The organism is Verrucomicrobiota bacterium (assembly GCA_038744685.1).
Taxonomy (GTDB): Bacteria; Verrucomicrobiota; Verrucomicrobiia; order Opitutales; family Puniceicoccaceae; genus Puniceicoccus.
In genome coordinates this window covers 1-57,671 of the sequence record JBCDMB010000013.1, presented here as the reverse complement: position 1 = coordinate 57,671, position 57,671 = coordinate 1, and the positions used below count along the sequence as shown (strand labels likewise).

33 protein-coding genes and 1 pseudogene (1 of these 34 running past the window's edge) are annotated in these 57,671 nt (G+C 52.1%); 10 read left to right on the top strand and 24 right to left on the bottom strand.

Annotation, left to right across the window (positions count from 1 at the left end; translation table 11 throughout):
* A protein-coding gene (locus AAGJ81_09275) for a hypothetical protein (GenBank protein MEM0966323.1) crosses the window boundary here: on the top strand, positions 1-647 show its end. It extends 1,504 nt beyond the left edge of the window; 647 of the gene's 2,151 nt are visible here — the last part of the coding sequence; its start codon lies off the left edge, out of view; it ends in the stop codon at positions 645-647.
* 377 nt (positions 648-1,024) lie between these two features.
* Here AAGJ81_09275 and AAGJ81_09270 read toward each other — a convergent pair whose 3' ends face one another.
* From AAGJ81_09270 to AAGJ81_09260, 3 genes are read right to left on the bottom strand one after another with little or no spacing between them, the layout of a single operon-like run.
* On the bottom strand, positions 1,025-3,379 hold the full coding sequence (locus tag AAGJ81_09270) for a hypothetical protein (GenBank protein MEM0966322.1): 2,355 nt from the start codon (positions 3,377-3,379) through the stop codon (positions 1,025-1,027).
* Positions 3,380-3,435: 56 nt separating this feature from the next.
* A complete protein-coding gene (locus AAGJ81_09265) occupies positions 3,436-5,832 on the bottom strand; it encodes a hypothetical protein (protein ID MEM0966321.1) in 2,397 nt (798 codons plus the stop codon).
* Positions 5,833-5,841: 9 nt separating this feature from the next.
* On the bottom strand, positions 5,842-6,885 hold the full coding sequence (locus tag AAGJ81_09260; protein ID MEM0966320.1) for a Gfo/Idh/MocA family oxidoreductase: 1,044 nt from the start codon (positions 6,883-6,885) through the stop codon (positions 5,842-5,844).
* A gap of 450 nt (positions 6,886-7,335) precedes the next feature.
* Between AAGJ81_09260 and AAGJ81_09255 the strand changes: the two genes are divergently transcribed.
* The 4 genes from AAGJ81_09255 to AAGJ81_09240 all read left to right on the top strand — a co-directional run bounded on the left by AAGJ81_09255 (position 7,336) and on the right by AAGJ81_09240 (position 14,996).
* A complete protein-coding gene (locus AAGJ81_09255) occupies positions 7,336-8,139 on the top strand; it encodes a PEP-CTERM sorting domain-containing protein (GenBank protein MEM0966319.1) in 804 nt (267 codons plus the stop codon).
* Positions 8,140-8,500: 361 nt separating this feature from the next.
* Positions 8,501-9,331: a hypothetical protein gene (locus AAGJ81_09250; protein MEM0966318.1), complete on the top strand. Its 831-nt coding sequence runs from the start codon at positions 8,501-8,503 to the stop codon at positions 9,329-9,331.
* Positions 9,328-10,197, top strand: a complete 870-nt coding sequence (locus AAGJ81_09245; GenBank protein MEM0966317.1) for a hypothetical protein — start codon at positions 9,328-9,330, stop codon at positions 10,195-10,197. Before AAGJ81_09250 ends, AAGJ81_09245 begins: the two co-directional genes overlap by 4 nt.
* Before the next feature lie 242 nt (positions 10,198-10,439).
* Entirely contained in the window at positions 10,440-14,996 is a 4,557-nt protein-coding gene (locus AAGJ81_09240; protein MEM0966316.1) for a LamG-like jellyroll fold domain-containing protein, read from the top strand.
* A gap of 860 nt (positions 14,997-15,856) precedes the next feature.
* Here AAGJ81_09240 and AAGJ81_09235 read toward each other — a convergent pair.
* Positions 15,857-18,289 carry a hypothetical protein gene (locus AAGJ81_09235; GenBank protein MEM0966315.1) on the bottom strand — a complete coding sequence of 811 codons (2,433 nt, stop codon included), beginning with the start codon at positions 18,287-18,289 and terminating at the stop codon, positions 15,857-15,859.
* Positions 18,290-18,412: 123 nt separating this feature from the next.
* On the opposite strand from AAGJ81_09235, the gene AAGJ81_09230 reads away from it, so the two are divergent.
* Together AAGJ81_09230 and AAGJ81_09225 are read left to right on the top strand one after the other, a co-directional pair.
* On the top strand, positions 18,413-20,281 hold the full coding sequence (locus tag AAGJ81_09230) for a right-handed parallel beta-helix repeat-containing protein (GenBank protein ID MEM0966314.1): 1,869 nt from the start codon (positions 18,413-18,415) through the stop codon (positions 20,279-20,281).
* A 216-nt stretch (positions 20,282-20,497) separates the two neighbouring features.
* Positions 20,498-23,161, top strand: a complete 2,664-nt coding sequence (locus AAGJ81_09225; protein MEM0966313.1) for a hypothetical protein — start codon at positions 20,498-20,500, stop codon at positions 23,159-23,161.
* Positions 23,162-23,417: 256 nt separating this feature from the next.
* Here the strand turns inward: AAGJ81_09225 and AAGJ81_09220 are convergent, their stop codons facing one another.
* The 13 genes from AAGJ81_09220 to AAGJ81_09160 form a co-directional block, all read right to left on the bottom strand.
* Positions 23,418-24,920, bottom strand: a complete 1,503-nt coding sequence (locus AAGJ81_09220; GenBank protein ID MEM0966312.1) for an alpha-L-fucosidase — start codon at positions 24,918-24,920, stop codon at positions 23,418-23,420.
* Positions 24,917-26,755: a glycoside hydrolase family 2 TIM barrel-domain containing protein gene (locus AAGJ81_09215; GenBank protein ID MEM0966311.1), complete on the bottom strand. Its 1,839-nt coding sequence runs from the start codon at positions 26,753-26,755 to the stop codon at positions 24,917-24,919. Before AAGJ81_09215 ends, AAGJ81_09220 begins: the two co-directional genes overlap by 4 nt.
* A gap of 73 nt (positions 26,756-26,828) precedes the next feature.
* The gene (locus AAGJ81_09210; GenBank protein ID MEM0966310.1) at positions 26,829-29,003 is read right to left on the bottom strand and encodes a glycoside hydrolase family 95-like protein; all 2,175 of its coding nucleotides are present in this window, start codon (positions 29,001-29,003) and stop codon (positions 26,829-26,831) included.
* Positions 29,004-29,338: 335 nt separating this feature from the next.
* The gene (locus tag AAGJ81_09205) at positions 29,339-29,926 is read right to left on the bottom strand and encodes a transposase (GenBank protein ID MEM0966309.1); all 588 of its coding nucleotides are present in this window, start codon (positions 29,924-29,926) and stop codon (positions 29,339-29,341) included.
* 265 nt (positions 29,927-30,191) lie between these two features.
* Positions 30,192-30,944 carry an SDR family oxidoreductase gene (locus AAGJ81_09200; protein MEM0966308.1) on the bottom strand — a complete coding sequence of 251 codons (753 nt, stop codon included), beginning with the start codon at positions 30,942-30,944 and terminating at the stop codon, positions 30,192-30,194.
* 133 nt (positions 30,945-31,077) lie between these two features.
* Positions 31,078-32,295, bottom strand: coding sequence for a UxaA family hydrolase (locus tag AAGJ81_09195; GenBank protein ID MEM0966307.1), 1,218 nt, complete (start codon positions 32,293-32,295; stop codon positions 31,078-31,080).
* Positions 32,288-32,638: a UxaA family hydrolase gene (locus tag AAGJ81_09190; GenBank protein MEM0966306.1), complete on the bottom strand. Its 351-nt coding sequence runs from the start codon at positions 32,636-32,638 to the stop codon at positions 32,288-32,290. The genes AAGJ81_09195 and AAGJ81_09190 overlap by 8 nt, the downstream gene beginning before the upstream one ends.
* Before the next feature lie 33 nt (positions 32,639-32,671).
* Complete coding sequence (locus tag AAGJ81_09185) at positions 32,672-33,340, bottom strand: RraA family protein (GenBank protein ID MEM0966305.1); 669 nt, start codon at positions 33,338-33,340, stop codon at positions 32,672-32,674.
* A gap of 246 nt (positions 33,341-33,586) precedes the next feature.
* On the bottom strand, positions 33,587-35,056 hold the full coding sequence (locus AAGJ81_09180) for a sulfatase (GenBank protein ID MEM0966304.1): 1,470 nt from the start codon (positions 35,054-35,056) through the stop codon (positions 33,587-33,589).
* Positions 35,053-37,128, bottom strand: coding sequence for an alpha-L-fucosidase (locus AAGJ81_09175; GenBank protein MEM0966303.1), 2,076 nt, complete (start codon positions 37,126-37,128; stop codon positions 35,053-35,055). Before AAGJ81_09175 ends, AAGJ81_09180 begins: the two co-directional genes overlap by 4 nt.
* Before the next feature lie 21 nt (positions 37,129-37,149).
* Positions 37,150-39,573: a hypothetical protein gene (locus AAGJ81_09170; protein ID MEM0966302.1), complete on the bottom strand. Its 2,424-nt coding sequence runs from the start codon at positions 39,571-39,573 to the stop codon at positions 37,150-37,152.
* 35 nt (positions 39,574-39,608) lie between these two features.
* Positions 39,609-40,901, bottom strand: coding sequence for an alpha-L-fucosidase (locus AAGJ81_09165; protein MEM0966301.1), 1,293 nt, complete (start codon positions 40,899-40,901; stop codon positions 39,609-39,611).
* A 35-nt stretch (positions 40,902-40,936) separates the two neighbouring features.
* Positions 40,937-43,225 carry a sodium/solute symporter gene (locus AAGJ81_09160; protein MEM0966300.1) on the bottom strand — a complete coding sequence of 763 codons (2,289 nt, stop codon included), beginning with the start codon at positions 43,223-43,225 and terminating at the stop codon, positions 40,937-40,939.
* 164 nt (positions 43,226-43,389) lie between these two features.
* On the opposite strand from AAGJ81_09160, the gene AAGJ81_09155 reads away from it, so the two are divergent.
* A complete protein-coding gene (locus tag AAGJ81_09155) occupies positions 43,390-44,589 on the top strand; it encodes a helix-turn-helix domain-containing protein (protein MEM0966299.1) in 1,200 nt (399 codons plus the stop codon).
* On the opposite strand, the gene AAGJ81_09150 is transcribed toward AAGJ81_09155, so the two are convergent.
* The 5 genes and pseudogenes from AAGJ81_09150 to AAGJ81_09130 all read right to left on the bottom strand — a co-directional run bounded on the left by AAGJ81_09150 (position 44,547) and on the right by AAGJ81_09130 (position 50,758).
* Entirely contained in the window at positions 44,547-45,284 is a 738-nt protein-coding gene (locus AAGJ81_09150) for a DUF1961 family protein (protein ID MEM0966298.1), read from the bottom strand. The genes AAGJ81_09155 and AAGJ81_09150 overlap by 43 nt on opposite strands.
* Positions 45,285-45,381: 97 nt before the next feature.
* Positions 45,382-46,821, bottom strand: coding sequence for an SGNH/GDSL hydrolase family protein (locus AAGJ81_09145; GenBank protein ID MEM0966297.1), 1,440 nt, complete (start codon positions 46,819-46,821; stop codon positions 45,382-45,384).
* 25 nt (positions 46,822-46,846) lie between these two features.
* Positions 46,847-49,345, bottom strand: a complete 2,499-nt coding sequence (locus tag AAGJ81_09140; GenBank protein ID MEM0966296.1) for a hypothetical protein — start codon at positions 49,343-49,345, stop codon at positions 46,847-46,849.
* A gap of 228 nt (positions 49,346-49,573) precedes the next feature.
* Positions 49,574-49,669 (bottom strand): annotated as a pseudogene (locus AAGJ81_09135) (DUF5703 domain-containing protein).
* Between the two features lie 333 nt (positions 49,670-50,002).
* Positions 50,003-50,758 carry a hypothetical protein gene (locus tag AAGJ81_09130; GenBank protein ID MEM0966295.1) on the bottom strand — a complete coding sequence of 252 codons (756 nt, stop codon included), beginning with the start codon at positions 50,756-50,758 and terminating at the stop codon, positions 50,003-50,005.
* A gap of 384 nt (positions 50,759-51,142) precedes the next feature.
* On the opposite strand from AAGJ81_09130, the gene AAGJ81_09125 reads away from it, so the two are divergent.
* Both AAGJ81_09125 and AAGJ81_09120 read left to right on the top strand, forming a co-directional pair.
* Complete coding sequence (locus AAGJ81_09125) at positions 51,143-53,983, top strand: hypothetical protein (protein ID MEM0966294.1); 2,841 nt, start codon at positions 51,143-51,145, stop codon at positions 53,981-53,983.
* Between the two features lie 309 nt (positions 53,984-54,292).
* Positions 54,293-55,447 carry a substrate-binding domain-containing protein gene (locus tag AAGJ81_09120; GenBank protein MEM0966293.1) on the top strand — a complete coding sequence of 385 codons (1,155 nt, stop codon included), beginning with the start codon at positions 54,293-54,295 and terminating at the stop codon, positions 55,445-55,447.
* 46 nt (positions 55,448-55,493) lie between these two features.
* Here AAGJ81_09120 and AAGJ81_09115 read toward each other — a convergent pair whose 3' ends face one another.
* Positions 55,494-56,282 carry a 3-ketoacyl-ACP reductase gene (locus AAGJ81_09115; GenBank protein ID MEM0966292.1) on the bottom strand — a complete coding sequence of 263 codons (789 nt, stop codon included), beginning with the start codon at positions 56,280-56,282 and terminating at the stop codon, positions 55,494-55,496.
* Positions 56,283-56,378: 96 nt separating this feature from the next.
* Positions 56,379-57,530: a Gfo/Idh/MocA family oxidoreductase gene (locus AAGJ81_09110; GenBank protein MEM0966291.1), complete on the bottom strand. Its 1,152-nt coding sequence runs from the start codon at positions 57,528-57,530 to the stop codon at positions 56,379-56,381.
* Between the last annotated feature and the right edge of the window lie 141 nt (positions 57,531-57,671).

The window sequence follows — 57,671 nt, the reverse complement described above, 5'->3', positions numbered from 1 at the left end:
GCTATCTTTCCTGGGAAAAGGAGATGGCTGGACCTGCCGATCTCGGTTGGCCAGTCGACTACCTTCCTGCTTGGGCACCCGATCATCTTTACGGCAGTGAAACAGGCTACTCCCACACGAACGGTTTGCGCAAACGTCCCTACAATGAGGTGGAAAAAGCGATTCGCGGGACCGTAGCCGCCCGAGGAGAAAACCCTTTTGTGGTGGTGTTTGATGATATCCAGAAAGACCGAAAAGAACGAACTTATGAATGGTATCTGCAACTGCCGACCGATCTGGAGATCAAGAAACAGGTCGGTCGGGATTTGATTCTGGGAGAGATCGGCGTCGAACCGGCCCCGGGTGAGCCTTGTTTACTCGTGCGGGTCTTACGGGCGGATGACACGTCCGGTGAGACTCCCGAGGTCATCGATTTCCGAATCGAAGATTATACCGCTCATCGTGACGCGACGGGCAAAAGACTGATCATTCCTGTGGAATCAACGGCTCCTCATTTTCGAATACTGCTGTTCCCTTTTCGGGTAGGAGATTTGGTGCCACGGACCACCGTGTCAGAGGAAGAAATCCTAGCTGTTTGGCCGGATCAGGAATCCCTCATCCGTTTCCGCGAGGATGATGAGAAAGGGTTGTTGGTCAGGATCGATTAATTCTGTCATCCAGGTCGGGCGTTGATCTGATCCACTGCAGACGGCGCTTTGCAAGCAAAGGCCCTACAGGAGAAAGGCACTACGGCGTTTTCTGTGAATTGTAGGGCTCGCGCTTGCGCGATGCCGCGTGGGATTCTGATCGAATTTCTCTTGATCGCCTACCGCATCAACTCGTCAAAATTGTACTGACCCGGCACCAGATCATCAGGATCGGGGTTTTGGATCAGGACCTGGTGGCCGGCTGCAACCAAGCGGGATAGACTTCGACGGTAAAAATGTATGGGTTTTCCTGGCTGTAGGTGTGTAGGTTTTTTTCGTCTTTGGGTAGATTTTGTGGATGTTCAACATCTGTAAGTCCCTCGGCATCCAGTACTGAGTCAACTAGGATCCTCAACCAAATCAGCTCCGACCATGATCCTGTAGGGTTCTGCCTCTCCTAGATCGGGGCCGTCGACCATAACAATATGGGAGAATGGCTCTACACTGACTTCGTCGACACTGCGGTCGATCTCCTCGCGGCTGGATTCGAGTCCGGTGCCCCGGTAAAGATGGCGGGTTTGGCCTCTCTTTATTTCAAAGACCGGGACCGAAACAGTAGAATCACTGGTGTTCTGAAGGACCATGTATTGAGTCTCGCCTGCTTTGACGGCTAGCATGCGCAGAGGCCCGTCCTCTTTCACGGCGATTTCGGAAGGCTCAGAACTGGTGTGATCAAAGCCCTCGAAAACGAAGTAGAATTGCTCCTGCCCATCGCCTGAATGTTCCAGGAAGACGGATTCGGCTGCGTCATCCGCCCCGTACTGGGTGAGAAAGGTGGGCTCAACAACAACTTCTTCGAAATTATGCTCGACGAGCTGGATTTGCATCCTGCCAAAAATGAAACTGTCTTCACCGTTCTTCTCGAGGTCGTGTCTTTTACCGACCTCTGTCCTGTGCCTGTTGCGGCCATCGTAGAGGCGGATCTCGCCGGAGACTTCTCCACTCGGTTCTTCTTCACTGGCGTCGAGGCTGACAAAGCCGACGAGGCGGTCGGGCAACATTAGGAAGAGTTGGTTGGTCCGGTATTCTGACAAGGTATGTCTCCAGTTGGACTTGGATCCCTTGGGAATGAAATGGCTCGAGAAACTGGCAAAATTAGGACCGACAATATCCGTATTCTGCTCGCGGGTGCTGAGCATGTAATAGTTGAACTCCCGCAGCTTGCCCACCCGGTCTTCCTCCGGCTTCAGAACGCCGATATTCACAGCGGCAATCGCCGCGTTAAGCGGTCGTCCCCTTCGTTCGGAGGGGTCGTCGCTGATCATGGCTCCAACCAGGGTGTCCTTACCGCGACGCAGTTTCCTATCGGGGTCATAGATCCGGCCAGTGCCCGCGAAGGACCAGTCACCGAAACGGCCGCGTGGGCCCTGTATATTGCGGTCATAGAAGACGAACTGATCTTGCCCAGCCGCAGCCTCTACACCGGGACGGTAAATCTCGGCAAACATTGGAGTGTTGACAGAATCGGCCCCTCCGCTGACCTCGGCGATTCGCTGATTCTGCGGGCAGGAGAAGAGCTGCGCAAGAATAGTGGAGCCGGTTTTGGCGACTCCCGGTCCTGAAAAGTAATGCTTGGCGAAAGTATCGGTGAAATACTCCAATTCTCCACTTGGCTCCACATGGGTCGGATAAAACCGACGCAGCTTCTCGAGATTTTCCATCGCACGCGGTTCGCCTGTTAGCCTGTGCATCCACAGGTTACCCACCACGTGAATTCCATGATAGGAGGGACATTCATTCTCGTAGTTGATATAGGGCATCCCGCCGTCCTCGTAAATGGAGAGGTTCAACATTTCGAGGATCGTCAGGGCACCTTCCATCAACTCCTCGTCGTCCAACAGGAGGGACGAAATCGCAAGACCGACCATCCAGTTGTAATTCTTGTTGGGAATGCGGAAGACCTTGGATGAATATACTTCTGGCGTCTGCCTGATGAAGTTGTCGGCCTGTACAACGTGGCTACGCATTGGAATTTCAGTTTTACGTCGCACGCCGGTCAGCCAGCGTTCCTTCTCTGCTGGGAGGAAGTAGTCCGGGACAGTAAGCATCATGTAGAGGAGCGCACTGGCTGTCTCCTTGAAATCCTGTTCGGAGTCGAGGCCACTGCTGGTGCCAAGATCCTTTTCACCCACTATGATCCTCTGCTCACTATCGTTATACCAGAACTCCAGGCTCTGGGAGAGACGACGCATGACGATGGGAAACAACTCTGGATCCAGATAATACTCGCTCTGAGGGTGGCAGAACGCCCACGCCAGTAGATGAAGGGTTTCAGCCTGTCGTGTATAATACCATCCATTATTGAGCCTTGGCGTGAATTGTCCCTTCGGGAATCGCTCGTCCTCCCTCATGGCTTTTTCTACTGACTGGTAAATGCGAGCAAGGGCCGGGTTACGATCAGGGTCGGGTTCCTGCATGGGAATGAGGAGTTCCGCCAGAGTATTTGGATCCGGCTCCGGAAAGTCCTTTCTAGCCAAGGCCGCGATATCCCGGTAGTGCTCTTCAGCATAGTCTTGCATACCCGCCTCTTCATAGGCGGCGGCGTCCTCGATTCCCCAGAGCAGTAGCTGCTTCTTGAGTTTTTGGGCAAGAGTGGTTTCGGGAAGCCTGTCGACAGTCCTTTGAACGTTGCCCATTGAGTTGGATGACAGGGCAGCGATAAGGGCAATGATGATAGGAGTTGTTTTGAACATGGTTGAGTCTAGGAGGTGGAGAGTTCTGTTTTTGCGACAAAATACGGCTTTTCTATCTACAGAAGCATCTCATCGAAATCGTAGAGTCCCGGTTTAAGATCGTCAGGATCGGCACTATAAATGAGCACTTGGTGCGCGTGCGGGGGTAGGGAGAATTCAAATACATCATCCACCTCGACGAAAACAGGAACCACCGGATCTCCTTCGCTCGAGGAGAATAATGCGCTCTCACCCTCGACCCCCCAGGAAGGAAGCTCGGTGAGGAACTCCGTCTCTTGGTCTGTTCGATTGTGGACCATTAGGATCGTTTTGTCTTCCAGCTGAACCGCGAGTCCGGAAACCTCCTCTTCCCTAAATGGGTTCACAACAGATGCCGGTTGGGACCATGCCGGATAGACTTCGATGGTGAAAATATAAGGATTCTCCCGGCTGTATGTGTGCAACTTGTCCTCACCCTCGGTCTGATTCTCGTCCTTAAAAACGATCTCAGTCGCCCACCGCCGATCGTCTCGCAAGATACCGGACTCTTCCATCGAAGTATCGGCATAGTTCTGGGCATGGACTTTGATCCGTAGATCGCCATACGCGTAGGTATCCTCGTCGAGTCGTTCCATGATCTTTTGGTGAGCACGCCCCAGCCCATAGCCGAGGCGTACATGTCCGGATACACCGTATGCCTTCTCTTCAGGGGTCTTTGGATACACTGCAATGCTCCCAATGATTCGGTCGGGGAAGCAGAGCCACTGCTGGTCAGCCGACCAATTGACCGGTGTAATGGCGTGACCGTAGGTCGTTTTCAACATATCGTAGGAGGTGCTCAGACTCCCAAAGTTACGCCCGACGGCGGTCGCGTTTTTCTCCTGATACGAAAGATAGGCACTTCCTTGCCAGTTGGGCTTATCGGTTTCCAAGAGGACTTTTGGGTAAACGGCTTTGAGGGCTGCATTCAATGGGTGTTCCCGGCTCGGTGGATCAGTCACCATGGCACCCATGAAAGACATTTTTCCCGGATCTTCCTCGTAGTCTCTCGTAGACCCGACAAACGAAAAATTCCCGAAACGCCCACGCGGTGACATCAGGTTTCGATCGTAAACGACGAAGTTATCCAGCCGTTCCTCGGCTTCCAATTCCGAACGAAAGTAGGGGGCGGCAATGATGTCTTTGCTCAAATGGTTGTCGCTAGGTGGATTGCCGTAGTCGAGATTTTGCTGGGCAATGGCGCGGTTATAACCGCAGTCGAGAAGCCCGGCAATGACCTCGGCTCCATTCCCGAATGCACCCCCATGCCACTGATACTTCCAGTAGGGTGCAGTCCAGTATTCAGCGACGTTTCCCGGCTCGGTCGAGAGCGGATAGTAGTTCCTGCTTTCGATCAAAAGATCATAGGCGTTCTCATCCCCCGTGAGTTCCCAATGGCGGACGAACTTCTCAATGTTCACCATATGGTAGCCGTAAATCTGGTTTTGCTTTTTGATGTAGCGAACGGCTCCATCGGGTAGGAGAGCTTTTTTTTGAAGAGCAATGACTCGTTTGGCTACATCCGCATGCTTTCCATCTTCCAGGATCATGTTGGCGAACTGGATATTCATGCCTTTGGTGATGTCGTGATTGCAGAAAACTCCGAAACCACTCAAGGACTCGCCGTCCCACCAGCCCCCCATCTTGTCGATGTAAGAAAGCCAGGCGTCTCGTGCTTTTTCGGCGGCCTTTAGCCAAGCTTCTCTCTGCGACGGTAAGACGAAATCCCAAGCACCCTCCTTCAACGTCAGCAACCCGTCCAGAAATGAGTAACAGGCGAAGAAGTCATTGATGGTCATGTCTTTTAACGAAATATCTGTTCGGTTGAAAGCGTCCACGTAGGCGTGGGCTCGTCGCAAAGCTCTCTGGATGACTAATGGATCTGCAAAGTATGGACTTTGAGGATGGAGGGCGGCCCAAGCGTAGTTCCGGATTTCGGCGGCGAAAACCCGACTGTTGTGGCCATCCTTATTCCGTCGGTTTGAGGCGAGAAACTGTTCGGCGCCACGCTCGCCAAGGTAGACTATGCGGTCGGGTCGGCTCAGTTCTTTTTCAAAACGATTGAGTTCAGCGGTGATGTAGGGATTGCCCTCCCATTCCGGAACAGAAGGAAGGATACCCGAGGGCACTTCTGTTAAGGATGCGGGATCGCTCTGGAGTGCTTTCTCAATATCTGCGAGGAGTTCCCGAGACCGTATCGCGTCTCCTTCCTGAGAAAGCTTTGTTGCATTTTCGAGAGCGAGTTCAAGGACTGCCTTTTGAAGCTTTTCGTTCACTGTCGTTTCTGGAAGGTCGGCAACGGCAGAGACGAGTGCCGTGCTAGAGATTTCAGGGCTTTCCCAATCTGCTTCCAGGCTCGCTTGCGAAGAAATGCAGAGCAGAAGGCAGAGCAGCGTAGACTTACCGGTGACGAAGGGGGTATCTAGTTTCATCATGATTTAAAGTTAAAGACGGGTTTCAATGGGTGTGTTACCAGCCTTCGCTCGCAAAACCCAGCGAGTGGGGCTCAATTCTTCTTCGAGGGATAAGGGAACCTTGTCCTCGCCAGTCAGGATTTCCTCGAGAAACAGATCGAGGAGGTCTTCTCCCGGTGAGGATAGGTCAAGCGTCTGGGGAGTCTTGCCACTGATAGCAAGAGTCCCTATCCGTCCTCCATCGATCGATTCGACAAAACCCTTCGTTCCAAAAATACGGAGGGTTTCGTATCCCCACTGACTCCAACCGGGAGGCTCAGGGCAGCAGTAGTTGGCAACTGAACTTCCTACGGCTCCATTCTCGAAAGTCATGAGCATTGAAACGGCCCGTCGACAGTCGCTGTCTTCGTGTTCGTTTCCCAGAAGGGTTTCCTCAATTTTCAAAGAGCGCACTTTTAAGCGGGCCACATGCTCGGCGAATCTGACATTGTAGATTCCGGCCTGGCAAGTGAGGCCCCCGTCCACGCGTTCGTCCTTCGGGCGCCAGTCCGTCCACGGATAAGACTTTTGGCTGAGAATCTGAACCACCTCACCGATTACACCGGACTGCACGACTTCCCGCATAGCAGCATACGGAGGCGAAAAGGAACTAGCGTTCATTTCGTGGAAACGCATTCCGGTCTTTCGGGCGGTCTCGATGATCTGGTCCAAGATATCTTCGGAGAGGCAACACGGCTTTTCTGCATACACATGCTTTCCCGCGTTTAGGGCGGCGATGATCTGTTCTCCCTGGATGTCCTTGCGTCGTGAGCAAAACGAAATGAGCTGAATACTCTCGTCGTCGAGTATTTCTTGGAGATTTTGGAAGACGCGGGCCGAGGCAAAATGGGGGCCAAACTCTTTCGGATCAAAATCGCAGAGAGCCGCTACTTCACCTTTTGGATGGTCAATTAGTGTGGCTCCGATTTGATGCCCCACTGAACCGTGCAGTCCAACCTTGATTCGGGTCATTGGAACGGTGTAACCGAAGGCGGGATTGGATTCATAGGGATAAGGGAAAATAATGTGGCGCAATCATTCCACTGTTGCTCTTAGAGCGAATTCTCAGCGGTATGTTGTAGTCAGCCTCGCCCCCCACTTTGGGTTGAACAAATACTTCTTTGCGCAAAAAGATGTTCGATTTCGAAATCTATGGACGAGACTTCGGGTATTCGGCTCAGGGTATAACGAATAAAATATTTAGCTTTGTTGTGATTTGCAGGGTTACTGTGCATCAGGCACTTGGGGTTTTAATCGAAATATCTACTATGCACCGAGACCGAGCTCTCTATACCTAAGAGACGGGATTAAGACCCTTTCGGAGAAGCTAGGTTGCAATTGAGCTACAACGCTTTGCGTATTTATGCATGCTATTTCGCTTTATTGTTCTCGCAGCTGGCAATGCATTGGTCCTTCAATGACTGACGTAATCCCGCCCCTCTTAAACTAGGCGATCACTCGTAACCCTACTTACCAAAATCACCCATGATTAAATCTTACCTCTCACTCGTTGGCTTTCTCGGTTTTTCGAGCATAGCATCTAGCCAAGCCGTAGTCCTTTCCAATTGGACTGATTTCAGCACGAACACTGACGCAACGTTTGTTGGTAACGGCAACGATGGATTTGTTCGTGGGATGGCCGTCAACTCGACTGGAAGTGCAGCCACTGGAGCCGAGTCAAGTTTTGACTCTGACGTGACCCTCGGTGTAGGCGAATCGCTTCAATTTGATTTCACGATGACCGACATCGTGATCCAACAGGCCCAAAATAATGTCGGTTTCCGCGTAGGATTCGAAAACATCAGCGCAGATTCTGCCCTTGATGCCACAATCCATTTTGTCTTTTCGTCTGGGGGAGGTGTGATTGGTCGTTTCGGAGGAGCTTCCGGAAGTGCTAACCCTTATTCGCAAGGGACTTTATTTGATAGCACTAATTACACTGGTGCCACCAGCATTGCAACAGGACCTGGGCCTATCGACATTTCTGTATCCCTAACCCTACTAGGGGTAAATGGGAGCGACCCCTCTCTTTTTGACTATGAAGCATCTATTCTATGGGATGGAGTGACCAACGGTCCATCTACAGTGTTCACTCGAAACACTGACACATGGAACAGCGTGTACGTATTGACCAATAACAATGCTGCCTTTGGTCTTGCCGGTGATACTTACACGATCGGAGGAGCGGCAGTCTCTGTGATCCCTGAGCCCTCTAGTGCCCCTCTTGTGATGTCAGCTTTAGCGATGATCGGCGTTCTTGCAGCCATTCGCAGGCGGCGAATGAGCTAAAGACATCAGCAATTCCATTTGTTTTCAAATGAGCACGCGCTACGGCGCGTGCTCGTTTTTACTTTCCTTTGAAGAGAGACCATCGTCGTCTGCCTCTGAAAAAGGTCACCCTACACCTTTGCTCTAGATTGGTGATTGTTCTCAATTGCATGGGCTTTAGTCGAGATTTGAGCCCTGTTAAGTCCATCCCCTGTTCGGTATTTTCGGTTTCTAGAAAACTCAAATTACGATCTTCCGCAGAGGTAGCTTGAATCAGTTTGGAGTCCCGTAATGACTCGAGCTGGTTTCTTAGCTCCCGAAAGATCTACCAGTCATTTTCCCTACGGGTTTGCCGAGAATTTCCATCCCACACTGTCACAAAATGAAAAACCTACTCTTGCTTAGTCTCAGCTGCTTAGTTTCCGCAAATTTGGCTCTGGGCCATCTAGTCTCGCGCTCTGATTGGTCGTTTTTTGGTAGTGATGTGAACGATGCTACATTCGTCGGAAATGGCGTAAATGGTGGCACAATGTCCTTTGTTGCTGATATGGATTTTTCCTCTGCGGCAGGTTCTCAGTCTATCTTTGACACGCCAGTTACTCTCGTCCCCGGCCAAACACTTCAGTTCGACCTAACCGTCAGGGATGTGATTATGGACACAAACAACCCGGTCAACGTAGGATTTCGAATTGGTTTTGAGAGTGATGATCCTGAAACTTTCGACTTTGATGCGACTTTCCACTTTTTGTTCTCTATGGGTGGAGAGGCTGGAACTTGGAACAACTCTTCTCGTTTCGCCGGAAACTCTTTCTTATCTAACCCGTTTGCTATTGGGACTACGTTCGACACGACCCTTCTTACAGGAGCCAACTTTCTAGCTACGGACGAGACAGATCCGGCGGTTATCTCTGTAGGGCTGACGCTTGTTGGTGTAAATGAAGGGGATCCTGACCTCTTCGACTACGAAGCATTCATCAATTGGGATGGGTTTCTTAACACAACCTCCACAACATTTACCCGTAATTCAAATTCTTGGAATAGTGCCTATGTGCTAACAAACACTCCGCTCCTCACAGCAATTGGTAACACCTACACGTTTGACGACTCTGTGATTAGCGTAATTCCTGAGCCATCCAGTGCTGGGCTATTGATGTCCCTTCTTGCGTTTATTGGTGCTACTACCTTCGTCCGCCGACCTGAGAGAGGTCGATGACGATTCGAAAACGAATTTGCCCAAGCAGGCATTCTCTCTGGTTTATGCTCGTTTTTTTGATATCCGCTTCCTTTGCCGTTTCATCCGAGAACTTGGGACGATTTGATCCGGAACGGGACCTTTACCTCGCGCATTTCGATCTGCGGACGGATGTGGATGATGTGCATTCGGTGGCGGCAGTGGCAACTATGCTCGCAGACCCTCGTTTCTCCGACGTTTCCTATCACACGGTCGCAGGGGCTTATGGGTTTCAGGAGGGTCTCTATGTCCCGGCTGACGAACTTTTCGTAGAGGCCTTTGGAGCAAATTGGTCAGATCGTCATGGAGATCCTGAGACGGCTCTGCGAGAGGTAACCGATCTGTCCCGGACTACCCTAGAGTCCGGAGGCAGCGTCTGGATCGCAGAGGGAGGGCAGTCGGACTTTTCGGCCGAGCTCTTTCGGGAGTTGCGGGAGGTTTTACCCAATTTCGATCCAAGAGTTCAGTTCCATGTGGTCCAGCACAGTCGTTGGAACGAGAACACCACGACACCAGCAGATCTCGAGTCGCTCCGGGAGTATGCCAACTACGTGAAGATCCCGGACGGGAATCGGGGTGACAACGGAAGCCCGAACTTCCGCACGGGAGAAGTAGTGGAATGGAAGGAGCAGGTGAAGGATGCCCGTTTGCAGGAAATCTGGGAAATGGCGATCGCGACTGCAAATCGCTTCAATGGTGTGGAGGGGCGATTCCTGAATACCTACGTCGAGAGCGGAGGTCTAGATTTTTCCGATGTGGTGGAAACGGCGTGGATCTTCGGGTTCGACGATCTGGAGGATGTCCACGCGTTCTTTGAGGAGTTTTCTTCTGAAGGGGGAGTAAAGTAGGTGTGAGCGGGCGTGGAAATACGCCACTCCGATGTTGGCGGCGCTTTGCGAGCAAAGGCCCTACGTTTGGTCCGTTCAGGATTTGTTTTTGTAGGGCTCGTGCTTGCCGTTTCGACGAGCTCACGGCCCTGAGCAGAGCCGAAGGGTACGACGCCGTGCGGACTGCTGGCGGACATCGAGGACGATGTCCCTCCATCGGTCAGAAACAAGTCAGGCTTCAACCCTTCACCAAAGTTCATCTTATGTTGCGAGTTATCCTAACGATTAGCGTCGCGTTCTGCGGTCTCGTTGAGGGCCGGGAGTCGAATTACCAAGTCGACGACAAGTATAAGGTCGATGGTGCCTACCGGGGCCGTTTTACGCCTCCGGCAGAGTATGTCCTCAGCGGACAGTTTTACGAAGACATGGGTCCGTTGCCGGATTCTCCGTGGTATTATCGCACCTACGAAGAGGGTTATCGTCAGGGCGTGATGTCTCCAGTGCCGCCGCCGGGTGTCCATCCCCGGGTGCTAATGGGGATGGAGGATATCGAAAGAATCCGTGAGAAAATCAGGCTCGGGGAGGACGCTCCGCGCTACTTTCAAATTCTCCTCAACTGGGCACAGAACCAACGGCCTGATTTAGTCAGCCGGTCCTTCATGGCGCTGGTCATGGAGGATGAAGAGGCGGGTCGCGCGTGTGTGGATGAGTTGATCGCGTTGGCGAAGGAGCAGGAACCGATGATTGATTTACTCAACAACCATCCGGTTTTTGCCGGAATCCGGGACAATTACTACTACTGGTGTCGCTCAGAGATCGTCAGCGTCGGCGGAGTCCCTTACAAGCGTGCCTACCGCGAGGGTGGGGCGGATCGCATCCGTGAACTGGCCGAGATCAGCATCGAGACCAACGCGGAGCATCACTTCCAGGTGCTACCAGACACGTCGGGCCACGTAAAAGCGAACGACTACTACGCTTACGACTATCTGCATGGCTTCATGACCGAGGAGGAGCGTGAATACATTAAAAGCATCCTGCGCAAGATCACCTACGGTCGCTATACCTCCGGAATGGATATGCCCGGTCATTGGTTCATCAACAACCACATGAGCATGAGCTACGATCTTGTGCTGGCGGCCTTGTGTCTCGAAGGGCAGGAGGGGTTCGACGAGCGGGTGGTCCGCGAGGCATCCAAGGCCTTGCGCAACCAGCTCACCTACTACATCTCCAGCGATGGCCTCCTTTACGAGAAAAAGAAAGGGTTTGTGCCTGAGCGGCCTCTTCTGGCGATCACCAGACGGCTCGAGTATCCTCTCCTCAGTCACAACCACCTTTACAATATGGTCCTGGCAAAGGCCATGGATTCCGTGAATGTCTACTGGCGCTACAATGAGCTGCGCAATCACCAGGAGATTGCTGACTTTGGCAAAGGCTTTGAGGAGCCGAGAATCTGGTATATGGGCTTCGCCAGTGGTCCCTGGATGGACTCCTTCTTTAACGTGGCCTTCATCATGAAGTTTGTCTACCCCGACGATCCCATCGTCGACTACTACTACAAAAGCCGCATGCAAACCCAGGGTTTGGGACCGCCGGATGCAACGGGTCCTCTTCCGGCGCCGCGCATCCGTTACAGCTTTCCAGAGATCAGCCTCCTGACCGCAGTCTCAGGTTTCAAAAACAGTGACGGTGAGGTCGTCAATTACGATAAAACCGGCTTGCCGGAGGAGCTGACAGAGCGCACCGCTCCCTGGGTGGATATGCAACGCGGTGTGGTTCAGGCGCGGGCCTCCTGGGACAAGGATGCCCTGATGGTCCATTACGAAGCTCGGAGCGACATCTACGCCGCCGGGCATGAAGGTCCAGAAGCGGGAGACTTCAGCCTTTACGCCAACGGTATGGAGTGGAGCGGTTGGCGGAAATGGTACTTGGACTCCTATTTCCGCAACGCGGTATTGATCGATGGGAAGGCTGGTATTTATTCTCCCACCGCCGCGAAGCTAATGGAGGTAACCGATACCCCGCATGGCGTGACCATGGTTTCGGACAACACGGACCAGTACAATTGGCGAAAGTGGGAAAAGAACATGCACCTTTGGGCTGGCAAGATCTCAGAAGCTCTGGATGGTTATCTCTACGATGGATATACCAGCGAATTCCAGGACCGCGATTGGGAGATCCCGTTTCAGCCGCACATGCGTGAGTACATTGAAGGCTTTGCCAGTCTGGATTGGGGGAATTGGCATGGGGAAACGAGGGGCACTGAGATGTATGGTCGCTGGAACGATATCGACCATGCCTTTCGCACACTCCATCTTGCCAAAGGCGACCCTGCTGTAAACGAGGGTAAAGGTTATCCCTACCTGCTGGTCATTGATGACATTCGCAAGGATGATCAACAGCGCCAATACGACTGGGTGATGCAGCTCGCGGACGACATTGTCCTCTGGAAGGGTGAGTCGGGCGTGGGAACCCGCGATACAGGCATTGAAAAAGGTGAGATTAGCCAGACTGATCTTTACCTTTGCTCGGCAGAGGTACCGATCGCGGAAAAGCGGAGAGGCTTACCCGTGGTCAATCGCCAAGTGAGAACAGGAGACCCCCTTCTATTGGTTCGGGTGCTCCACCGCAATAGCACCTTCTCCTTCCCTCAGCCCGCCTACGAGGCGAATTACAGCCATCCGCGGATCAAGGTGCCAGCGACCGCGGTCGAACCGGAGTTCCGAATCCTGCTTTATCCTCATCGCCACGGAGATCCCATTCCCATCACGGTGTGGAATGAAGATCGCAGCGAGCTGAAGGTGATGATTGATCGACAGGTCGACTTCTACGATTTCGGGAAGACCGATCGTGAGCGGTCCACTCTGGCGGTGACCCGCAGAGGCGACCTCCAGCAGATCGTGTCCGCAGGTCCCGAGACTCCGAAGTTGGTCAGTAGCTTGGGCTGGCAGGCTGATTGGAACGAGGAAGATGAGATCCGCGAGATCTCTTTCAGTCAAGCTGCGCATGCCGCGCTGGACCTTCCGCCATTGACTCAAGCCTACCGCTATACGCTGGACGGTAGCGAGCCGAGCGAAGACTCTCCTCTCTACACGGAGCCGGTCAAGATCGACGAAAGCCGTGTGTTCAAAGCCAAGGCGTTTGCCGACACCTGGCCCTTCGCTGACTCGAATGCCTCGGAGACGCTGACCGTTCAATTTAGCAAAGAAACCCCGGAAAAAGCTCTTCTACTTCCACCGGGCACTGTTCCAGGACTGACCTGCGAGGTTTTCGAGATCCATCGTACTATCTTCGATGAGAAAAATGGCATCTTTACCGGGAAGAAGAACATGCTGCCCCCGCTGGCGGAGCATCAACCGCTGGCTACCTTTCATACCGACGGTGCAGAGATCCCCCTAGTCATAGAACGAGACCTTCCCCGAACGGAAATGGCCACCGGATACTTTTTTTTCAGCGGGTTTCTCTTCGCGCCCGAAACGGGTGACTACGCCTTCAAGCTGAACTCGTGTGGTCCTGTTCAGCTTTCGATTGGTAAGAAGCAATTGATCGGCGTCACGCTTCCCTACGGTCTTTCGCAAAAAGACCGTTTTGGACAAGTGTCTCTTGAGGGAGGATGGCATCCCTTTGAGATGGTGGTCTCCGATCCCATCTTCTGGAAAGCGGGTGACGCGGAGCCTTACGAAACTACCTTAGGAATGATGACTCCGGGTGATTCTCAATACCATCCGATCGAAGCCGATTTCTTTGCTACGCTCAAAACGGCCCATGTGAGCGAAGTCGAAGTGGCTGAGGTGCCGTCTTCCTCGGCTGTGACTGTTGGCCGGATCGAACCTGGCTTGTTCGCGGAATGGTTTCCCGAGGGGGCAACCGAGCCGTCCTTAGTATCGCTGGCTTCAGTTCCGATTGACGATCCCATTGAAGGCAAAAGTGTCCGATTCAGTGGCTATCTGAAGCTCCGTGAATCCGGCCTTTATACTTTTATGACCGATGGAGGCGGCGAAAACGAACTGAGGATCGGCGACGAGATCGTCTGTAAGGTGGAACCGGGTAGCACCGTCGATGAAGGGAGTATCGAGTTGGATGCCGGTACTCACCCCATCACCCTGACGGTGATGAGTGGCACCTCGGAGATTGAAATCATCACGCCGACTCGCAGCGGAGCCGAGAGCATTCCGGCAAGTTTCTTCTGGCACAATCCGGAGGAAGTCGACGTTCCCGAAGACTTACACTACGGTTTGATTATTCATCAACCGTTTGACGAACTGAACGGCGAGATTCTTCCACTCGCTGTTGGGGAGGGTGCAACTGCGTTGGGCTACAACGGTCGAATCTTTGATGATCCGGAGCGAGGAAAGGTCTACCAGCCGGGCTACCTGAATTATGGGGAATACGCGAAAACCTACGACCTGCATATCGCCGACATTCCCCGCAATCGTCATGATCGCAGTATTTCTTTCTGGTTTAAACCGATGAACGAAAGAGGTCGATACACGCTGCTCCGGGGCAGACACTTGCGCCACGTGCACTTCAATCGGGTCGCATTGGATCGTGGTAAGATGGGAATGCACGCCTCTCCTGGGAATACTCCGAATTTGACATCGGACATCAAGTTTGGGGAATGGAACCATCTCGTTCTCGTTTATGAAGGTGGCATCAATCGATGGTATCTGAATGGGGAGTTCATCGGCATCGCAGAAGACACCAACTCGACTTACAAAGACCTGTTTGGATTCAGTGGCGACGATGATATCTATGTGGATGATTTAAAAGTCTATGATCGTCCTCTGTCCCAAGAAGAAGTGCTGTTGCTTTTCGAGGAATAGAAGCCATCTCGGGTAGGGCTCGTGCTTGTCACGATGCCGCCTCCCATTTTTTAAGTAACGTTTCTTTTGGATAACGCGAACTGCCATTTGCAAGCAAAGACCTTAGGGTTGAACAGCGTGATATTTTTCGCGACGCGATCTCTTCACTCCTCCCAACGCGGAACTTCAATCAGATCCTGAAGGTTGTATTCAGTTTCAATCCATCTGCTGGGAGGAAAGCGTCCGTCAATAAGACTTTGCTGGAATTGAGGATTGTAGGTCTCGGAAACGATCCAACCCGGCCAAACCCTTTCTGGATCAACAAGCCCCTGTCGGTAGGGATTCAGAAATATGTAGAAAGCGAAGGGTTCCGTTGTCTGCTCGGCACGAAGCCGGTGATCAAAGTAGTTTGCCTGCCATCTTAGATTCGCTGCTAGGAGTACCCCCCCGCGTTTTCGTCTTCAGTTTTTGGACACATTGAGACAGAGAAAGGCGATCCTGAAGAAGGACTAGAAGATGAAGGTGATCTGGAAGAACCGTTCCACAAAGGAGATTGAAGTAACAGTCCTTTTGCATCAACAAAAGAACCCCGTGAATCCGCGAGAAAACCTGAGGTTGGTTAAGCCCATTCTTTCGATGATGGGTAACCAGGGTCAGGAAATAGCGTGATCCAGCAGTGGACAGACGGCCCTTTCGAAGTTTTTTGGTCTTTCGTCTCGGAAAAGAAGATTCTTCTTCGGGAGGTCGTTCCACGGAAGGAAGGATCGGCGACGCACGCGGCGCTTTGCAAGTAAAGGCCCTACGTTGAAGATTGTCTCCGCCCTGTAGGGCTCGTGCTCGACACGATGCCGCGGCTGCTGGTGAGCCTTTCGCTGTTCTGGTTAGGCTCGGTGAAGAATCCCTACCGGGTTATCCTGAGGCCAAATCAATTTCGAGCTGCCCTCTGAATCTGCTTCAAAGCGATAGGCAATCGTTTCTTTAGACGCGGGGAAAGTGATTCTCCACTGTGTCTCCGATTGTTGATTCAATCTTTGAGTCCTCTCCAAAGCGGACCCATTTAGCTCATACCAAATACAGCGGACCTCAGAGATCCTTTTCTCTGAGAGGACAGAGACATCGATGCTTACCTCTCGATCCGCAGGCCAGTAGGTGGGTGGACTACAGACTTTGATTTTTGGTTTCCCAAGGTATTCCTGGATAGGAGAGGGGAGATCGGTTCCGTTCAATCCGGTCTTATTCATCAAAGCCATGAGCTCGTCTCCTTTACTCAAAACGTAAGGGAGCATCCTCGGATTCGTCATCAGGTTCGTGATCATTCCAAGCGCCCCCGTTGAATCGGCCGATTCAATGAGTCTGGTGGCTGCTTGGGTGAAAGAGTTCAGACACTTCGCGTAGGCTTCAACTGCACTTTCAACCGACCCGTGATCCTCTAACGCCTCCATCTTCGTCTTTAACGTGAAGAGATGAAAACAGGTTTCGGCCAAGTGCTGTTCCTGCGCAAACATACCCAGCCAGTAGTCCAGCCGTGCAGCGTGGACAGGATGCTCGATGGTAGGGAGTTCTCCAACCAGCTTTCTGAGCGAACGGAAAGCACGAAAGACGTTTGTCTCTGTCGTCAGACTGTCGTGAAGAAGGTTTGTCGGGCAGCCGTTTTCAAGGAGTTCGATCTGGTTGCTGTCCCATTCGGAGAAAATGGTCCCTATTGACTCTGCGGCTTCGGGGCCAAATTCGTGGAGGGCAAAGTCTTGGTAAAACGAGCGTGTGCTGATCTCCCGGGGATGCATGCTATACTCGTCGCGGGCCTCCGGGGTTGACTCAATTACAGGCTCATCCAGCCCATTACCCCACGTAGCCCTAGCCATCGACCGAACAACTGGATCGACTTCATGCGTTCTCCAATGGAGCCCCAGCAAGCCTCTGCAGCCTGCATCTTTCGCATCTTTGACATCATGCAGCATTCGTCCGGCCTCCAGTTGAATCGCTTGCATGCCCTTGTAGGCATCGGACTCAAGCCAAGGGATTGCCCATATTTCACGTCCTTTGAAATCCGGGTAGGACGGGTCAATCGGAGTGAAACCCATCTGACGGAAAAGGGAACTCATAGGAATGTGCTTGGGTATATCCTGATGCAACCGCGCCCGGTTTCCTGCTGGCCCCATGACCCATCCAGAGACCGCTAGTTGAAACGGTCTTCCCAATTCGTCCAGCACTTGATCGGCAATGAGGATTTCCTCGACCACCATCTGGTACTCTTCTTCCGAGTTGCCGTCCCATGTCCAGGACTCGGGTGTCCAGAGCCAGAAGTAATCGAGAGGATGAGTTCTTCGAATACGCTCAAAGATGCCGCGGTAATACTTGCCCTTTTCTTCTTTGGTCAGGGGTCCGACCCGGCCGAGGATTCGTTCTGGCACTCGAAGAGGGACTTCGATGCCAAGGCCGACTTCAATTCCCAGTGCATGGGCCCACTCGAAAGCCTCTGCCAGAAAAGATCCCATCCGGTTGAACAAGGCGCAGCAGTCTTTGTTGGATTTAGGACTGGGGGCAAAATCCTGCATCACTTCGGAACTCCATAGGCTCTCCGGAAAGAGGGCGTTGGCACCGAAGGGAAATTTCTTTGTATCTGCTGGTTCAATACTTCCCCAAATGCGGTGAAGTCCGGTGTTGTAGAGAGAGGCTGGATAGGCTCGGTTTACCGTCCCGTTTTCTTCGATCATCGACTCTTCTCCGATCCAGACCCACGGCTCGGCATCGAATGCTCTTCCTTCAGGAGTTCGCTTTGTATTCGAGTAATGAAGACCTTCCGGGTAGCAGTGCAGGGTGAAGAAGTTCATTTGCAGTTTCGCCATCTGGGCGAAGAAGCGACGAAAATCTGCCTTGCTCCACGCATCCAGCCCGAAGGAATGAGCCCCCCAGGTATTCAGGCCGCGCTTTTCGAAAACAGGATAATCCTCAATTGCTGGATTCTTCGGCACGCGAAGGGTTTCACCGGTAGGCAAAACATCTCCATGAAGACTGAACCGAAGACCCCACTCTTCGAGGTAACGATAGACTCCATATAGGAGTCCGACAGGGCTGTTCCCTAAGATTTCATGACATTCGATCGAATCTTCGGAATGAGAGGAAATCGTGTAGCCCTCTCGGGATTCAGCCGTTCGGTCCTTTACCAGAAGCTGAATCTTCAGGGTAGTCTGAGGAAGGTCATTCGGTTCTTCAAAAACGGATTGAAGGATCACTTGGAGATAATTCTGCAGTTCTTCTTCCGCGAAACTTTCGAGAAGTGTCTGACGCTTGGTTTTGGTAACTAAAAACTTCATGTTGGGGAAATAGGGTCTGCGGCCTCACTTCCGAGAATTCAAGACATTGAATACGCAAGACTGATCGTTTTTACGTAGATCTACGAGAGTAGCTTCCGGCGGATTTAGGAATCAGAGGCTTCGATGCGCCTTTATGTTTTGCGGGTTTTTGCGCAGTTTTTCGGTAATCCATTCGTGTACTCGATTAAAGTAAGCGGTTTTATTGTGTCTCTCCCCTTTTTAATGACGACTGAAACCTCTACAATACACGTATCGATCCACGGCGATGACTCATCGGTCGGATCTTCTGATGCACCACTGAGAACGATTTCCGCTGCTGCCCAAAAGGCCCAGCCTGGAGATACGGTCCTCATCCATTCGGGTATCTACCGGGAGGAGATCGACCCACCGCGCGGCGGGACTTCTGATAGTGAGCGAATTACCTACGCAGCGGCGGACGGGGAAGAGGTAGAAATCCGTGGGTCGGAAGTGATAGAAGGTTGGGAGTATGTCTCGGACGAGGTCTGGACGACGCGGGTTCCCAATTCGCTCTTTGGGGATTTCAACCCGTACGCAGATTTGATTCGCGGGGATTGGTTTCGACCGGGCAATAGAGAGCATCACACGGGTGCTGTGTATTTTGACGGACAGTGGCTGACTGAAGCTGCCAATAAGGACTCTTTGACTGAATCTGCGGAAACCGCGGGTCACTGGATTGCTTCCGTTGACGGCGATTACACGACATTTTGGGCGCACTTCAACGGGGAAGACCCGAACCAAGGATTGACTGAAATCAATGTGCGCCAGGCGGTGTTTTACCCGCGTAAGACTGGCATCAACTATTTGACAGTTCGCGGTCTGGGTTTGCGGCATGCGGCGACGAATTGGGCACCACCTACTGCTGAGCAAGTCGGGGCCATCGGAACGAACTGGAGCAAGGGATGGATCATCGAAGACAATGTGATCTCCCACTCAAGATCTACGGGGGTTACCCTTGGGAAATACGGTGATGAGTTTGACAACACCTCCGCGAACACCGCTGAGGGGTACGACGTTACGATCGCGCGGGCTCTTGAAAACGGATGGGATCGCAGCCAGATCGGAAGCCACGTTGTGCGCAACAACCACATTTCCTTCTGTGAGCAAGCGGGGATTGTCGGCAGTCTTGGAGCGGTCTTCTGTGAGGTGACCGGAAACACCATTCACGACATCCATGTGCAGCGGCTTTTCACCGGCGATGAGCAGGCGGGTATCAAGTTTCACGCACCGATTGATACTCTGATCGCTGGGAATCGTATCTTTCGCACCTTCCGAGCGATGTGGATGGATTGGATGACCCAAGGCACCCGAATCACTGGGAACCTGTGTTACGATAGTTACGAACAGGACCTTTTTATCGAGGTCGATCACGGACCTTTCATGGTCGACCACAATGTCTTTCTATCGGATTGGTCGATCATGAATTGGTCGGAAGGGACCGCCTTTGTGCACAATCTCTTTGGCGGGCGGATCATCGGGGAGTCTGTTCTCAAGCGGTTTACGCCCTACCATGAGGAGCACTCCACGGCTTTAGCTGGTTCGATCAACATCGTCGGTGGTGACGAGCGATTCTACAACAATCTCCTTGTGGACCGGAAAGGGATGGAAAAACACCTTACGAAGATCCGCCCTTGCGGTGACGATCAGGGATGGAATGGGGTGAATGAATCGGAAACCTTCCCCTCTTACGCAGGTGGCAACGCTTTCCTGGCGAGCAGCCCGGGATTGGTAGAGTCTGATGAAGGGTTTTTCCTGGAATTCGACGACGCCGGGATCACTGAGACCACCGACTTCGTGAGCGGCATTGATTCTGATAGGTTAGGCCTGTCCAAAATTACCGGGCTACCCTATGTCAACGTAGACGGGAAACCGTTTTCCTTTACCTCTCCAGTGGCTGGTCCTTTTGAGTCCTTACCCACAGCTAATAAACGGGTCTCTGTTCCCGGCTTCAATGTTGCCGAAATACGTGCTTAAAACCGTCGTAAATGCTCAGGTAGGTCTTCAATTTCTGGGTCTCGACGCCGCTTAATCGTAATCGTGCTCCTAATCGTAATCGACACCTTAAGCACTAAGCAATTCCGATCATCATTTCGATCGTGATTATGAATTTCGTTCGGGTGTCTCCTTGTTGAAATCAGCCATTTAGGCGTCCTTCCGCCGTTTCCGAACAATAACCCCAAAAATCCCGCCATGTCTTTTTCTCGTATTCTTCAGATTTCGTCCGCGTGCGTTTTTGCGGTCCTCACCGCAGCCGATACGCCGGAGAGACTATCGGATCCCGACGCTTTTGCTCAGAGTATGCCGCAGCTCAGTGAGCAGCGGGACTGGAAGGAGTTTGCGACGGAAGAGGAGATTGCTCTCTTTGAGGGACCGGAGCACGAGTGGCCGACAGTTCCTCTGGAGGACTACGACTACGAAGGCTTTGATGAGTCCATTCTCGGCTCACCCGTGCCGCCCCCTGGCATCCATCCCCGTATTCTGTTTAGTCCGGAAGATATACCGATGCTCAAGGAGCGGCTCGAGGAAAACGAGATGGGGAAGATCGCGCTTTGGTATACCCAGTATGTTCTGGACCGAACGCTCTTTGATCCTGAGTCCGACGACGGAAAGCAGTATGCCAAGCTCGTGTCCGGCGATCTCGATGGGCTGGAATGGAGCGAAGAAGAATATGTAACGGAGGATTCATTTTTCTCACCAAAGCACATTTTTAAAGGCTACAAGCCTTCTTGGAGTTTCACCATTCACAAAGGTTACCTGACTCGTCTCTTCAATGGAGCGGCTTTGCTTGCCCACTTCAACGGAGATGACGAACTGGGGCGCGACCTAGCGAAAGCGACGGCGAATTACTGGAAGTTGCGGGAGCCCTTGATCGATGATTACATCGAGAATTCGGTGGTGTACGGGTATCGGGGTCCGGACGAGTGGCGGGGCATGCATTCTCTGGTCGGTAACTTCACACTGGCTCAGAACTATGACCTTCTCGCTCCCTGGATGACCGAGGACGAGAAGGAGATCATGCGCCGAGTCATCGGTAAGGCGACCAGCGGACGAAGGGGTTATGGGACGAACGGGCCGACCCGATGGTTCGATACGAACTGGCACACTTGGGACTTGGCCCACGTTTTGACCACCCTTTCCATTGAAGGGGAAGAAGGTTACGATCCGGAGGTCGTTGAAAATGCCGTGCCCTATGTAGAAGCGTTTTTGACTTGGGGCATCAACGACCAGGGCAATATCTTCGAGCCGAACGGAAAGATTGGTGCTGGCTTACAGCATCAGATTCTAACCATGGTGGCTCTCGCCAGAAGGGAGATGGGCCCCAATCTATTCGGCCACCCGCACCTCAGAAAGTTGAGCGACGCCCAGGCTCAGATCGTGGTGCCCCAAGGAGGATTCGCTGTCAGTAACGGCACCTGGGCTCACTATCGTTTTGATGACCCCCACTTCATGCTGGCTTTCTACCCCGAGGATGAGTCCTACCACTGGCTGGGGGTTCAATTCGCTTCCGAAAGAGACATTGTCCCGTTTGAAACCTATCGGTCGGAAATGCTAGCTGGGAAGCGCAACTACCGCAGAGGATCGGAAGCGAGCAACTTCCTCTCGATGGATAACCTCTATTTCTTTACGGACGCTCAGCCCGAAACCGATTCGAAAGGGAATGAGAAGCCGAAGTGGGATCGAGAGCACTTGGACCTATCCACCACTTTTATCGATGAGGATCGCGGGACTATGGTGGTCCGAACATCTGGGGATAGAGATGCTCTCTTTCTCTTCTTCGAGGCACGGCAGGACCTGGTTCATCTTGGCCACAATCAATTCAATCAAGGAGGCTTCTATCTCGCGGCGGATGGTGTGATGTGGGGGATGACGGGTGACCCTCAGCAAAAACAGTCAAGCCTCGATAGCATACCCCGTATCGATGGCGAAGGTTATGGTAACGAGCAGTACTCCGGGGCGGTCAAAGTGGATTTTCTCGGTGCCGTCGACGGTAAGATCCTAACCATGGCAACCGCAGACGTGAAGAACGCCTGGGACTATGAATGGACCGCGCCTTTTCATTTCACTTGGAACTATCCCTACGCTGAGAAATGGGAGTTATCGGTGGATACCGATCCCGAGATTGTGAAGTTCTTTAAAGGCACCCAAAACTGGAAATCGCGCTTGTGGGACCACAGTTACTATCAGATGAACTGGGGCCCCACCATGCGGATAAAAGGTCGCCCGGTTGAGTACGCTTATCGGAGTGCCGGAGTCGTTCACGGCGACTATCCTTACGTGTTAGTGATGGATGACTTGAAGATGGATGACGAAGTCCGGCGGTATGACTGGATCATGCAACTACCTCTATCGGTCCGTGCAATAGATCGTAAGGGCGCTGAAGGCGTTGTTTTGATGCAGGAGACCGCCGAGACCATTCGACCCTTTGATCAACGGGGGCGCGACTATAACCTTGATCGACCAGTGAAGGGTGCTCCGTTACTTTTGGTCGTTCCACTCGGGGGCAAGGTAATCGCGGCTTACGACCCTACCAAGTATGAAGAAGATACAATCAATCAGGCGGTCGAGATTTCCGTGAATCAGGAGATGTATCACAACCGAAGAGGTCAGCTCAAAAGCACGAAGGCTCTCTCGATCGGCAGGGACGGAAAGGAAATGAATTCCAAAGTCCTCCTGATCCCCCATCGCGCGGGTGATGAACTACCTACCATTACCTATTCCGAAGAAACTGGAGAGGCGATTCTCCAATGGAACCGGCAAACCGATCGGTTGATTTTCACGAAAGAAAACAACCGAACGAGAGTCACTGTCGAACGTGTAATCGACGGGGTAAAGCAGAGCGAGGAATCTTTGTGAGTTCTCCAGTGACTAGGCATTTTCGGAGGAAGCGGAGAAAGTTAATTACTTTGAAGATGATCCGCGGTGTCCACGTAGGGCTCGTGCTTGCACGATGCCGTCAGGGTTTCTAGCAGACGCTTCCTCATGGTGATGCTGGCGGCGCTTTGCAAGCAAAGGCCCTACGCTGATATCGATTTCTCCCAGTAGGGCTTCCCGTTTGCCGTTTCTACGACCTCAAGGCCCGGAGTGAAGCCGAAGGGCACGACACCATGTCCTATTCCGGTAACAGTTCGATCTTCAGTATCCAAGCATGGGAGCATGGTTTCTTTTCTGGAAGGAGAATTATCAAGCCTCTCTCACCATAAACGTTCTCGTCACCGCGTCGAATGTACTCCACCGGACCGTGACCCAAGAGCTCAACGGACTTGAGCAATCGGGTATCATTGAGGTGCCGGAGTGATTCGATTTGGATTCGACCGTTATCCGGCCAACCGAGGATACAAGCATAGAGCGCATCGCCTTTTTGCGTGAATCGAATGTCACGAGCGGTGAACTTTTTCTTTTTATCCTCAGCAAAAAGGCCCGATTCCAATCGAGTGGGTCCCTCGCCGTAAATGTGCCACGGTCTCGTGCCATAAATGCCCTCTCCGTTCACGTCCATCCAACGACCTATTTCCTCGGCGATCCAAATCTCCTCGTCGTCGAGGGTCCCATCGGGCTTGAGCGGGAAGTTGAGAAGAAGATTTCCGTTCTTGCTCACGATATCGACGAGCATGGAAATGACCTCTCCCGGAGACTTGTATTCGATTTCGGATTTGTAATACCAGCCACCGATGCAGGTGTCCGTTTGCCAAGGATTGAGATGAATGTCATCGACTACGCCTCTTTCGACATCGAGGACACCAATCCCTTCGCGATATTCGCCGTGGTATCCGACTCGCTCCAGGTGTTTATGATCCTTCAAAGCATAGACGGCCTCCAGGCGGCCTTTGCTGGCGAGGTTCTGATTGTAAAACTCGGCCATCACTTCGAGGCCGATCTTGCCAAACGGAATCGCACCATCGGTGTAGAAAAGATCCGGCTCATATTGTTTGATCAGATCAATCATTCGATCCTGCCAATGTCGCATCCAAGTTTCGGGCGCTGACTGCGGATAGGACGGGGAGGAGTCGCCGTGTTTTTCCAGGTAAAAGTCTTGGTAGGCAGGGTCGTTACCGTCATACGGGACACCCTTGAAAGGGCCGTAGGTATCGGAGCCTTTGTTCGTGTTGAACCAACTCCAGGTCCTCTCGAGGTGTTCGGTGACTCCAAACTTCAGGCCGACGGAGCGAGTGGCTTCTGCGAAAAGGCCCACGATGTCCTTTCCGGGTCCGACGTTCACTGAATTCCACGCATGATGCTTTGAATCCCAGCAGTCGAAGTTGTCGTGATGGGCTCCGCAGGTATAGACATACTTCGCACCTGCGCGGCAATACAGATCTACGAGGTTCTCCGGATCGAATTTCTCGGCTTTCCAGAGCCTGACCAGATCCTTGTAGCCGAACTTCGACGGATGTCCATATACGCGACAGTGATGCAGATTCTGGGGATTTCCCTGGAGATACATGTTTCGCGCATACCAATCTCCAATCATCGGAACCGATTGTGGCCCCCAATGAGCCCAGATACCAAATTTCGCATCGCGGAACCACTCCGGACATTTGTATTGCTGTAGAGACTCCCGGGTCGGGTCAAACTTCAGCGGAGTGCCGGGAGTTCGCGGAGATTGGGTATTCATGTTTGGCCCGTCGCTTCTTTGATTTCAGCGATGCACTCCTTGACGACCTGATAAACCGCTTTTTCGTCATATTGGTTATCCAGTAATCCGTAGGCGAAAGTGCCGCTGCCCCGGTTGTACCAACGCCAGTGCATTGGCACCCGGACATCCATGAGAGCCCAAGGGACGTAGCCGATGATTTCCGGACAGCTTGCCATGGCTTCATAAGCCTCGCGGAGAATGGTTGCATGTCTTTCAGGATGTCCCAAATCAGATGCGGTTCTACCTTCAGGAGATTCCTCTGTTGTAGACATCGATCCGAACTCGGTGATCATGAGCGGCTTGTTGTAGGGTTTGAGCATCTCGACCAACTTGTCGGTAGCCGTCGGATTATCTCCAGGATTGTTGACGTAGAGATTTGCTCCAAGAATATCGAGTAGTTCGTAGAATGCGTCGGGGTGACCTGGATGCCAGTCCTCTCCTTTGATGGCGGTATCAAAAGCATCTCCGGCATCCGGCTGCCATTTACTTTTGGTTGTCTTGCGATAACCGGAATCGGCGGAGCTGATCAATCGGCTCGGATCGAGTTCTCGCACCAGTTTCGTCGCTTCGACCCAGTAGGGATAGTTTCCGCCTGCTAAGTCACTGTGCGATCCCATTGGCGAGCCATCGCCTGCACATTCGTTGGAGACTGACCAGATAATCAACGAAGCGCGGTTCCAGTCGCGGACAATCATCTCCCGTAGCATACCGAGAGCATACCCGAGTTGGGGCTCTTCGTGTACGTGGGTCAGCCAGTAGACGGGAACCTCTTCCCACCAAAGCATCCCGGCCTTGTCCATGGCTCGGGCAAAATCATCGGCGTAAGGGTAGTGGGCACAGCGCAGGAAGTTGCATCCCAAGTTGCGTGCCCGCTCCAACATCAACTGGATTCCTTCAGGGGTTGCCGCACGTCCTGTTTCAGGAAATTCGGAATGAACCGCCACTCCGTAAAGGTGCAATTCCTTTCCGTTGAGGAAGACCTGTCGTCCGTCTCTGCGAATCTCGCGATAGCCGATCTCGTCTTCGAGGTTCTCGAAGGGAGTGCTCAGTTTCGTTCGGTAGAGCTTGGGGTCTTCAGGGGACCACAAACGAGTCTTCTCCCGATCCAATTCGAAGGTATGGGTAGCTTTGCCGTTCACCGGCACTTCGATGAGAGCCTCCAGATTGAGCTCGGGTATGGCCATCGTTATCGGAAGGGTCGCTCCTTCATTTGGATCGGCGTAGGACCGGGCATCGACCTCTACCTCAATGGATACAGAATCGCCAAGCAGTTTTGTGCTCGTGCGAAAGTTATGGATATGAATTTTAGGAACGAATATCAGAGACACTTTGCCGGTAATGCCACCATCATTGTTCCAGTCACAGCGGATGCCGGGCACTCGATCCTCCCTCATAAAATTGTCCACGAGAACGAAAAGCCGATTCTTTTTCGAAAGGAGATTGGTGACTCTCATTTGGAAGGGGCTGTAACCCCAATCATGGTCCCCAACATGTTTGCCGTTGAGATAAATCTCGGAGCGATACGTAACCCCATCGAAACACAAAAAGGCCTCCATGTCCTCCGGGACCTTATCCAGTTCAAAGTCTTTCACGTAGTTGGCGTGGCCGTCATACCACTTCAGCTCTTCAAACTCCTTCTTCCAAGTGCTTGGGACATTTGTGTCCCATAATCCTTCAATATTGAAACAGGGGAAGAAGCTCGTGTTATCCCCCTCTTTGAGCCACCATTTTTGCTGGCGGCAGCGCTGGTAAGGGTCCGGATTGAACTTCCAGACACCGTTTAAATCGAAGGTGTCTCGGTTGTGGGTGAACATCGAGCTATTTCACACTAGTTAGGTGTGACTAAAAGAACGGTTTTGGGAAAAATGATCACGAAATCCGCAAGAACTAGTGGAGGCCATACCAGTTTCTTCGGTCCCCACGCGAAGGAAGCGGTTCGATTGAAGGTTGGACTGATGGCGGGCAAAACTGGGCGGTTTGCCCTTTCTGCAAATTGAAAACAAGGAGGCCATTATCCGTTCTTGGAAACGGTTCGTTCTTCCCGTCTACCGTGAAAGTCATCCCCTCAAAATTACTGGCCAAGACTTTGCACGTTGATCCTGCTCGGCTCGCTATAACCAGCCAATGCAGCTTCGAACGTTTCCACTCCGAACTGACGTCGAAACCGCCTTCCGCTGAAAGTCTATGGAAGACAGCACTGGTCCACTCCGAGGGCATCGCTGGGAAGGGGCGAATGATGCCACCCCAACTTTGAAGGAGCATATCGTGAACACACTGTGCCGCCGAGAGAGGCGACTCCAGACAGGGCCCCCACTCGCCGTAGAGACTATTGGCATGAACCCGATCATAGCTGATAAACCCTCTCAGATAGCGGAGAGCGTCATCACCATTTCCGATGGCGGCTGAGAGGGAAGCGAGCGCCGTCCAGGTGTAAGCAGAGAAGCCGTCCCAGTGTCCTGTTCTGTCGTATTCAGCTTGGTTGATGGTGTAAAAATGCTGAATCGATCTTTCGATCTGCGCCCGTGATTCGGGTTGCTCCCTGGTAACTTCGAACAAGGGATACACCTGCAAGAGGTGCGAGGAATGGCGATGGGCGCGGTCGAAAGAAGCGTCTCGCCCAATCCGAAAGCCGTTTTTATCGACCGCGTAGCCGGGCAAACGATCCAACACGTCTTTCCAGTATGGGCGTTTTGCATCATCGGTCGGCGCCAACTCGAGCAGAGTCTTCAGGCCCCATTTGAGAAGCGCCAGATCGTAGGTCGCATCGGTGGTTGCGCCGAATTCGGGACTAAAGGTCTCCATGAGGTGAAGGAGGCCATCGTCCTCTTCCTGTAAAAGGTGGCAAACGTAGGTGACCGCACCGCGCAAAAGTGGAACGAGTCGCTCGTTCATTAACTCGGCATCCATCGAGTGACGACCGTGCAGCCACACGCAATGCAGTGCCCAAATCAGATTTCCACAGGATCCTTTGTGCAAATCGCGCTGATCCATATCCCACGGGTTGTCGAGATCACTACCCGTCGCCAACCCGACCCAGTAGGCGCCCTCCTGCCACTCAACCGGACGGATATTCTTTCGAAGGTTTTCCCGGCAGGTCCAAAGCGAATGGATCAAAGACTCCGCTAGTTCAAACCGGTTGGAAACGTAGTAGGGGAGGTAGGTCAGTTGGACGTTGAGATTCCAAGTGATGTAGGGCCAGGCGGATGGCGTCTGCCAAATTCCAGCGGTGTCGGCCATCGGATAGTGACCGCGGGTCGCCGAGGCCATCTTGTAGACCTGTGTCCAGTAAACGGTCTCGACCTGTTCGTCCGGCAGACTGACGAAACTCTTTGGGTAGTAGTTGGCCCACCATTCTAAGTGAGATCGTTCCCAGTCTTCCGTAAACTCCTTTTCCAACCAATTTCTCGCCTGTGTCTCGGCCGCGCCCAACTCTGCCTTGTGCCAGACACTGTTTTTGGGAAACGACTTACACACGCTAATGAGCAGTCGCTCGTCTTCTGTTTTCCAGGCAACTGCGTGTTGCCCTCCACCGAGCAAATCCTGAACAGAGGTAGTGACTGGACCGGAACGCGTGATGCTAGCTGACGGATTCGGAGTCCATCTCTTGATCCGGCGAGAGACTCGGTAGTTCTCCATGTAAGCATCCACTAATTCCTCCGTCGTTGGAGGGTCGGGACGGGTCGGTTCGGCCTTCGCCGGAGCCCATCGCCACGCGCTCGCATCGGCTCCCTTTACCTCACAAGAGATTATCGGATCATGGGTATGGACGAAGAGCTTAATCTCATAGTCGCCGATTTTTCCCACAAGTGTTGCCCTGTAGAGATCAAGACGAAGATTGCAGGCGTTCGGATCTCCCTTGAGCGGAAAGTAAAACGAGCCGACCTGAAGGCGCGAACGCGTATACCCGACGTAGCCGTACTCAAAGTCGCGATGATCTTCGATATCGCCACGAAAGACTTGCAAACGGAGTTCTCCCTCTTCGGTCCAAAGCATGCAACCCACCATCCCGTTTCCCAACCAAGCTCCTTCAAACTCGTTTTGGGGAGGGCGAGTCCAAAACATATCATGTCTGGAAAGGAACGCGGGCCAGTCTATGTCAACTTTCACCAAAGAAGCCTAGATGTCATGGGAGAAATGGAGAAGTGCGCAAAAGCGAAAAACCAGAGGAACTTGTTCTAGATTATGATGCATTTCTGTCGGACTCGTGCACGACGCCTTGCAGATTCAGGGTAGACGTAGCCGCCAACACAAGAGGCACTCTACAAGCAGAGGCCCTACGTTAGAAAAACGTGTAGGGCTCGTGCTTGCACGATGCCGCGCGAATTTCTGGCACCCGTTTCTTGATAACGCGAACGGCCGTACGGTCGAACAGTCATTTCCTTCGCGACACGATCTCTTCACTTCTTCCTACCCTGGACTTCAATCAGATCCTGAAAGTTGGATTCACTTTCAACCCAGCTGCTAGGAGGAAAGAGTCCATCAATCAGACTTTGCTGGAAGTGAGGCCGATAACTTTCGGAACCAATCCAACCCGCCCAAACGCTTTCTGGATCAATGAGTTTCTTTCGGTAGGGATTCAGAAAAATATAGAAAGCGAAGGGTTCATTTGTCTGCTCAGCACGAAGTCGATGGTCAAAGTAGTTTGCCTGCCATCGAAGGTTAGCTGCGAGGAGCACTCTTCGCGTTTTTGTCTTCAGTTTTTGGACACATTGAGACAGAGAAAGCCGATCTTGAAGAAGGACCAAGAGATGAAGGTGATCCGGCATGACCGTTCCACAAAGCAGATCGAAGTCACCTTCCTTCTGCATCAGAAACAGAACTTCCCGAATCCGTGAGAGAATTTGAGGATGGTCGAGTCCGCTCTTTCGATGATGGGCAACGAGGGTCAGGAAATAGCGTGATCCAGCGGTGGACAGACGGCCCTTTCGAAGTCTTTTGGTCTTTCGACTCGGAAAAGAAGGTCCTTCTTCGGGAAGTCGTTCCATGGAAGGAAGAATGGGTGTCGCAGGCGGCACTTTGCAAGCAAAGGCCCTACATTGGAAATCGTTCACGGCTTGTAGGGCTCGTGCTCGCGCGATGCCGCGCAGTCTTCTGGTAAACGTTAACTTTGGACGACGCAGAACGCCATTTGCAAGCAGAGGCACTACGGTGGCATCGATACGCGTCTCTGTAGGGCTCGACCTCGTGTCGACGCCGCGCGTTTCTAGGATAGACGCAAGAGGCCCTACGATGGCAAAGGAGACTTCTCCCCTAGAACCCGATCGCTGCTCCGCCATCAACTGGTAACAACACGCCTGATACAAAACGCGCGGCCGGGCTGCAGAGATAAACGGCGGCCCAACCGATATCGGAAGGGTCGCCAAAACGCTCCATCGGAGTACGACTCAGAATCTTATTCGTGCGTTCAGTATCGCCGCCAATGGCCTTACGTAGCATTGGAGTCTCGATCCAGCCAGGGGCGATGGCGTTGACTCGGATTCCGTCTTTGGCGACCTCTGCGGTGAGGGACCGGGTCATTCCGACCAGAGCACTCTTGGCAGCTGAGTAAGCGGTAACCGAAGGCATGCCTATAATCGCACTCATTGAGGCCGTAAAGAGAATGTTGCCGTGGTGGCGTTCCAACATGGCGGGTAGGGCAGCGCGAGTGAGAGCTTGGGCGGCACTAACGTGCGTCTGCATGACTGCAGCAAATTTCTCGGGAGTGGTTTCATGGGCCGGTTTTTTCAAGTGCACGCCCGCATTGTTAATCAGGATGCTGACGTCCCCGGCTTCTTGTATGAGAGTATCGGCCCTGCCCAAGTCAGTCACGTCATGAACGAGATAACTCGCTCGGTTTCCGAGACCGTCAACGGCTTCAGACAGAGTCGTTTCGTTCCGTCCGACAATAACGACCTTTGCACCCGAATGAACGAAGCACTCAGCCATCCCATAGCCCAAGCCACTACCGCCACCGGTAATGAGGGCCGTTTCGCCTTCGAGTGTAAATGGGTTAGGTGGATTCATGGTTGTTCTTAGGCCATTTTTAAAAAAAAAGGGATGGCGTTCGTCCAACATTGAACGTTGAACATCCAACGCTGAAATAGGACGTTCGAAGTTCAACGTTTAACGTTCGCTTCATCTTCAAATCTATTTCCTCTTACTCTCGGCAACCGGCTTCCAAGCTCGGGATGTCCTGATGTTTGTAAGGAATGAAATACTCGCGGTGGCCGATAGCCTCTGGCTTACTCGGCTCTCCGGCGGCAATCGAGACGATCAGCTCAATAAGTTCTTCTGCAGCATCGTCCAAGCTGATTTCGCCAGTGAGAACGCGACCAGCATCGAAGTCCATATCCTCCTTCATCCGTGCGTAGGTTCGACTGTTTCCGGTGATTTTGACCAACGGCGATATCGGACTACCGATTACACTGCCGCGCCCGGTTACGAAAAGGACAATCTGTGCTCCAGATGAGATCAAATCCATCAAACCTTCAGAATCGTTAGGGTTGGTGTAGCCAAACTGCATGAAATGCTCGTCGGGCACGCTATCCATGAGCCAGAGGCCTGCGTGAGAAGGACTCTGTGACACTTTGATGATCCCCTCGATAGGGTGGCTTCCGCTCTTAGCGAAGGCTCCGAGACTCTTTTCCTCGATCGTCGTCAACCCCCCTGCAAAGTTCCCCGGCGATGCGGAGTATTGGCGGACATCCCGACAATACCTCTCAGCCTTCGCATAGGTGTGAGCGAGTTGTTTGCGCACTTCAGGGTTCTTTGCTCGAGAAAGCAAGATATCCTTCAGGCCGATTTGCTCGACAATTTCCTCAAAAAGCGCCTGGCCTCCTGTTTCGATGAGTCGGTCAAACATACGCCCGACGACTGGATTTCCGGCCAAACCCGAAGTCGCATCTGAACCACCACACTCGCAGCCGATCAAGAGATCTCCGAGTCCCATCGGCACCTTTTCTAATTGAGCCTCAGATTCCTGCTGTAGTCGGTGCAAATCCTCCTTGCCTTTCAAGATGCTAGACCGGGTGCCGCCGTGATCCTGGATGAAAAAATGGTCGGAGGGCCTTCCCGATTTTTCAACGATTCGGGCGATTCTGGCTGGCTGTGTGTATTCGCACCCAAGCCCAACAGAGAGGACCGCGCCGACGTTTGGATGACGAGCCAGCGCCAGGAGCATGCGGATGGCATAGGCGTTATCATAGCATCCGGAAAATCCGATTACGTGCGCGCTGTCTTCCCCGTGGGCGATCCCTTCGGCAACGAATTTAGCACACTCGACGGTGTAGATGACGAGGGTGATGTTACGGACGCCCTTGCGTCCGTCGAGACGCCGGTAGCCCGTCCACTGAAGATCTGGAAAACTCTTAGACATAATCGATATCAGAAGGAGCACCTGATTCGGTATCCAAGTGGTTGGAGCGCTCGTCATAGTTGCTCCCACAGTTATGCAGGTGTATCCATTCTCCCGCAGCAATAGGTCGGGTGGCATGACCTATCGGCATGCCGTATTTTACTACGGCTGAATCCTTCGATATCGGTCTCAAAGCCAATTTGTGTTCCGCTCGAATGTCTTCAATGGCGATCAGGCACTTCATGTTCGAATCCCCAACAAATAAAATTCTTTCGCCTTTACGGATAGATTCCAATGCTGTTGCAGTATTGTCTCGTCGATCGATTACGAATGCCTTTACCGGTGTTTCTGCCTCAGATGTCATGGTCTCTTACCGATTTTGAGTGCGCCTCTGGATTTAAAGCACGCCATATTTCTTGAAGGCCTCTGTGCTGCTCATCCCGTTTTCTTCAATCTGTTTCCGAACAAGATTCTCGGCCGAGGCCTTCTCGAATGCGCGGGTAAGAACCTCTTCTTCGTGTTTGCGAGGAACGATCAGCACGCCGTCCAGATCTCCAAAAACAAGGTCGCCCGGTTCAATCCAAACCCCGCCGATTTCAATTGGGCAACGGTAGGCGGCCACTTGGGTCCGCACACCCGAATCCTGCGCGTAGCGGCCCGTGCTAAAGACGGGCCAGTTTTGCTCCAATACTTTTGGGGTGTCTCGATGGGGTCCATGCACAACAGCACCAACAGCACCGCGGCTTTTGGCGGTCGCGGTGAGGATCTCTCCCCAGTAGGCACAACGCCCCGTGCCACCACCGGCAACGTAAACTTCGCCGCGTTCCAGTTGGTCGAGTGAGTCAGTGAGCAGTCCGAAGGGCCTTTCCTGCTCCCCGTGAACGTCAATGATCAGCGCGGGCATTGCCCGTCCGACAACTACCATCTCTTCTCGCAGCGGCTGTACCTCTCTAGGCAGAAATTGGTGGTAACAGCCCAGTTGGTCGAGGATATCACCCACGACAGGAGTATACAGCTGGTTCTTAATTTTTTCGAACCGGGTGGTGTCGTTGCTTGGGAGCTGCATGAACTTGGACTGATGGAGGGGTTTTATGAGTTGGCTTCGGCAAGGTAGATCAGTATCAAAAACCATCAGGCGGATCAAATTTCATTGACGGTACTTCATACCATCCTGTCGTGTTTCCTCCCAGTTTCTCAATCACAAGAGTCGGGTTCAAACGAACAGAGTGCCTGTTAAAATCGACGAAAGAGCGACGGAAAATACCGTCAGCTCTCTTTCTGGGACATTTCCAACTCATGCAAGTCGATCCTCTTACTGATCAAAAGCCTGCGTTCGGAACTGATTCAAGTAGCTCTTCAACGCGTCAGTTTTCTCAGGGTATTGCTCGATGAGGTTGACCTGCTCTCCTGGATCGTCTTCCAGGTTGAAAAGCTGCTCCACCTCGGGGTTCTCGAAGTCCCGTGGATACCCTGACCAGATGCCATGGGTGAGGCCTTTCCGATACTTCCAGTTTCCCATCCGAATCACATTCCGGTTGTTGTAGACAAAGACCTCAGGCAGATCATTTTTGTTACCGGCCAGCGCTTGGCTAATGTTCACGCCGTCGAGTGGGCGATCCGGAATCTCTGCGCCGGAGATTGCGGCGAATGTTGGCAAAAGATCCAGCTGGGAAGAGATAAAGGCAGACGTTTTCCCGGCGGGAATGCTACCCGGCAACCAGAAAATACCCGGAACGCGAAATCCGCCTTCGTAACTACTGCCTTTCCCATCGCGAAACGGCCCCGCGGAACCGCCGTTCTCTCCCATACTTTTCCACGGTCCGTTATCGGAGGTGAAAACGACGAGGGTATTCTCGTCCAAACCGTAAGATCGAAGGGTTTCTAAAACCCGACCGACTGACCAGTCCATCTCTTCGATCACATCCCCGTAGAGTCCTCTTTCCGATTCGCCACTGAATTTCTCGGAAACAAACAAGGGGATGTGAGGCATCGTATGGGCCAGAACAAAAAAGAACGGTCGGTCCGCATTCGCTTCGATGAACTCGACGGCTTTCTCCGTGTATCTCCTCGTCAATTCAGCCTGATCGACGGGCCACTCGGTCACTTCCGTGCCAGACATGAGTGGCACCTTGTTGCGAAAGACTCTGTATTTAGGATCTCTAAAACCTCTATAATCAGGGTCTTCCTCCATTTTTGCGCTGGGCCGGTAGGATTGATAATCCTCCAGTGTCATACCCTCGAAAAACCTGACATCATCCGCTGCGGGTACACCGCCATCCTGTGACATGTCGTTGCTGTAGGGGATTCCCCAGAACAGATCAAATCCCTGCTCTGTCGGTAGAAACTGAGGCAGATGTCCCAGGTGCCACTTGCCGATCATTGCGGTGGCATATCCTTTTGTTTTGAGCATTTCCGCAATCGTTACCTCCTCCTCCGGCATCCCAGTCAGACTCCAGGGAAAAAATACCTTCATGTCGGTGGCCATTCGCTCGGCCAACCTACCTGTCAGCAGTCCGGCGCGCGATGGGGTGCAGATGGAGTCCGGCGCATAGAAATCCGTTAATAGCACCCCCTCAGCGGCCATCCGGTCGATCTCTGGAGTTTGATACCCTCGTGCTCCGCCGTAACAGCCCAAATCACCATAGCCGAGATCATCCGCGAGGATGATAACAAAGTTGGTATGATCCGTCGGAGAGGAGGCAGAGGCTTCTAAATTCTGTGGACCAATGAGGCCCATCAGTAAAAAACTGATCGAAGCAAGAAGGGTATTCGGAGATTTCATTGGGTCTGCAGTTCCAGAATCTGATGAACATGGAGCTCGGGAATCTCCACATACCACTCTCTATGCTCATCACCTTCAAGAATCTTGCAGATTAGACCTGCTGGTTGCAATGTTGCTCTCTGCGGTCTCTGCGATTTTGAATGGACGCGAATGGACCGTAGCTTGGAAACACGGCGGGCGGGATTCATCTTATTGCTCGATGGATTGTCCAGTTTTTCGTAGAGGTTCGTCATGTTGACGATGTGAAGCCATTGCTTCTCTCCGTCGCCCCATTTTGAGATTTCGAGGTGCTGGTTTTCCTTGTTGTAGAACTCTTGGCGGAAACCGCAGGTCTTCAAGGACTCCTTTAGGATAGAGCTTAGGTCATGGGAGGGCGATTTGCCGTAGGCTTCAAAGAGATGGAAACCAAAATAGAGGATGCTTCCTTTGCCCTTCTTTGTTTTTAGAATGCCAACACTATCATATTCATAGCTCGGTTCCGGATAACCCCAGATATAGTTTTCGTCATGGTGTTCCTCATGTCTGACCGGACCGGTTCTCGCCAGCACAGTTCCTTGATCCACGTCAAAGGTCATGCGTTTAGTCATCACTGGAACGGGGAGCTGGTCGATCACCTCTCCCTCGAGCAGAGGCTCTTCGACCCGCAGATAACACATCTTCCCGCTCGATTTGGCTAAAGAGTCGATGCCACAAAGCTCCATCAGTATCGGATCGATCTCGCCGGCAAGAACGAGAATTCCTCCCCGTTTCACGAATGCCTCTAACTCCCGGTGGAGCTGATCATTGATTACAGGAGAAAATGGGCAGATGATGACTTTGGTGGTATCTTTAGCGCAAACTTTGGACAAACCAATCTCGCTGCACGCTCCATAGTTATAGCTTTCGGTGGCCAATATATTGGCAGCGACCTGATGTGCTTGGACGACAAAGGACAAGTTAAGCTGATCCACCATATCCGTTTGTGATCCGTCCGAATCGGAGAGAAAGTTCATGCTGTTGACTTCATCACTCTCGGAGCAGGACAACAGGTAGACCTCCGGTTCGTGGCTTGCATTCTTGAACCATGGCTCACGTTCTCTTATCTCAGACAGAACCCCGGATATCCGTTTACACCGATCATCATCATACATCCCGGTCGAGCACAGGGGATCATAAATGTTGACGGTGGATCCTCCCGTGAGGATACAAAGAGCTTCCCGCAACAGGACGTCGGAGTTTTTGTAGTTCCACTTTCCCCAATCATTGCAGACGGGAATGTCGATATACGAGGAGTAGTTGGTCGACGCAAAGAACCGGCTTACATAGCTGCCTTCGAGGGGGTTGCCACAATGGGTTTCGACCGCATCCCGACTCAGGTAATCCGTTACGATTCCCTCCTGTCTGGCATAACGATAGGATGAGTTAAGGGCAAAGGGAACGGTCTTCCGGTATTCGGCGAGGTCGTCTGCAATCTTTTTTCGTAACAATTCGGTATGACGGATCTGAAACTGAGCAAAGCTCGTGTCTTTGCCCTTCTCGTGTGAGAAGTTTTTGAGCCATTCGTAATACAACCTCTTGGTATAGCCGTCTTCGTTGGTGCCCCAGTAGGGGTCGTTGGAGAATATATCCATCCAGAAAGCATCGATGTCGTATCCTTCCAGGATTTCCTTCATCTGCGGAAGAATGACTTTGTCGTAGATCCCAGAGTTGAGGTTCAGCATCACGATGCTGTCCAATTCGTGTTTCTTCTTCGTGCACCATGACTTCACGTAGTCATCGTGCCCGATACAATTGACTCCGTCCATGCCCAGGCTGAAGTAAGCGATGACACGAAATCCGTTTTCCTTGAGAACCTTCAGACGCTCTCCGAAGTAGTCAGATTTCAACTGCGGATGAGGGAGACCGTATTTCGAGGGATAGTAGGTATATCCGATCCCGCATTTCGCTTCGATGGTCACCGTCTTGACGCCGGTTTGCTTAAGATTCGCGATGAATTTATCCGCATCATACTGGCTGCTCACCTCCATGAAGCTATGCCAGTGAAAGTTGATCGAGAGCTTCACCAGCTCATCATCCATCCACTTGATTCTCACCGTAGGTCTCTCCTTTTTCGTCTATTTTTCCAGCTCAAATACGGTGCGACCTTTTTCATTCACGGACAGCGCGAAGACATCCTTTTGGTCTTCCCAAGCGACCGTTAACTTCGTCCCATCATCGGTTAGCTCGGTCGTTGGCAATGGATCGCCATGGCGATGCGGAAAAAGCAGAATCTTGTATCCCGGCTCGACGGATCGGCTGGGAACCATGAGGCGTTTGCCCATTCCCATCTTTCGCCCATGGAATTGGAATGTGTCGTCATGCCGCACGAAGCCAACGGTCTCTAGTGCCATGCTATCCTGATAGGTGGGAATATCCGGCTGGTTTGCCTGCAGCACTCGAACCAACAACATCGGCTGACCTTTCTGAGGTAGGGGACGTCCACTTCTATTGTGAGCCACTTGGGGGCGATAGGAAGTGTCACGCCTTTCGGAGATGCGTCCCAACAAAGCCTCATCCGCAGAAATATCGTAAGCTTCAATCCAGTTCGGCATACGCATACGCCATTGATAGGAATTCTCGGCATCGTCCTTGCGGATGTCATCCGCAATCAGGACATACGGACGCTCGCCCTTGATCAGTCCGATCGTGCGGAAGGACTTTTCGACGGGGTAGTGGGGTGCACGGATTACCCAGGAATCCTCCGAAGTCCAAAACCGTGGGTTTCCCGCCATGTAACCTTCGTAAAACTCCGTCACAACGGGCAAAGGGTCGCGTTCCCATAGTTCGCGGGGCGTGTGCGAAAGCAGTCGATCCCGATGCTCACGGGTCCACTCCAACCACGGTTCGTTTTCCAGTTGTTCATCGGTTATGAGAAAACTGGTTTTCATCCACCGCCAGTCATAGCAGTATTTGGTATCCACCACGGCAAAGGTAGCCTCGGGTGTATCAGACACCTCAATCCACTTGCCCGGTGGCGCATAATGGCTCTGTCCTCGCCCATTGATCGTAACGACATTCAGGTATTGCGACTCGATCGAGCGCATGGAACTCACCGCCCAAGGTTGCCCATGGGAGGTTAGGTAGAAGGCTCCTCGGTCCGCATGGTCGTGAGAGGCAAAGATCGTGTCGCTTCGGCAAACTACCTGAAGATATAGATCCTCTTCGCCCCAGCCGGTTCGAGTGAATAATTTCCCACGCTGCTCATCAAACAAGGTCTCCGGCAAACCGAATTGGGCCATGCTCAAGCCCTCCATCTCATCGTCGAGGTCGGGTGGGCAAACCAGTTGTAACCACCGCAGCGACATGTAGTGATCCAGAGAGCGTTTATCCTCTAGGTTTTGTTCCACAAACGCGATTCGCTCGTCTTCCGGAAAGAAGAACCGAGCGACTTCAACCAATCGTTCAGCAGGCGGAAAGGAGCCCAGGTCGCCACTGCTGACCCATTCTTGACCATAGGGTTGCATGGCATGGATCGCCCAGGTGTCGAGCACGCGCCGCCAGCGTTCCAGAGTGAAGATATTGTCCCCTCGATTGGCCATCGCGATCATCATGAGTGCGGTCGCCTTCAAGCCACCCGTATGGTAACCCATTGCCTCGGTTCCGACTCCGTTTTCCGAGGTTCCGTATAAGATATAGTTCTCCGCCAGCTCGGCTCCCCGCTGGTAAATGCGTGGGTCATAGCCTTCTTCTCCCTCGATCGCCAGTGCGGTGAGTGGGAAATAGAGGCCGAATCCGATAAAATTCCAGTTCACCCAATGAGGCGGTAAATCCATGCCCAGCCCGTAACGTCCATGAGTGACCGAGGCGATGAGGTGTCGAACCGTTTCGGTTTGTTCCTCGTTCATGAACGGCTGTGAAAAATCATACATAAAACCGAGCCCGCCATCCCTGCCCGTGATGTAGCGGATCAGCACGGAATGATTGCCTGCCTGAGGCTGCAGGGAAGCTTCATCCACCTGAGGTTGTAGCCACCGAGCGTAGGAGGTAATGGCGGCTGCATTACGCTCTCCGGTTACTAGGTCGTCATCGAACAAGGCCAAAAAGGCCACGTCTTCCAGAGTATCACTTAACTGATCAATCTGTTTTTGCGACCCTTCGGCCAGCTTGACAAATCCATCGGTCCCACCGGCCGCCAAGTCCCGATACACCTCGGCAACCCAACCTTCGGACAGTGTTTTGTCCGTGCGGATACGCATGTCGGACAGCACTTTGGAAGCATGTTTGCTTCTTTCAATTTGGCTGCGTATCCGCGGTAAGTCATCCGGACCAAACAAGATACGCGGATGGACTCCTGGAGCCGGAACACTGTAGAGGCGATCAAAGGCAAACCCAGTCGCGTCATGGATGGCCTCTACCGTGGGTGATGCTTTTCGTCCCGGAAACTCACCATTCAAGACCTGTTCGGCTGTAAAGCGGGGTGTGTCCGGGTGAAGATCGTCAGCGATGGCGTTTCCCAACGCCAAAGCGACCATGCCGAGTAGTGCTATGGCTTCATTCATTTTTTGAGGGGTATTTTTCATATCTTTGGATCGCTTCAAATTGGGGCCGCATTAGTTATTCGGAGAACGGCAGGGTTGGGCCACTTCCGGTTGTTATACGGTCTGTAGGCACGCACGGTGCTGATGTGTAGGCCATCATTCTTCTGCACCCCGCGGGTTTCGATATCGGCATGTGGAGAGTGCTCCAGCACCTTTCCGTTCTGTCCCACCATGCTTACTTCCGTGTTCTCCGTGGCACGAATGCTTCGAAGGGTAACTTCCTTGCGTTGGGCATACTCCCAGGGCTCTCCGGTGAGAAAGGCATAGACCGTCTGGCTCTCTTTGGCTTTGGTGTAGTAGATGGGTCCATCATTCGTCACCACCCACGGTCGAACGTCATAAATCGCCTCACCGTTGAAGAACAGAAACAGGCCCAGTTCGCCAAGCAGCCTTTCTTGTTCAAACGGGATAAACCCGTGAGGATCCGAGGTGATGTTCAGCAGCAAGTTGCCACCGCGCGCCCGAGTGGCAATCAGCAACTCAATGATCTCGGTTCCGCTCTTGTATACCTCATTCGTCGCTTTGTAGTTCCACTGGGTTCCCAGGGTGTAGTTCGCCTCCCAAACGCCTTCGATTGGTTCGTTCGGTAACTCCTGTTCCGGGGTTTTCATTTCCCCGCGCGTTACCAGTGTTTGTGGATCGGCTTGCCAAACGAGATTCTTCAATCCAACGGGTGGGCCATCGAAGAAAACGAAATCTGTCTTGCCGTAGTTCGTCAGGAGTTCCCGCAACTGTGTTTGGTTGTAGGTCATTAGTCCGGGATTGTTTTCCGGAAGCACCTCCGGGGTGGCAAAATGGAGTTCCTTTCCGTTGTCTATGAGCCACTTGAAATCGAAGGGAGAAAAATAGATACCGGTAGCGATGTCCATTTTACGAAAGCTCTCGACCAATTCCTTGTGAATGTCCCGGCCAAAGGCGGTATTCATGACATTGAAAGAAGTGGTTCCTGTGTCATACATGCAAAAGCCGGCATGGTGCTTTGTCGTAAAGACCATGTATCGGAAGCCGTTCAGCTTTGCCGTCCGGGCCCAGTCGTCGGCATCAAACTTTCGGGGGTTAAACAGAGCTGGAAAATTCTCTACGAAATTCTCCCGGATCGAATTATCCGCACCGCACATCCAGTGGCTGATCACGGAACCGAGCGGCGTATCGAGACTCCAGTGGATGAATAAACCCAAACCAAGATCCCTGAACCACTCCTCACGCTCCGGATTGTTTGTCAATCCACCAAGGGCCGATTCACTCAGGTCTCCATCCTGAATCGTAACATCTACCTCGTAATCAGACATTTAGACCTCTCTTTCCATATTCCAAGATCGTCTGATCATTCCGCAAGGCCTTTGCGCACACCAAAGACAGTCAAACCAGTAAGATCTTTTCGGTTTCCTCCTGTGGCGATACTCGTCCCATAGCCGATGGCAATACAGCTAACCATCGCAACCGGGTTATAGAACAACCAGTGAATCTGCGTGAACTCCCTGACGAATATCGTAATCGCTACGCTGGCTATTGCTCCAACGAATACTCCGGTTGAGTTCGCCCTCCGGGTAAACATACCCAACACGTAGATGCCGTAGAATCCGCCACCAATCAGCGCGCCGATAACATTCCATACTTCGAACATGGATGTGAGATTCATCGTCGCCATATTGGCGGCCATCGCGGTGCCAAAGACCCCGACGAGCAGCGAGGTAACCTGCATGAATCGTAATCGTGCTTTATCTCCATGAAGCGGGAAGAGCTTTCGATAAAAGTCCTCGCAGGTGACCGTAGCGACGCTGTTCATGCTGCTTGAAAGCGTCGACATGGAGGCAGCAAATACTGCGGCGATAATAAGTCCCGCCACACCTGTAGGCAGACGCTGGACGACGTAGAGTGGCATGATCTGATCATTTTTCATCCCGGGGTCCAACTGCATCGGATAGGCGTGAAAGTAGGCAAAGATAGCGATGCCCAAAAGACACGCGATCAATGAAATTGCGATACTACAAAAGGCATACATTCCAGCCAGCTTTCGCATATCCTTGAGAGGTGTGGCGTAGACTCGCTGGATAACGGGTTGGTCGGCCGCAAATGCCAGATTATAGATCACCAAGTGAATCCCAAAAGCCCAGATCACGGGTAGAGTTAAGTCGAAATCCCAGATAAACAGATCAAATTTCTCAAAATTCCTGCTTACTTCGACAAACTCCCCAAATCCTCCAGGCAGTCCAACAATGGCCAAAACGATCATCAGAATACCGCCAAACAACATCAGGGCACCCTGGGTGAAGTCTGTCCAAACTACTGCTTCGAAGCCCCCCAATGCCGTGTAGATCGTTGTCAGTATGCCCATCACGAGAACACTGGTCAGCACGGGCATACCTGTTACGGCTGTGATCGCCAACGCGGGCAGCAACATCACCACACTCATACGGCAGAGTACCTGCCAAAGGATCATTTGACCGCTTGCCAAGTAGCGGAGGGCCGGATGAAAACGACGGTCCAGAAACTCGAAGGTCGAGGTCAGGTTCAGCCGCCTTATAACGGGATAAACATAGTAGGCCTGAAGAATAGCCATTGGTATGATAAAGAGAGCGGGACCGAACCAAATTAGATTGCTCCGGAAAGCCGAAGCAGGGATGGCCATAAAACTGATAGAGCTGGCACCTGTAGCAAACATGCTGACGCCGGCCGCCCACCACTTCACGTTTCGACCTCCTAGTGAGAATGCATCGGAACTGTTCTGTTTTCGGGCAAAATAGAACCCGATTCCCGCCATCAATCCAAAATAGAGTAAGATAACGCCATAGTCCCACGATCCGAGTTTCTTAACTTCCCGGTTGAGGCTTAGCTCCATGACAGCGCCGTCAGCGAGCAAATAGGAAATGCCGTCTTGAGCAGCTATTGCTGCCTTTCCGATAGGGATGGGCAGGTTTCCGCCATCAATCCACGTGTCGGTTAAAGTATGAAAAATATGGATACGATCACTCGCTGGTTCGCCGCCAAGCAAGGCGAGATGTGACTGCCCTGTCTGGTGAGTTTGAGCGTTGGTTATTGGGTAGGGCATGTCACCGAGACGCCGCCATCCAGTTTTCGTCATTCCATCCAAGGGCCTGATTCGAAACCCCCATACTTCTGAGGATACATCTCCCTCCGTTTCGCCCCCGAAGACGAAGAGTTCACCGTCAACAGCATGCATTGCCGGAGACGACCTTGCGAGTGATGGCAAACTTGGATGCTTCACCCACCCTATGGATGGATCTTCGAGATCCAAGGAGTAGAGTTCATTTCCGGAAAGAACGAATACGGAGCCTTCCATAAAGGCTGCTCCCGCATCACGGACTGGATGAGGGAAATCCGGCAGTCTTGTCTCCTCGCCCTCGACAAGAAGTGAAACTTCGGCTGTCGCCATACCATCGCTAGTGCCACCAATCAAAACAAGGCCTTCAGGAGTCATGGCAGTAGCGGATGAACCGTTCGTTAACACCTGCTCTGCCGATGAAAACGCACTTCCCTCTGGGAGTTGCTCTAACACTTTGGCGCTGATTGCTGATAGCTGTTCTTCCGCGAATAAACTACCTCCCCCGGCCATGTAGCAGACGGCAAAGCTCAATGAAGCTAGAGCACGCATTATGCGTTCAGAAGGGTGGCGGTCATCGGGGGTATTCAGTCGTTTACCAACCTGATACTAGCACTGCTGACATCCCTTAGATATACGCATTAGCGTATATATTATTAAAATTTACGCCAAAAAGAAGTGGTGCTTTTGGGTAAATCTACTAGGGTCTCTTACAGATGACTTTCACAACGAAACGGCGCCGAAGAATTGCGGTGATTGTTGGAACGTCCTCCGGCTGGGGTCGACGTCTTATCCGAGGGATTTTCAAATATACCCAGCGGCACGGCCCATGGGATATTTTGATTCGAACCGAAGAAGAGAAAGCGGCGTCCGAACTTAGGAATGAGCCGCATCTCGATGGAATCATTGCCCGGGTATCGAGCGAATCCATGGCAGCCGAGCTCAAGCAACACAAGGTGCCGGTGATCAACGTTTCCGGGTTGTTGATCGGGGGAGACGGTTTTCCGCGGGTGACGACGAGTTGGGATGCCAGTATCGATCTGGTGCTGGACCACTTCCGGGACCGTGGGATTGAGAACTTTGCCTATGTTGGCCCCACTCGCTCAGCTCACGTGGACAGGAAAGGAGACGTCTCAGAGAGCGTTTTCTCGAAGGGGGATTCCGGATTCCGGATCTTTGCCCTTAAAGAGACTACGGGTCCGAACGGAGTCCTAACAGACTACACGGAAGAATTGGTTTCGTGGCTGGAGTGGCTCCCAAAACCAGTTGGCGTTTATACTTGGGGAGTCCAGGTCGGTCGTATCGTAGCCAGTGCTTGTATCGATTCGGGCATTCCGATTCCTCATGACATAGCCATTCTCGGTAGTGATTATGATGATCTCTTCTACGAGTCCTGTCATCCGGCTCTTTCCGGTATCGTTGTGCCGACAGGAAGAGTTGGCTATCTGGCAGCTAAGAACCTGTCTCTCTTGATGGAGGGAAAAGCTTTGGAACGAGAAAACACGTTTGTTCTACCAGAGGAAATCAAATCGCGTCTTTCCACCGACACACTGGCCATTTCCGATCGCAAAATGAAACGGGCGATTTCTTTTCTGCGAGCGCATGCCTGCGAAGGAATCGAGGTCAAGGATGTCCTGGATGAGGTCGGGATGTCACGACGCTCGTTGGAAAGGAGATTCATCGAATACCTGGGACGATCACCGGCGCAGGAGATCCGGCGGATCCGAATCAACGAAGCCCGTAGTCTTCTTGCTCGGACCAATCTATCGTTGGACGAAGTCGCCGAAAGCTGTGGATACGCTAGTTACACCTACCTGGGAACGGTCTTTAAAAAAGAGACCGGTGTGACTCCAGGTCGGTATCGCCGAGTCTGTCACGATCCTGACTCCGGAAGGACACTGACAGAGAAATCCTGATACTGCGCGGAGCGGGTAAACATGTGGCGCAAACCAATATGCCCATCCTCGATGACGGGGAGGTCGGGGTTGGTCATATGAAAGTAGCCGACCTGGTCGGCGTTCTCGACTCTCATGAGGAGATCACGGTCCTTTTTGATCACTGTAATCTTGTGAGGCACGCCTTTTTCAAACAAGCCTTCCGGGTAGTAGTCCGGCTCCAAACCAGTTCCTTTTAAACCATCCTTCTCCGGCATGTAACGCCGCGCTCTGATGTATTGAGGTTCCCCTTCGGACTGATAGGCCGCATAACTGATGTGGTAGAGATTCATGTGATCGAAATACATCCGCATCGCTGGAACGCTTCGCAGCTCCTTCCACTTCATGATGTCTTCATCGAACTCACCGGCTCCGCTCCCCGTTGCCTGGATGTAGAGAATATTGACACAGCGGACTTCGTCATCAAGCCGAGTATATAGATAATCGATCTTTACGTCCCCTTCAAAGGTATCTTTCGTCCAAAGCACCATATGGTGTGCATCGTTGCGAAACTCTGGACCAGCGGCTAAGATCATTCCTTCCGGGCTGTTGGTGACTGTGCCTACTTCACCATCGAGAACCCAGCTGTCTTGCCAGTTTCCGGTCCCGGTATCGCTGAACACAACCTTCCAATTTTGATCCAATGCCTCTTCGAAGGCTTTTTCCTCTTTCGTCATGGGTTCACTTTCGGTTTCAGCATGAGCGAACGAGAACGCCATGCACGTTAGTATTCCAAACCACTGTTTCATTGTCTTTATCCTCTATCATTCGATGTTACCTGGGGGGGATGATCTCCCCAATGAGAATTATCTGTCCGACGGAAAACCGATTGGACTCATATTTTTCCGGATTCTCGCGAAAATCGCGGTCGTTGTCGGGCTTGTAGTAGGAGGCAAGTATCTTCCCTTTATCCGGACTTTCTTCAGAAAGCGTCCAGGTGACGGTATGTTCTCCACCTTCCAGTTCGGGTAAAGCACTTCCCCCGTAAAATGTCCTCGTGTTGTAAACGCTAAAGCCGTTCTTCTCAGTCTCTGACTCTTCATCGACCTGTATTTTCACGATTCCTGAGTCCGGACCGAATGATCCTTTGATTCCTACCATCGTGCCCACGAACCGAACGGTAACCGATGCTCCCGGCTCTTCGGTTTGATAGAGGTATGGAAACCAGTCGTAAATTCTCGCGCCGAATCGGAAACCTCTCGGCCCATCGTCTGCGGTGAGCTTCTGCCAATCTCCTTCAAACAAAGCATTTCCCTCGGCGGGTACGGTCCTGGCCTTCTCCCAACTCTCGCCAAAAATCGGATCTGGATCCGGTCGTCTATCCACGGCGGGTATTTTTGCCAATTTCTCGAGTGAGCGCTCCACAATGCCTGCGTAAAATGCGTGACCGGTTGGGATCACGGGATGCGTCCGATCCTCGGTGATCACGAGGCGTCCTTCGGCGTCACGCCCGCTATTTTTGTCCACCACTTCCGCAGTGAAGATGGCATCTCCGGAATCAATCGCCTCGACCACCGCTGGGCCCACGTAAATCGAGGGCAGGTCATACCAGGAGGCGACTTGTTCGTGGACGGAGACCGCCGGTTGTGCGAAGCCTTCGCGGATCACCTCTTCGTTATTTGCCGTCATCGTGTAAACGAAGCAAATACCGACATTTGGGTTTTGTTGACGCAGTTTTAGGATGATTCCCTCGAGAGCACGGACGACATCTTGAGTGCGCCGCAAAGCATCCCCTCCGTCGTTGACCGCAAACTCGATGAACACGAGATCCGGATCGCTCGGGAGTAAATCATCATCGGCTCGAAATACGCCGACGATCGATCCTGTCCCACCAACTGCCGCATTGACCATGGTCATTTCAGACTCCGGAAACATCTCCTGTAGACCCTGAAAAGAAAGAGGCCGCCACCCGTTATGAGCTGTAATACTCCCGCCAAAATAAGCAACCGCCAGAGGTTCTCCCGCTTGAGCTTTTGCAAAAAAGTGTGGCAAGCCACCACGCATGACCAATTCCTGAGCGGGAATCTTCTGCTGCTTCAATCCCAGTTCCTCAGCCGCAATGTGGTCTCGGATGTAGTCTTTTTCCTGATGCGAGATGTAAGGCTGCTCCTTTGCGCCAACTGCGGGGAAAGCGAAGAGCCAAAGACTGAGGAATAGGGGGTTCGCGATTCCGCCAAGAGACGCAAGCGTTTGCCGTTTCTTCGAAGCAAGCATAGGGGTTTTTCGATTTAGGGGTTCTCTACTCCCGATTCAGTGTGAATTCAGTCAGGCCCTCGTCGTTCTTCTGAAAGGTGTAGAGATCTTGCTGGTCCTCCCAATTCACCGAAAGGGTAGTCCCGTCGAGGGCGAACTCCGTCTCCGGTAGCGGATCTCCATAACGGTGCGGATAGAGAAGGATGCGGAAATCGGGTGCGACGCTGCGACTGGCGACAATCAAACGACGATCCAGCCCGAAGCTTCGCGCTGCTGGCTTCTCGAGGGCATCTTTCTTCTCAAAAGTCTCGACCCGAATGTTCGGACGGGAGTCGTATCCCGGCACAAGTCCAGGCTCTGCCTTGTAGAGGACTCGGACCAAGAGCAGGGGATCTCCTTTCTCGGGATGGTAGCGATTACCAGAGCGGCGGGTGCCCGAGTCGCCGAGCAGGATGTCGGTATACTGCTGCTCGTATCCGAACTTGAGTGGATGGGAATGGAAACCCTCGACGAGGTATTTTTCGGTGATGTCCAGAGCGATGGTGTCCATGTCGAGCATGAGGATCCATTCATATAACCGAACCTGATCGTCCTTTTGGATATCATCGATAACCAGCACGTAAGGGTGTTTCCCTCTCACGAGACCGGCGGTCCGGAAGGCGCGTTGGACGGGATTGTGAACGATACGTCCGGTCCAAACGTCCTCGTCCCACATCAGGGCGTTGGGATGCTCGTAACCCTCAAAATGATTCACCACGTTCGGATGGGTTTCGTATTCCCACTCGTAGTTCTCCTGGAAGAAATCGATGACTGTCTTGTAAGACTCGAAACGCTCAAGTTCGAACTTCGGGTCTGCCGGGTCACTCCAGACGATTCCTTTCGGCCAGAACCAGTCGTAGGCGTATTTGGTGTTAGCCACTCCAAAAACCGAAAAGTCATTTTCTTCGACTCGCATCCAATCTGCCGGAGGCGCCCACATGCCTTGGCCTTTGCCATCGATCAAGACCATGTTGTGGTAGCGGCTCTCGACCGACCGGAAACCGTCGCGGGACCAGTTCTTTCCATGGGCAATCAGGTTGAAGTTGCCACGATCCGCGTGCTCATGTCCGGCATAGAAGGAATCCGGTCTCGCTTCAATTTGGAACATCACCGCATCCCTATCCCAGTCTGTGCGGGTGATCAGCGATCCGCGTTCCGGATCGTAGAAGGTATCGGGAAGATCCAACTTTTTACCATATTCGTAGTCAAAGTCGCTTCCGTCCTCTGCGCAGATCATGGGAGCGATCATGTGGGCATCAATCCGCCGATCACTCTCCAATCTCGGCAAAACAAAATTCTGCCAGTTGTAGTCAATCACCGGATCGTCCGGGTAGAAGTACTTCATCACCTGCATCTCGGGGATGCCCGGAGCTCTTTCACCCCCATCTCCATGAGTCATCACATTGGACCCGTCGGGAAGCGTTGCGGCGGCATGCCACTTCGGGATCTCGCGAAACCGGTCGATCGCCATGAGGTTGTCGCCACGTCGTGCCATAGCGACCAGCATCGGAGAGCCCCAGTTCCAGCCAAAGGTCGTGTAACCAGCGGCTTCCGTGCTACTCCCCATCTCGGAATAGTTGCGAACAATGTAGTCAGTAAAGGTCTCAACGGCCTTTGGGTAAATCCGCTCGTCGTAGCCTTCTTCGCCTTCGATCGCCAGAGCGAGCAACGTGAAGCAGTTGCCCACGTTGATCCAGTTCCACATCCGAAAATGATCCGGTAGCTCCATCCCGAAAAAGTAGGCACCGTTCGTTACTGTTGCGATTGCTTCGCGAACGATTGATCGCTGCGCTTCATCCATGAAATTGTAGGCGAAATCGTACGTATAGCCCATTCGTTGCATATCGAAGGCACGGTAGCTCCCCAAGGCGTGAAAGGAAGTAAACCGACTCGCGTTGTCGTCGGTTTCACGCCACTCTATGAAAGTAGGGAGCATGCCTGCGGCCCACGTGGTGATCGCCGCGGCGGATTCCTTTCCTTTGCTCTCATCTCCATAAAGCATCGCGATAAAGGCCTGGAGCATGATCTCATACGTAACCGCATTCTGGTAATGGCCAGTGCTGCCAAGACCCTCTTCTGAGTCGATTTCTTGAAATAGGGCAAAGTCACCTTCAACCAATGCTTGATAGGCCCTCTGGTATTTGCTTCCTGCTTTATAGATCGTGCGGTTGAGCTGATCTTTCGCGGTCTGCAGTAGGCGGGCTCCCACGAGCGTATTCTCAAGCCGTTCTCTCACCGCAGGAATATCCTCAGGACTCATCAGGATCCGTGGATGGACTCCTGGAGGCGGAACCGGAGACAAGCGATCATAGGCAAAACCGGAATCATCGATCTCATACTCGATTACCGGCGAAGGCTTCCAATTCATTTCGTTGTTGAGAACCTTTTCGCCCGGCAGAAAGGCCGATTCCGCCGCCGGTACCTTGTATTCAGGTTTTTGTAACTCGTTCTGTTGGGCTAAAACCGTTCCAGCGATCAGGCCGGTCAGGAATATTATCTCACGCATGCTCCTGTCTCAATTTTTAGGGTTTTTGTTGTGTCCGCCCAAGTCTTCGAACGGCAACCAGTCTGTAAGAATCTCAATAGACCCTGCAGAGGATGGTGGGTAACTAAAACGACATGAACGACATAAATGCGAAAAACTGATCTCAAATATGAATTTGGTCTGATCTTCAACCTTTACTGAAGTGAACCCCATCTTCGGCAATGGGTGGTTTTCGTCGAAACTGCCCGATCAATCAACGTAGAAAAGCAGCTCACCATTCTTAACCCAAACGTTCGTGCAGATATCGTGTCCTCCACAGGGCATGGAGTCGCCCGAATGGGCACTAGGCGTGTCCCAAGCCCGTTAACGTTGTGTATTGCCGGGGTGCGGAAAACTGTTCCACTTGATGGGGTGTGAAGGTAGCTGAGAAGATGCGGAGACAATAAAAGGCAAGAAATCCATCGCTATCGAGATGATGTTATCCGTTTAGACAAGAGAGTATGCGGTTGGGCATCTACTGAAGATAGAAGTAGAAAAGAGTGATCAGCAGGTTTTGTTTTGAATACAGGAAAGAGTGATTAATCCAATGGGTAGCTCTCATCCCGTTTTTTTCATGTAAAAAACCGCATCCGGGAAAACCCGGATGCGGTATCAAAAGTACGGTTTCTAAGTCTTTCCTTAAAAACTTCTGCGCCTACGAACCGCAAGAGTGCAAGCGAAGAAAAGAACTGCGGCGAATCCGAAGTTTGGTTCAGGGATTGCTGCTACAGCCGCATTGAGTTCACCCACGGTATCCATTTCTGCAAATGTGTCGGCCGTCACCGTGTAGAGTCCAGATACAATATCACCTCCATCAACAATGTTGTTGTTGTTATTATCCTCCCATGAAAAACCGAAAGCCACAGCACGTTCGTTCGTTGCGTTATCTGGTTGAACAGGTGCTGCTATGGACGAGCTGTCCGGGAGGAGCATAACCCAATTTACGATTCCGCCAGACGTAAATCCATTTTCAGGAGTTCGCGTGTTTCCATTCCCAATATTCACTTGGTTGCTACCAGTAAGAGTGTTTTCCCAACCATCTGAATCAAGGGTCAAGACTCCGTTCGACGTTGAGTTCGAACCTAAAACGTTGTAGGCTCCTGGCGAAGGGCCGATACCATTGACATCAAATTGAGCAGTGCCCGTGGTGCGAAGGTCCATCGCTATCCGAAGGAAGCGATTTCCCTGCGTGCTCCCTGTCGGGTCGTTCCAGAATGACCACTCTGGGTTGGCGTCTGTGGAGCCGTCAATTTCTATAAACTCGGCAGCGAATATGTCATTGCGATCAGGCGGAGTGGGTGGAGTAGAAAACGGCGAAACGAAAACGGCGGCTGTCGCCGTTGTAGCTGCGGTCAGAGTCGCTATGGATGCCAATGCTGCGGAAGCCATTTTCATTTTTTTGGGTTTGGATATACTTTTTTTCATTTTGGGGATTCTAGGGCTCAATACCAATTTGAGATCTAAACGCCGGGACCTCTAGACATCCTGGACACAAGAGTTATGTTGGTCTCTTCGTTTTGACTACTGGAATGAAAACGCATTCTCTTTCCGGTGAAGAAAACCTCATAAATACGAAAAGTCAGACTTAGATGCGAATTTCTCGATTTCGCGGTTTGGATGTCGTTTTCGTAAATGTGTGAGTGCTTTTCCTCCGTATTCCAGCGACGGTTCTACTTTGTTTGAACCATGCCTCTAAGGTTCCATACTGACTAGCCAAGAGTTCCTGATCCGCTGGGGAGATGATCAGTTCATCCTCCGATCCCCCTTATATTCAGTAAAATGATCTGTCGTCGTTCCTTCTCATGTGTGACCCTCCTGTTCATCTTTCACTTCTGCCAAGCAGCTGAACCTCTTCATTTGAAAAATGGTGATTTTGAGTTACCCGGCGATACTTGGATGCAGGGCGGCGGGGTTCCCGATGGCTGGGTCGTCGAGAATCACGAGGTGGTGATTGGCGAAGGAGCCAAAAACTCGCCTGGTTCGATCGGACTGAATCACCGATGGCACCAGTCGCCGGGGAATCTGGCGGGAGGTCGTTCCCTTTATTTGATCGATCCCGCCGGGGCAATCGTCGAACAGGAGCTTCAAGGCGAAATGGCCGATGACATGACTTACGTGTTGCGTTTTGGTTATTACCGTTACGCCAACAGTCCGGCAACGATTACGGCCGAGCTTAAGACGGGGGATCGGGTTTTGGCTTCGGAAACCTTTCACGGGGCCGACTTTCCCTTCCGTGAATGGCAGACGCGGGAGCTAAGCTTTGAGTCTAGTATGAGAGAGGAAGGTCTGCCGTTGAAAGTCAGTTTTGAAGTTACGGGTTCGGGTGACATACGGCTTGACGGAGTGAGGATCAAGACGATCACGCCCGAGCTTGTGGTGCTGAACGAGAAGTTCGAAAAGCTTTCGACGGAGGTGGAACGGCTTCCGGAGAACAACGAAAGGGAGCGGCAAAAGAAAGCGGTTCTGGAGTTGGATTTGGAGAGGGCAAAGCAAGCGGGCCAAGCCTTTCTTCAGGAGGAATACGAAATTTTACTCGATGAAATCGACACAGCATTAGACCAGCGGATTTATCCCCGTTCCGAACCCGAGCTCAGCGATACCCTACTGATGCCGCTCAAAACTCCGGAGAACAACCCTTACCTCGACGCGATCTACGAGTGGGTGGAAGAGCAAATGGGGAAGCCGGACAAATACTTTCAAAAGAGCACGCCGGACTTCAAACCGTTTGACCGGACGATGTCCCGGAAGGAAGCGGCCAACATGAACCTTTATTATTGGTTGTTGACGCATCCGCAAAGCCAATACCAAGGCGATCCGGAGTTGCTGAAGCGGCTCTTCCGGCGCATCCACGCTTATGTCGACGCCCACTCAACGCATGGGCATCAATACCAATCGGTCACCAACGACTTCTTCGCCATTGGTCCAATGGTCGAGGCCATGTACAAAACCAAAGAAACCTTTCCCGACCTCCTACTTCCGGAAGACGAGGCCAAATGGGATCAAATGGCCGAGCAAGTCCGGTCTTTTTGGCTCGACGAATTTGGAAAACGACAGGAAGGGCACTTTCGCATGGGCCGTTACGCCAACCGGGATTTGGGGGTGGCTAACATCCTTCTCTCCAGTGGGCTCTACCTCGACGATCAGGAGTCACTCGATACGGCCCAGTTCCTTGTTTATGCGCAGCGGGAGAACCTTTACCCGGACGGAGGGTTTTCTTACATCGGTGGCCAAAACGAAAGTGCTGGTTACCATGTCGCAGATACGAAATTTTTGACCGATTATTACCATCTGACCGGGGATGAAAGTGTTTTGGATTTGCTGAAAGGCACAGAGTGGTACGCGGCCTTAACAACTGAGCCGGGAAACGTTTCAGATATATGGACTCATCCTTCGTGGAAGCAGGATTGGATCGGAAAGGGATATGGGGGAGAATCAGTGGTTGCGCTGACTGAAAACCCCTATGAACGCAGTATTTTGGACCGCGAAATTGCGCTGGACGGCGCTTCGCTCTACCCACGGGATGCTATGTGGTATGACTCTACCGTTGTAGCGGAGAACCCGCCGAACGACTACTCGATTTATGACCGCAACATTCAGGGGCCGCGAGGTCGCTTTGATCGTTTTAGTTACGCTGCGACTTTAAGGGAGCCCTCCGATACTGAGCCAGGAAAGGCCACCATCATGGGAGCGATGACCATTCGAGAGGATTTTGAGACTACTGATTTTCCTCTGGAGGCAATGTGGTGGCATGTCATGCCGCGGGCCTTTGTTGAGACAACTCCGGAGGATCGCCACAAGCGGCCGAATTGGGTTTATCTGACAACCGACGATGAGAGCAGTGTTTCGATGGGCAAGGACTGGAGTGCGGTCCAGACACGGTATCAGATGCACGCTTATGGTTCTTCGCGTAAGGGTCCGAAAGCACCTTGGGAGGGTCTGCAGATTTGGATTGCCATCCGGGACCGTGTCTTCGGTTTGGTCGAGATTGCTCCCGACGGAAAGCAGGATGCGTTTGAAGTGGGACTATCAGCAAAGATTCGTCACTACGTTCCTTACGAGGAGCTATCTCTGAACGCATGGTCGTTCGGTTCTCTCGAAATCGAGATTCTGGAAAACAACTTCAATTCTGTTCGCACGGTGGAGTCGGAGTCTTTCAATGCTCCGCAGCTCGAGATCATTTACTCGACAAGGCCTTCGGACGAACCGATAAGCGAGCGGGGGAAAACCAATGCCTCGAACTCCGAGCTGCTTCAGTTCGAGCCTGCGGACCCTTACTACGCGATTTTGGAAGTAGCCGTTGGGAGTTCGGATATTGGAGCAAACGTAAGTCGTTTCGTAGGGAAATCCCTCACGGGACTAACGGTATGTCTCGGAGAGGAGTGCTATACCCTTATTGTCAATACTGGTAGTGAGCCTGTAGAGCTTAGTCTTTCTAGTCTTGGAGAAGATGCATCACTTCACTATCCTTGGGGCGGGGAGAAAGTACCTGTACTAGTCGATGGAATGGATAGTATTTCAATCCCAGCGGGACAACACCGGGTTGTTTTGAGAGGTGTCTCGGAAGACCGGGCTACTGAGGCGGGATGGGCTCACTTTCAAGAGATGTCTGTTCATCGGTGAAAGCACAAAACTATACGGAATTTCGGGGCGCATTAGTCTGTCGTGGAGGCATAGGTGTATTTTTCAGCCGCCAGAGCAGCTGTTTCTAAATCGATGCTAGCGAGGTTGTTTTTGAGTGAAATCAATTGTGATTTATTCCCGCTTCGGTATGTCCTGATAAGTCTAGTTCTGTTTAAAAATGGAAGGCCAGTCAAAGTAGCACTGACGAGTATGCTGAGATAAACCTCTTGTAGGTTGGGTAGGAATTGGTGTTAACTAAAGAACCTTTTGGAATCCTAGCTTTCTTGTCACTTTTCTCTCACTCCGCTTATGTTCCGAATCGCACTGGCATTCCCTTACATAGACTCGGTAAATACCCACATCACCAAGGGTATCCTTGCCTATGCGCGCGAGAATCCTGTTTTCGACTTTCGTTTCTTTGCCGAATCTGATGAGCGGGGACTAAGAGAATTGGCCAAATGGGATGGCGACGGAGCGATTGTTGCCCTGACGACTCCCAAAGCTGTTGCGATGGCGAAGAAGCTTAAGATGGCATTGGTGAATATTTCCAGTGAGTGTGATGATTCCTCGGTCCCGAGGGTTTACCGCGATCATGCCGAGATTGGCATCCATGCCACGAATTACCTTGCGAGTTTGGGGGTGGAGGAAATTGCTTATCTTGGTTCGGCCAATGCCTATTTCGCTGAGATCAAGTGGTCGGTGATACAAAAGCGCTCACTGGAGCTTTGTAAACGAGCCTCCAGTTTCTTCATGGAGCAGCATCCGAATCTTTCGGAAGAGGAGAATTTAACCAAAGAGTTTTGTAAGTGGCTAAAATCCCATACAGCTCCACTAGGGCTACTCATCGATAATGATGATTTCTACCCGTTTGTTTACCAGGCATGTGACCGGGTTGGATTTCGAATCCCGCAGGACATTGCTATCATCAGTGTGAGAAACAGCAGAGCAGCTCAGTTTCACGATGTATCGTTAAGCAGTTACCAATACAATAATAGCAAGCATGGTATGGTGACCATGAAGACCCTTCACGCTTTACTGGAAAATAGGGCGGGAGAGGACGATATCGATTTCTCTATCCAAGGTGTGAAGCTGTTTGAAAGAGACTCCACCAATATTCTTCACTGTAGAGATCCACGGCTGTCTTCAGCGGTGCGGCAGATCAAAGAGAACTCTCGAGAATTGCATTCTATTGACGAAATCGCAGACGCTGTTGGTTGCTCGCGTCGGACCCTCGAGAATGCAATAAAGAGTGAGCTTGGTTGTACCCTGAGGCAGTTCCTCATCAACGAAAAGCTGCGTAACGTAAAATACCTGGTCGACAATAATTTATATGGCGACACCTTCGACCTAGCGGTTAAGGCCGGGTTTTCCTCGCTTCGACATCTTCAGAGTGTCTTCCTCAAGGCTGAGGGGCATTCAGTTGAAGACTACCTCAAGAAGAGGACAGATGGGGATAATTTCTGAGTTTCGATTCCGGGTTTAGTCTTTCGTGTTTCGAGAAGGGCTTGGTCTAGAGTCTTGGAAGCGTTAAGCCTCCGTCGATATGGATCGCCTGGCCGGTCGAATAGGGAAACTGAGCAGTGGCTAGACTGGCGACTGCTTTCCCAACATCTTCAGGAAAACCCCAACGGGGAGTGACGCAGAGACCGTCTTCTATGAGTTTATCGTATTTTTCCGTAACCCCGCTGGTCATATCGGTTTTGGTAACGCCGGGACGAACTTCGTAGACAGGAATGTAGTATTCGCCGAGGCGGGCGGCAAATAAGGCAGTCATCATTGCGATACCGGCTTTAGCTACACAGTACTCGCCTCGATTCACGGAGGCCACGGTAGCGGAAATCGATCCGACGTTTATGATGGAAAAGAAATCTTCTGGATACTCTGATTTCTGCTCCACCATCCAATTGGCCACCGCTTGAGTGAGGAAGTAAGGGCCCTTCAAGTTGGTGCTTACGACATATTCAAAACTCTCTTCCGAAGCCTCGAGAATGTCTTTTCGCTCTTTCGGAGCCACTCCAGCGTTGTTCACAAGGACATTGAGTCTACCAAAGTGATTGCGGATTTTCTGAATCATTTCAGATCGCGCTTCGGCTGAGCCGATGTCGCCTTGGCAGTAGAGAACGCTAATGCCGAGTGCTTTCAGTTCGCCGATCGTATCCCTTACCGCTGCTTCATCTCGCATACCATTGATCGCAATGTCGAAGCCGAGATCAGCGAGTGCTTTGGCACAGCCAAATCCGATGCCTCGGGATCCTCCAGTTACTAGCGCGACCGGTCGCCTTGGTTCTTGGTTAGTCATTTTCGTGAGGTATTGCTACCGTTTTGCTTGTTCTCGCAGTTGTTTGATCGGCAGAGTTGCAATCACCGGACTCGGATAGCCTAGCAAGATGAGTCACTAGGCGTCGAGTCCAGGTACTTCGATCCATTTCCGTTCCTGAGAACTTTGCAGCCCGAGCTCAGCCAGTTGCACGCCTTTTGCTCCTTCGAGAAGATCCCATGGGAAAGGTTCGTCGAGAGCCACGTGCCTCAGGAACAGTTCCCATTGGGCTTTGAATGCATTGTCGTGATCCTCCTGCTCGGGAACCTTCTGCCAGGTGTCGAAGAACGGAATTGGCTGCGGGATATCGGGATTCCACACGGGTCTTGGAGTATTGCCGTAGTGCTGGGTCCAAACGTCCCGTAGACCGACTACTGCACTGCCCTTCGTTCCGTCCACTTGGAGGGTGAGAAGATCGTCACGACGCACCCGGACGTTCCACGACGAGTTGAAATGACAGACTACACCGTTCTCCAACTCGAAGGTTGAGTAGGCAGAATCATCCGCTGTGCAGGAATAAGGTTTACCTTCCTCGTCAATCCGCTCCGGTATGTGGGTGGCTGCCAAACAGGAAACGCTTTTTACCTTACCGAAAAGGTTGTCGATGACGTAACGCCAATGGCAGAGCATGTCGACAATGATTCCTCCACCATCTTCCTTGCGGTAGTTCCACGAAGGGCGTTGTGCCGGGATGGTGTGCCCTTCGAATACCCAGTATCCAAATTCGCCGCGAACGGAAAGGATCTCACCAAAGAATCCGTTTTCCATGAGGCGCTTGCATTTGAGGAGACCGGGCAGCCAAAGTTTGTCCTGAACCACGCCGTTCTTTACGCCCGCATCCCGGCAGACTTTGTAGAGTTCATAAGCGTCCTTGGTTTCGATAGCCGTTGGTTTCTCGCAATAGACATGCTTTCCTGCTGCTGCTGCCTTTTTGACGGCATCGAATCTCCGCAGAGTGCTCTGAGCATCAAAGTAGACCGAGTAAGAGGGATCGTTCATGACGGAGTCGAGGTCGGTGGTCCACTTTTCCACACTGGTCGACTCAACGAGCTTCTTTAGTTTTATCTCGTTCCGACCTACGAGGATAGGGTCGGGCATGATTGTCTCTGTCGGACTGACCTTTACACCTCCTTGCTTGATGATTGCGTCTACCGAACGCAAGAGATGCTGATTGGTTCCCATGCGTCCCGTGACGCCGTTCATGATGATTCCGATGGTGTGCTGTTTCATTTTTTAGAGTTTTCCGGGCGTTGCCCTTGGTTTCTGGTTCTGCTGAGTCTTACTACTCCGCCAATCAAATAGGTTATAGTTTTCCGGGGTCGAAATCGAAATCGGAATCGCTATCGAGGGTGTTCGAGACCCGATTTCGAT

Bases quoted from the DNA above. Each gene is read 5' to 3' on its own strand.
- AAGJ81_09265 (MEM0966321.1), bottom strand. From the start codon at position 5,832: ATGATGAAACTAGATACCCCCTTCGTCACCGGTAAGTCTACGCTGCTC.
- AAGJ81_09170 (MEM0966302.1), bottom strand. From the start codon at position 39,573: ATGAATGAAGCCATAGCACTACTCGGCATGGTCGCTTTGGCGTTGGGA.
- AAGJ81_09115 (MEM0966292.1), bottom strand. From the start codon at position 56,282: ATGACTAACCAAGAACCAAGGCGACCGGTCGCGCTAGTAACTGGAGGA.
- AAGJ81_09140 (MEM0966296.1), bottom strand. From the start codon at position 49,345: ATGCGTGAGATAATATTCCTGACCGGCCTGATCGCTGGAACGGTTTTA.
- AAGJ81_09240 (MEM0966316.1), top strand. From the start codon at position 10,440: ATGTTGCGAGTTATCCTAACGATTAGCGTCGCGTTCTGCGGTCTCGTT.
- AAGJ81_09230 (MEM0966314.1), top strand. From the start codon at position 18,413: ATGCGCCTTTATGTTTTGCGGGTTTTTGCGCAGTTTTTCGGTAATCCA.
- AAGJ81_09235 (MEM0966315.1), bottom strand. From the start codon at position 18,289: ATGAAGTTTTTAGTTACCAAAACCAAGCGTCAGACACTTCTCGAAAGT.
- AAGJ81_09245 (MEM0966317.1), top strand. From the start codon at position 9,328: ATGACGATTCGAAAACGAATTTGCCCAAGCAGGCATTCTCTCTGGTTT.
- AAGJ81_09270 (MEM0966322.1), bottom strand. From the start codon at position 3,379: ATGTTCAAAACAACTCCTATCATCATTGCCCTTATCGCTGCCCTGTCA.
- AAGJ81_09145 (MEM0966297.1), bottom strand. From the start codon at position 46,821: ATGCTTGCTTCGAAGAAACGGCAAACGCTTGCGTCTCTTGGCGGAATC.
- AAGJ81_09150 (MEM0966298.1), bottom strand. From the start codon at position 45,284: ATGACGAAAGAGGAAAAAGCCTTCGAAGAGGCATTGGATCAAAATTGG.
- AAGJ81_09125 (MEM0966294.1), top strand. From the start codon at position 51,143: ATGATCTGTCGTCGTTCCTTCTCATGTGTGACCCTCCTGTTCATCTTT.
- AAGJ81_09190 (MEM0966306.1), bottom strand. From the start codon at position 32,638: ATGACATCTGAGGCAGAAACACCGGTAAAGGCATTCGTAATCGATCGA.
- AAGJ81_09210 (MEM0966310.1), bottom strand. From the start codon at position 29,003: ATGTTTTGGACTCGCCCTCCCCAAAACGAGTTTGAAGGAGCTTGGTTG.
- AAGJ81_09205 (MEM0966309.1), bottom strand. From the start codon at position 29,926: ATGGAACGACTTCCCGAAGAAGGACCTTCTTTTCCGAGTCGAAAGACC.
- AAGJ81_09195 (MEM0966307.1), bottom strand. From the start codon at position 32,295: ATGTCTAAGAGTTTTCCAGATCTTCAGTGGACGGGCTACCGGCGTCTC.
- AAGJ81_09250 (MEM0966318.1), top strand. From the start codon at position 8,501: ATGAAAAACCTACTCTTGCTTAGTCTCAGCTGCTTAGTTTCCGCAAAT.
- AAGJ81_09215 (MEM0966311.1), bottom strand. From the start codon at position 26,755: ATGTTCACCCACAACCGAGACACCTTCGATTTAAACGGTGTCTGGAAG.
- AAGJ81_09185 (MEM0966305.1), bottom strand. From the start codon at position 33,340: ATGCAGCTCCCAAGCAACGACACCACCCGGTTCGAAAAAATTAAGAAC.
- AAGJ81_09110 (MEM0966291.1), bottom strand. From the start codon at position 57,530: ATGAAACAGCACACCATCGGAATCATCATGAACGGCGTCACGGGACGC.
- AAGJ81_09220 (MEM0966312.1), bottom strand. From the start codon at position 24,920: ATGAATACCCAATCTCCGCGAACTCCCGGCACTCCGCTGAAGTTTGAC.
- AAGJ81_09180 (MEM0966304.1), bottom strand. From the start codon at position 35,056: ATGAAATCTCCGAATACCCTTCTTGCTTCGATCAGTTTTTTACTGATG.
- AAGJ81_09200 (MEM0966308.1), bottom strand. From the start codon at position 30,944: ATGAATCCACCTAACCCATTTACACTCGAAGGCGAAACGGCCCTCATT.
- AAGJ81_09155 (MEM0966299.1), top strand. From the start codon at position 43,390: ATGACTTTCACAACGAAACGGCGCCGAAGAATTGCGGTGATTGTTGGA.
- AAGJ81_09120 (MEM0966293.1), top strand. From the start codon at position 54,293: ATGTTCCGAATCGCACTGGCATTCCCTTACATAGACTCGGTAAATACC.
- AAGJ81_09255 (MEM0966319.1), top strand. From the start codon at position 7,336: ATGATTAAATCTTACCTCTCACTCGTTGGCTTTCTCGGTTTTTCGAGC.
- AAGJ81_09160 (MEM0966300.1), bottom strand. From the start codon at position 43,225: ATGCGTGCTCTAGCTTCATTGAGCTTTGCCGTCTGCTACATGGCCGGG.
- AAGJ81_09165 (MEM0966301.1), bottom strand. From the start codon at position 40,901: ATGTCTGATTACGAGGTAGATGTTACGATTCAGGATGGAGACCTGAGT.
- AAGJ81_09225 (MEM0966313.1), top strand. From the start codon at position 20,498: ATGTCTTTTTCTCGTATTCTTCAGATTTCGTCCGCGTGCGTTTTTGCG.
- AAGJ81_09130 (MEM0966295.1), bottom strand. From the start codon at position 50,758: ATGAAAATGGCTTCCGCAGCATTGGCATCCATAGCGACTCTGACCGCA.